Raw genomic sequence first — 57671 nt, forward strand, 5'->3', positions numbered from 1 at the left:
CACGCCAAAGGGTTGATTTACGCCTATGAGCCCGGCCTGTTCGAGCCATTGAAAGAGATCGGAGAGCCTGTCGCAGAGGGCGAGATCGTGGCATCCATCCATCATCCAGAAACACCGGGTCGGCCCCCTGAAAAGGTGGCCTCGCCATTTGACGGCATGGTCCTTGCAAAGCGGGCAATGGCTCCGGTCAGGCGCGGCGACGCAATCTATCAGATCGCAGCACCCGTGTCGGAAGATGATTAGTGGCGCTCTGAACATAAGGCTTGCGTCCCGCGCCACAGATCAGCGTCGCCCGAACAGGCGTTTTTCACGCGCGGGCGCTTTGTTCTTGCTATTCCAGCGACACTGCGGCTCGCTGGGAGACAAGAAAACGAGGAATTCGCATGTCGACAGACTCTCGCCCGCGTTATGCGGCCCGTCTCAACGCGTTCAAGCGCGCCATACCAGCCAATGAGAAGGTCTCAATCCGCGGGATGATCGACGCCGCGGGCCGCTCTGGTGTGCTCGATGCGGCCGACCTGAACTATCCCGACCATTTCGAAGGCCAACTGACCCGCGACCTCTCCAAGATGCTGGAGGATGCGGGTTTGAGCCTCAACGGGTTGGCGATGCGGTACTACACCAATCCCGGATACGCGATTGGCGCGTTCACCAATCCCGACCCCGACGTGCGCCGCGCGGCCATCGACGAGACGAAGCGCGGGATAGATGCCGGGCGCGAGATGGGTGGCCGCCTCATGACGCTCTGGATGGGGCAAGACGGGTTCGATTACGCGTTTCAGGGCGACTACGCACGCATGTGGGATGACACGGTCGCGGCAATTGCCGAGGTCGCCGATCACGACCCCGAGGTCGATATCGCCATCGAGTACAAACCGAACGAACCCCGCGCCTATGCGCTTATGCCTGATGTGGGCACGACGCTGCTTGCGGTCCGGGAGGTTGATCGACCGAACCTTGGCGTGACGCTCGATTTCGCGCATGTCCTTTATGCCGACGAGATGCCTGCGCATACGGCGCATCTGATCGCGCGGCATTCCAGATTGCTGGGCGTCCACCTCAATGACGGATACGGCAAGCGGGACGATGGCCTTATGGCGGGAACCGTCCACGCTGCGGCCACCGTTGAGCTTTTTGTCGAGCTCGAGCGTCTCGGCTATGGCGGAGTGATCTATTTCGACACCTTCCCCGACCATTCCGGTCTCGATCCGTTGAAGGAGGCGCAGACCAACGTGGCGCTGGTCGAGCATCTTCGGGCCGTGGCGGCACGGCTGAAGGACAACGCGGCGCTCACAGATGCCATTGCGCGGCAGGATGCAACAGACAGCCAACGCATTATCGCGGCCGAGCTTTACGGGATCGGCAGGTGATCGACGTATTCGTTGCGGGGTCGCTGCATTGGGACGTCGTCGTCGACGCGCCCCGGCTGCCGCGGCTCGACGAGACGCTTATGGGCCGGTCGGTAGACTATCGGTTTGGCGGCAAGGGTGGAAATCAGGCTGTGGCCGCCGCCCGCATGGGCGCATCGGTCGCGATGGCGGGGCGCATCGGTCGCGATGCCTTCGGGCAACAGCTTCGCTTTGCGCTTGCGGCGGCGGGTGTGGATCACGCGCAGGTTCTGGAGTGCGACGACGCCTCCGGCATGAGCGTCGCGATCGTTGACGCGGCCGGGGATTATGGCGCCGTCGTCGTCTCAGCCGCGAACACTGCGCTGAACCCCGACGACATCCGGCTGCCCGATGGCCTGAAGGTCATGCTTTTGCAGAACGAGGTTCCAGAGGCCGTGAATCTGGCGCTCGCGAAGCGCGCCGGCGACGACACGCGGGTGCTTCTGAACGCCGCTCCTGCCCGCGCGCTGCCGGCGGCGTTGCTCGCGCGGGTTGATGTCCTGATCACCAACCGGATCGAGGCCGCAGCGCTCACGGGTGCGGACCGCGATGCGCTTGAGCCAGAAGCGGCGGCCAAGCAGCTTTGCGCCATGGGGCCGCAATCAGCGATCGTCACACTGGGTGCCGACGGGCTGGTTTGTGCCGATGCGAGTGGTGTCACGACACTGGCCGCCTGTAGGGTTGATACGGCGTCGTCCCACGGCGCAGGCGACATGTTCTGCGGCGCCCTTGCGTCGGAGCTCGCGCGCGGTGCCTCCCTTGCGAAGGCGGCAGAGTTCGGCAACGCCGCAGCGGCCTTGGCTGTGTCCATGGATGTCCACGCGCGGGTGGAGCTTACGCCTGACGCTGTTCGGCGGTTCATGGCGACAGCAGACAAGCCGCACTAGCTGGTCGCCTCAGTCCCCTGAAATTCTGTAAAATTCTGCCGCTGACTCTCCGAACACGCGGGCGCGCGCGGGAGCATCTAGATCTTCGGTCAGCGTTTGTGCCGCAGCAAGCCAGCGCTCGTATTCCCCGCTCAAACGGCAGACCGGCCAGTCTGACCCCCACATCACCCGGTCCGACCCGAACACGTCGAGCACGTGATGGGCATAGGGTTTGAGATCATCGACCGTCCACTCCGCACCAGCTTCAGTCATCAGACCTGACAGTTTGCAATACGCGCCGGTCTCTCGGGCGATCGCGGACATGCCATCCGCCCAAACCTGAAAACTCTCGCTCGTATGATTGGCGATGTCTGGTTTCATGCAATGATCTATCACAACACGCATGTCCGGGTAGCGGGTAAGGATCGTCAGAAAGTTCTTCAGATGGCGCGGGAAGCCCAGCGCGTCGAAGGTCACGCCAAGATCATTCACCGCGCGAAAGCCTGCCTGCACGTCATCGCGCAGCATCCAATCGTCATCGGGGATATCCTGGATCATCGGGCGGACCCCGGAAAAGGTCGGATGTCCCGCCAATCTCGCGAGCGTGTCCGCCACATCCGCCGCCTCGAAGTCGACCCAGCCGACGACCGCGCCGATGGTTTCGGTCGCGTCGGCGAGGCCAAGCATGTACTCGGTTTCCTCCACGGTCGCGGCCGCCTGGACCAGCACGGTGCGCTCTATGCCAGCGCGGTCCAGCGTTGCGGAGAGATCAGCGGGGCCATAGGTTCGCGACAGTGTCGGATCGTCCTTGGGCATCCACTCATAGTCGCCGCGGGCGGGCTGCCAATAGTGCTGGTGCGCGTCGATCTTCACGTCGGGGCGTCCTCGCGCAACAGGCCTTCTGCCCTCAGATCGGACCATAGGGCATCCGGGATATGCGCGTCCGCCGCCGCAACATTCGAGTGCATCTCGCTCAGGCCCTGCCCCCCCGGAATGACCGAGAGCACCGCCGAGTGGCGCAGCGGGAATTGAAACGCGGCATCGACCAGTCGCACGCCGTGCCGCTCGCAAACGCTTTCAATCTTCGCGACCCGATCCATCACGGACTGCGGCGCGGGATCGTAATTGTAGAACGCGCCCTCCTGCGCGCCGGTGGCGAGGATGCCGGAATTGTACGGCCCGCCGATGACCACACCGATGCCCCGCTTTACGCAAAGCGGCAGGAAGCTTTCCAGCGGCTCCTGCTCCAACAGCGTGTAGCGACCGGCCAAGAGGAAAATGTCGAAATCGCCGCGCTCTGTCAGCCATTGACAGGGCTGCCATTCGTTGACGCCCGCGCCGAAGGCGGCAATCGTTCCCTCCTCGCGCAGCCGCAGCAGAGCCTTGTAGCCCCCCTCCATCAGCTCGGCGAGCTTCGTGTCCAGAACAGCCTGGCTTCCATGATTGAAGGTATCGAGATCATGCGCATAAAGAATATCAATCCGATCAATTCCGAGCCGTTCCAGCGAGAATTCGACCGAACGCAACGTCGCGTCGTAGCCGTAGTCGTAGACCTCGTTTCTCGCCGGCACGTCAAACCATTTCCCGTGCCCATCGCGCGTCTCTTCCGTGGCGGCCTTCAGGAGGCGACCGATCTTGGTCGACAGGACATACTCGTCTCGTGGCTTGCCCCGGAGAAACCGGTTCAATCTGGTCTCTGCGAGACCCAGCCCGTAGAGCGGCGCGGTGTCGAAGTATCGAACCCCGGCGTCCCATGCCGCATCGAAGACGGCATCCGCCTCCTCTTCACTGATCGCGCGGTAGAGATTGCCCAGAGGCGCCGTGCCAAGCCCAAGCTCCGCGAAGGTCAATCCGCCGGTTCCGTGCCGATCCCAGACGCGTGTTTGTCGTGCCATGGCTGCCTCCCCTTCGCATCAAGCCTAGGGTAATTTCGCCTTGGGAGACAAGAATTTCCCCGCTACGATCCCTCAAATACAGGCGGTGGGGAGGCCGGGTGATGGCAACTTTTGAAAAGGTATTCGGGACGAAGAAGCCGATCATCGCGATGGTTCATCTCGGCGCGCTGCCGGGTGCCCCGCTTTATGATGCCGACGCCGGGATCGACGGAATCCTTGAAGCTGCCCGCGCCGATCTGGAAGCGCTTCAGGCGGCAGGCGTCGACGCGGTCATGTTCGGCAATGAAAACGACAGACCCTATGAGTTCGACGTCGACAAGGCATCGCTGGCCACGATGGCCGCCGTCATTGGCCGTCTGCGCGACGACATCACCGTTCCGTTCGGCGTCAATGTCCTGTGGGACCCGATGTCGACCATTGCGCTGGCGGCCGCTACGGGTGCCGCGTTCTGTCGCGAGATTTTTACCGGCACCTATGCGTCGGACATGGGGCCATGGACACCGGATGCGGGGGCGGCAATGCGGTACCGCGACCGGTTGCACCGGAGCGATTGCCTGATGCTCTACAACGTCTCGGCTGAATTTGCCGACAGCCTCGACCGTCGCCCGCTGGCCGACCGCGCGCGCAGTGCGGTGTTCTCGTCGATCCCGGATGCCGTGCTGGTCTCCGGCGCGATCACGGGTGAAGCGGCCCGGATGGAGGATCTGGAGGCCGTCAAGGCCGCCCTGCCCCACACTCCGGTTCTCGCCAACACGGGCGTGAAGCACGACACCGTCGCAGATGTTTTGGCGCTTGCGGATGGCTGTGTCGTCGGCTCCTCGCTGAAGGTTGACGGCGACACCTGGAACGCAGTCGACCCCGACCGCGCCAAGGACTTCATGGACCGCGCAAAGGCCGCGCGATGAGGGCGCTTCTGGAGCGACTGCTTGCCGTGCCCGGTCTGTCCGGCCACGAGGATCGAGTGCGCCGCGTGATTGCGGCAGAGTTGGAAGACCTGGGCTGTGCCCATGACACCGACCGCCTCGGCAATCTTTGGACCACCTTCGAGGGCACAGGCCCGTCGGTCATGTTGTTCACCCACATGGACCAGCTTGGCTTTGTCGTGCGCAAGATCGAGGCCGACGGCTTTCTGCGTCTGACCCGGCTGGGCGGTGTGCCTGAACGCGCACTGGCCAGCCAAGAGGTCCTGATCTGCGCGGCAGACAGTGATATTGTCGGCATCATCGCAAACAAGAGCCATCACGCCACGCCGCCCGAGGAGAAATACTCTGTGGTCCGCGTCGGCGATCTTTATGTTGATTGCGGCTTCGAGAGCGCGGAAGAGGCCGAGCGCGCGGGCGTTCGGATCGGATCGCCTGTGGTGTATGCCCCCAGCAGCGTGGCGATGGGCCCCCACCGCATCGCGGCACCCGCGCTTGACGACCGGGCCGGATGTGCGGTGCTTCTGGATGTGGCCCGTGCATTGGCCGCGCGCGAAAACGGCCCGACCGTGCACCTCGCTTTCACCACGCTTGAAGAGTTCAACCTGCGCGGCGCCCTTCCCCTCGCCGAACGGCTTAAACCCGACATGGCGATCCAGATTGATCTGATGCTCGCCACGGATACGCCGGATATGGCGGCCTTGGGCGACATGGTTCTCGGCGGCGGACCCGGCATGTCGCTCTATTCCTTCCACGGGCGCGGAACCCTGAACGGCGTGATCCCGCATCCCGCCATGGTCAGGCTTTTCGAAGACACGGCCGAAGCCGAAAACATCCCGCTTCAGCGTAGCGCACAAACCGGGGTGCTGACCGACCTGTCTTATGTGCAGTTGGTAGGCGGCGGCGTCGCGTCAATCGATATGGGCTTCCCGCTTCGATATTCGCATGCGTCCCGCGAGGTGGTGGATTTCCGCGATCTCGACGCGCTTAGCAGTCTTTTGCAAGCGGCCCTTGCGCGGGTGGGACCGGATTTCGATCTAAGCCGAGATGGAGCCTTGCGATGAGTTACACCCTTGGCGTCGATATCGGGACCTATTCGTCGAAAGGCGTCATCGTTGACCGGACGGGGCAGATCATCGCGGAGGCGCAGCGGCCCCACGAAATGATCGTGCCGCAGCCCGGGTGGGCAGAGCACCGCCCCGAGGAAGATTGGTGGGGCGACTTCGTCCATATCACCCGCAAACTTCTCGACAGCTCGAACATCGCGCCTACGGAGATTGCGGGCGTCGCGGTCAGTGCCATTGGCCCCTGCATGCTTCCGGTCGACGCCAGCGGTGCCCCCCTGATGAATGGCGTGCTCTACGGCGTCGACACACGCGCAAGCGCCGAAATAGCAGAGCTCGACGCCCGGATCGGGGCGGAGACGATCCTTGATCGATGCGGCAACGCGCTCACATCGCAATCGGTGGGGCCGAAGATCCTGTGGCTCAAACGCAATCGGCCCGAGATATTCGAGAAGACCGAAAAGATTCTGACATCGACCTCGTTTCTCGTGCACAGGTTGACGGGCGAATATGTGATCGATCACTACACCGCGGCCAATTTTTCGCCGCTCTACGACGTCGCACACTGCGACTGGACCGACGAATTGGCGGACAACATCATCGCCGTTTCGGCCTTACCGCGGCTGCTCTGGTCGACCGAGATCGCGGGCCATGTCACCGCCGCGGCGGCGGCGGCCACGGGATTGGCCGAAGGCACACCTGTCACCGCCGGAACAATCGACGCGGCGGCGGAAGCGGTCAGTGTCGGCACGCAGGACGCCGGGGACATGATGCTGATGATGGGATCGACGATCTTCATTATCCAGATCACCGCCGAGCGGGTGCGCGACCCGAGGCTCTGGTACGCCCCCTGGCTGACGCCGGGCAGCCATGCGTCGATGGCCGGGGCCGCGACTTCCGGAACGCTGACCCATTGGTTTCGCGATCGCTTCGCGCGGGAGCTGCCAAAGGACGACGCCTTCGCGACGCTGGCCTCTGAGGCAGAAGCAACACCGCCGGGGGCAAATGGCTTGCTGTTCTTGCCTTACTTCTCCGGCGAGCGCACACCGATCCACGACCCGCTCGCCAAGGGCGCGCTATTTGGCTTGAACCTGACCCATGGCCGCGGCGACATCTACCGCGCCGTGCTGGAAGGCGTTGCCATGGGCACAGCCCATGTCATCGACACGTTCCGCGACGCAGGAGCCGCGCCCGCCCGGGTGCTGGCGGTTGGCGGCGGGACGCAAAACGATGTCTGGCTCCAAGCGACGTCGGACATCAGCGGCCTGACGCAGATCGTCAGCGACAAAAGCATCGGGGCCTCCTACGGCGACGCCTTCCTTGCCGCGCAGGCCCTCGGGCTCGCCGCCCCAGACGACATAACAAATTGGAACCCGGCCAGCCGCGAGGTCGCGCCGGTGCGTCGCGAAGCCTACGCGCGGCAGTATCCGCTGTTCCTGAAGCTCTACGAGCAGACGAAGGAGATCGCCCACGCGCTTGGGTAAGATGACTACTTCACCGCCCCTGCGGCCATGCCCTTGATGATGAACCGCTCAAGGAAGACCCCGATCACGATCAGCGGCAGGATCGCCATGAAGGACAGCGCCGCCATCGACCACCAGGAGATGCCCTGCGATCCTGTCTGACTGGCCACCATCACAGGTAAGGTATTTGCGTGGGTCGAGGTCAGAAGGGCCGCGAAGAAATACTCGTTCCAGGTCAGAACGAGGCTCAGGATGAAGGCTGCGACCATTCCCGGCAGCGCGATGGGTACGACGATCGTCAAGAACGCGCCCCAAACCGACAGCCCGTCGACCAGGGCCGCTTCCTCCAGCTCTGCGGGGATCGAGCCGAACTGGTCACGCATGATCCAGATGACGATGGGCAGCACCGTCAGGGTGTAGAGAAGGATAAGTCCGATCCGCGTGTCGAGAAGCGCCACCTCCTTATAAAGCACGAGGAATGGCAGGGCGAGCACCACGGGCGGCAGGATCAATTGGCTCAGGAAGAAGAACAGGATGTCGCCATTCTTCATGAAGCCGAACTTGTAGCTGAACCGGCTGAGACCATAGGCGGCCATGCTGCCCAAAATCAGCGCGAGCAGCGAGGAGCACACCGCGACGATGGTCGAATTCCAGAACCGTTTGAGGAATTCTTCACGGACAGTTGACTCGTTTCCGATGGTTTCGGGCGACAGGCCCAGCGAGCGGAAGCCAAGCCATTTCGGATCGTAGTCGACCCATGGCACCATGTTGCCCCGCATGACATCCGGCGCGGCCTTGAAGCTGGTTGTGATCGTCCAGTAGATCGGGAACAGGCAGATGAACGCCCACAAGATCAAGATGCCGTAGATCAGCAGACGGCTCGACCACCATCCGGCGCGAAAGCCTTTATCGGCCTCGCTGTCGTGAAATATCTGCGTCTTGGAGTCGGTCGTATCGGTCAATATCTTGGCCTCATCCAGCGATCCGCAAGCTTCATCACGATGGTCATCGCGATCACGATGACGACGAGATAGACGATGGCCAGAAGCGTGCCGTAGCCCACGTTGGAGCGATCCCGGTATTCGCGGAAGATAAAGGACGTGACGCTATCGGTGGCACCGCCCGGCCCGCCCGAGGTGACGTTGATGATGATGTCAGCGAGCTTAAGCTTGAATATGATGCGGATCAGGATCGCGGTGATCGAGACGGGCAGCATCAGCGGGAACGTGATCTCCCAGAAGCGCCGCCAGGGCGAGGCCCCATCGACTTCAGCCGCTTCACGAAGCTCGCGCGGAATGGCCTGAAGACCGGCGAGGATCATGATCATCATGAACGGGATGAACGTCCACGCATCCATCGCCATGATCCAGAAGCGCGCCAATTCGGCAGAGCCGAAGAAGCTGGGGCTGTCCCAGCCCAAATTGCGCAAAAGGCGCGAGACCGGACCGAAGCGGATCTCCAGCATCGACTTGCCGATCATCCAACTGACCGCAACAGGGCTCAGCATCAGCGGAAGCAGAAAGGCGACCCGGAAGAACTTGCGACCGCGGATTTGTGAATTGAGCATCAGTGCGAGGCCAAAGGCGATGGCGTATTCGACGATGATGGCTAGGCAGTACCAGACCATGTTGGTCATCGCGTTCCAGTAGAACGGATCGCCCCACATCTGGCGCACATTGTCGAGACCGTTGAACTGTCGCCCGTCCGGGCTGGAGAGGTTCCAATCGGAAAACGCGATGCCCAGCGCAAAGATCAGCGGGAAGATCACCATCGAGACGACGAAGATCGCCGCCGGGACCACAAAAAGCCGCCTTTTGCCCTGCTCCCCGTGGACCAGCACCTGCGCCCAGCAGAACGCGACGATCCAGGTGCAGTAAGCGTAGAGCGTCGGGCGCCAACTCTCAAACCCGAGGTCTATGGCACCACGGTGATCCAAGACTTGCAGAATAGCGACGAGGATCGTCAGAGCCGCCGTTACCCACACGATCAGACGCCCGAACTGCCGGCGCCCGTCCGAGATGTCGTCACGCGTGACAACATGGAGATACTCGCCCTCACTCATGTGTGGAGTGTGTCCCGTTACCCATTGATGCTCAAGAAAAAAGCGTGGCTGCCATTGCGGCGCAATCTAGCTCGCGCCTTTCGGTCAGGTTGGCCGCGCGCTTGCACGCGCGGCCATCCGTTTCATAGCCCCAGCGACGCCTTGTAAAGCGCGATCTGGCTGTCACGACCGATCTGGTCGGTGATCTCTTCCCAGGCGGCCGCGATTGCGTCTGCGGTTTCCTGCGCAGAGCCATATTGACCGGCAAAGCCCTTGGCCAACTCATCCTCGGCGACCGAGTAGTACTGGAAGATGCCCGGAATGCGCGGCTCGATGGCGGCGTTGGGGTGGTTGTAGCTGTCCGCGTTGGAGCCGAGATAGTCCTCGACATAGGCACGGTCGTAGCCTGCGGCCTCCCACTCTTGGAACTGGAAGTGCGAATTGCGATAGGGCTGGAAGCCCGACGGATAGGCCGACGTCCAAAGCGACAGGTCCTTGCCGCCCAGATGCGCTGCCGCGGACCACGCCGCCTTGCGCTTCTTCTCGTCGCCCGAGACGCGGTTGGTGACGTAGACGCCCCAGCCAATGTAGGCCATCTGCGGAGCTTCGTTCATCTCCTCCTCCCAGGCACCGGCGGCCGCGTTGTAGCGCCGCTCCGAGGCCGGGTTGATCCCGAAGCCGACGACGTCGCCCACAACCGAGGTGTCGGACGTCCGTGCGGACGAGCCCACATCGCCCCACCACATCAGCATCGAGCCGGTTCCCGCAAGGAACTGCTGGAACGCCGTCGTGCCCGGGTCCGCGTTGATCTGGTCGGTCGGGTAGGCATCTGCCTCGATCAGGTCGAGTACATCCTGGATGGCCTGCACGAAGCCCGGGTTGTTGACGCGCGGCTTCATGGTGTCCGGGTCGAACAGCCAGGCCGGATCATCCGGGTGCTTGGCGTAGGCCGCGGCACGGTTGAGAATGAAGTACATCCCGAAGCCACCCCAGCCCTTGAGCGGGTCAAGATACCCATGCGCCGGCAGGCCGGTCAGCGGGTCTTCCTTTCCGACAAGATCCTTCGTCACCTGATTGATCTGCTGCCATGTGCGCGGCACCTCGGCGCCACCGATGCCGCCGTCACCGAAATAGTCGGTCCGGTACGCGAAGGTGTGGCAGTCGCCATCGATCGTGATCCGGTAAGTCTTGCCATCCCATGTGCCGACCGGCTCTTTGAGGTAGTCGACAAGATCATCGGCCTCGATCTGCTCCTTAACCCATTCGGGCATCTCGTCGAGCAGGCCCTTGCCCGCGGTGTCACCCTCAAACGGTGCACCCATCTCGATGATGTCGAAATCAACGGTTCCGGTGGCAATCGCCTGCTGCAGACGCGGGTTGTAGTCGGCCTGCGCCAGATCGATCCAGTTGATCTTCGCGCCCGTGTAGGCCTCCCATGGCTTGAGGAAACCGCGAAACAGGAAGTTATGCAGGTTCTGGTTGTTGAGCCCCATGAAGGTCAGCTCGATCCCGTCGAACTCGCCTTCCTGCACACGCTCTTTGGTGGGCCCGAGGGTCAGTTCCCCAACCTTCTGCCAATCGGCATCCGTAGGCGAGCCTTGGCCGACGCCCGGAATGGAAAGAAGCTCCGCACGCAGGTTGGAATGGGCATCCGCCAAAACCGCCATTGGGATCGCACCGCTGGCGGCTGCCATGGCGCCGACACTCGCGGCCCCCTTCAGCAGTTTGCGACGGCTCATCTTATGGCGTGCCATCAACGCATTGTAATGTTCAACTTTCACTTAAATTTCTCCTCCCAAGAAGACGACGCAGTGTCGTCCCAAACCATCGGCGGACCGCAGCAAAAGTGGGATTGGGCTTTGCCTCTGTGCCCCCACGCAGCGCTCCCCGGTCTGCTCAGTGTTTCAGTGGAACCCTCATTGTGTCAACGATCTTGGGCGCGTGGCGCTGCCCGGCGTGGACAGAGCCGCATTGCTCCGCTAGCGTCGGGACCATACCGGGGAGGGTAGAATGGCGAACGTCGCGATCCGATCGCTGAAGAAGTCCTACGGCAATGTCGAAGTGATCCACGGGCTGGATATCGACATTGCGGATGGCGAATTTGTGGTCCTCGTTGGCCCCTCGGGCTGTGGCAAGTCGACCCTTCTGCGCATGATCGCAGGGCTCGAAGGCATCAGCTCCGGCGACATTCGTATCGGCGAGCGCCTGGTCAACAACCTGCCGCCCGCCGAACGCGACATCGCCATGGTCTTCCAGAACTACGCCCTCTATCCCCACAAGACAGTTGCTGCGAACATGGCTTTCGCGCTGCGCATGCGCCGCATGCCGAAGGCCGAAGTGCAAGAGCGCGTGGAGCGCGCCGCTGATGTCCTTGGCCTGACGCCCTATCTCGACCGATACCCCCGTGCGCTGTCCGGCGGCCAGCGACAGCGCGTGGCCATGGGGCGCGCGATCGTGCGCGATCCTCAGGTGTTTCTGTTCGACGAGCCGTTGTCCAACCTCGACGCGAAGCTGCGGGTCCAGATGCGCGCTGAGATTCGGGAGTTGCATCAACGGCTCTCGACAACCACGGTCTATGTCACCCACGACCAGATCGAGGCGATGACCATGGCAGACAAGATCGTGGTCCTGCGCGACGGGCACGTAGCGCAAATCGGCTCTCCACTGGAACTTTACGACAAGCCCGCCAACGCATTCGTGGCCGAATTCATCGGATCGCCGTCGATGAACCTGATCAACGCGACGCTGTCCCATGCCGATGGCGGCGTGTGGGCTAGCGTTGGGTCCGCGCGCTTTCCGGTCGCGGGCAATGACGGAACCGAAGACGGGCGCTCGGTCTGGATCGGGGTGCGCCCTGAAGCCCTGATGGTGGCCGATGATGGTCTTCCCGCGGAGGTCACCGTGGTGGAGCAGACCGGTTCGGAGACGCATGTCATTTTGCGCGCGGACGGAACGGAAATGACCGCCGTGCTTCGCGACCGTCGAGAGCTCAGGCCCGGCCAGAAGATACACCTGAAACCGCAAAGCGATGCCGTACATTTCTTCGACCCCGAAAGTGGTGCGCGGATCGGCTGAAGGGAGACACCAAGGATGCTCAAGGGAATTGACAGCAGGCTGAACGCCGAGGTGCTTTTTGCACTTCGGGCGATGGGGCACGGAGACGCGCTGGTGATCGCGGATACGAATTTCCCGTCCGATCAGGTGTCGCGCTCGACTGTCCTCGGGGAGCTTTTGCGCATGGATAACCTGACGGCGGCCGAGGCCGCGGAAGCCGTGTTGAGCGTGATGCCGCTTGATACTTTCGTTGATGATTTCGCCGGACGGATGGAAATGGTCGACGCCAAGGACGAGGTGCCGCCGGTTCAGGCTGAGGTGCAAGAGGTGATCGACACCGCCGAAGGGCGCTCCCGCCCGATGATCGGCATTGAACGGTTCGAGTTCTATGACCGCGCCCGCGAGGCCTACGCCGTGATCCAGACCGGCGAGCGGCGCTTTTACGGCTGCTTCATGTTCCGCAAGGGCGTGATCCCACCCGAGGAGTAAGGCGCATGACCAGCAAGATTGTCATCCTTGGCGTTTTCGTCGCCGACACCGCCTACCGGACGGACCGCCAACCAAGGATCGGCGAAACGATCCTTGGAAAAAGCTTCGCGCTCGGCCCCGGCGGCAAAGGCTCAAATCAGGCCGTCGCCGCAGCGAAGGCCGGTGGAGACGTGCATTTCATCACGCGCCTTGGCGACGATATCTTCGCACAGATGGCGCATGACACCTGGGACGCCGCCGGGGTGATCCCCGAAGTCACGATCGATCACGAAAGCTACACCGGCGCGGCCTATATTTTCATCGACGACAACACCGGCGACAACGCCATCATCGTCTCCCCTGGCGCTGCCGGGCGGATATCCGTCGCCGATGTCGAGGCCAAGACGCAGCTCATCCAATCTGCCGATGTCTTCGTGACCCAATTCGAGCAGCCGATGGAGGCCGCGCACCGCGCCCTGGAAATCGCCCGCGCCGGCGGCACGAAGACGATCCTGAACCCTGCCCCTGCCGCAGCGGTGTCCGATGATATGCTCGCGCTGTGCGACTACATCACGCCCAATGAGACAGAGGCCGAAGGGATCACTGGAATAGCCGTGAAAACCCCCGACGATGCCGCGCGCGCCGCGGACTGGCTGCTTGATCACGGTGTCGGCGCCGCGATCGTCACGCTGGGCGCCCAGGGCGTTTTTTACAAGGACCGCGAAATTGCCCTCCATGTCCCTGCCATAGAGGCCGGTAAGCTGGTCGAGACCACTGGCGCGGGCGACGCCTTCAACGGTGGTTTCGCCGTGGCGCTGGCAGAAGGAATGTCCGCCGAGCAGGCTCTGCGTTTCGGCTGCGCAACCGCCGGCATCTCGGTCACCCGCCCGGGCACCGCGCCGTCCATGCCCGATCGCAGCGAGATTGACGCCCTTTTGGATTGATCCTGAGCTATCTCCCTAAGTCATTAAGAATTAGATAGATATGATCGGGCCGACAGACCTTCGAATGCGGAGGGAAGAACCGTTTATCGAACAATTCTTCTCGGCGTGACCTGTTAAGCTACGGTCCAACGACCGTTTACGGGTCTTAATATATCTTCTGGCAAACGCTGCATTGCGCAGCCCGGCGCTATGAAAAAAGATCATCTGCGACATTCTGCGCGCGAGATCTAAAAACCTAGATTGTTCCATTCACTTGTCGCAGAGTTCTTCTTCACTCGAAGCTCCGTTCAACAACTCTGGCAAAGACTTCAGCCGTATCTCGCCATTGCGGCAACTGAGCCGCCTTTTCGGCAGAGAGACGGGAGAAGCGCGCGGCTTCGCTCGGATCACCAATGATGCGCTCCAACGCGTCTGAAAGGCGCGCCGGATCGTCGGGTGGCACGAGAAGGGCCGCTTCGCCGACGGTCTGCGGCACCGCGCCGACGTCACAGGTCACGACCGGAAGGCCGTACATCATCGCTTCGCTCAGGACCATGCCGTAGCCTTCGTATCGCGTGGCCAGCGCGAACACGGATGCGGCGTTGAAGCGGTCTGTAAGTGCGTGCTGAGACAGCTCTCCTAGAAACTCGACGCGTTGATCGAGGCCAAGCGCGCGTCTCTGAGCGTGCAAGGCTTTGGCGTAGTCCGGATCATGCGACTTGCCGACAATCTCGGCCTGCCACGGCAGCTCTTTCAGCCGAGCCAGAGCGGCAAGCAGAACGTCATGCCCCTTGCGCGGGGCCAGAAGTCCGACGGACAGGATCAGGGGCGGGTCGGCCGGCTTCCGATCCACGGCGGGACGGTCAAAGCCCGGTTGCGCCACCGTGATACGGTCGCGGTCCGCGCCAAGCTGTTGGCACAAAACCCGCGCGGTTTCTGGACTTGGCACTATGACGTGATCGGCGTAGCGCAAGGCGGCGGCTTCATTCTTCAACAGAAAAGCCGCGCGCGCCGGATCAAGCCCCGTCTCGAGGCCAAGCGGATGGTGGATCATCGCAATCACCGGGGCGCTGACCCGGGACAGTCCTTCGGGATCGATTGCGCCGAAGACCAGACCATCGAGGATGATCTTCTGGTCCGACGGCACGGCACAGAGCGCGCGAAGCGTGGTCGCCATATCGCCCGGTGTTGGGTCCGGGAAGCTGTCGGGCAGTTCGAGATGCTCCGTCACGCAGCCAAGGGCGTTGAGCTCGCGCAGGATGCGCGCCTCGTAGATGAAGCCCCCGGTGCGGCGATCCTTGTCGCCGGGGATCGCGAAAACGGCTTGGGTCATGTTACCTGCTCGCTGGCATAGATGCGCAGGACCGAACGCTCCACCGCCGCGACCGCGCCATAGGCGGTGACGGCCACGACGGCAAGCACGGCGACGCAGGACCAGAGCATGTTGTAGTCCGATGTGCTGGCGGTCATCGCCATCAGCAGGCCGATGCCCTTGCCGGTTGCAAGCCATTCGACAGTCGTCACGGCGAGCAGGGCCGCAGGCACAGCCATGCGGGCGGACGCGAAGAACGCGGGCAGCATCGCAGGAAGCTGTGCCGCGCGCAAAAGGTGCCAACGACCGGCCTCGTAGCTTTTGAACAGATCAACGATCTGCCCCGGCGTCTGCCGCAGCCCCTGCTGGCAGGCCACAAATGTCGGAAAGAAGATCATTACGGCGACCACCACCATCGTGCCCACCAATCCGCGTCCGAAGGCCAGCACCAAAAGCGGCGCGGTCGTTATGATCGGCACCGCCCGCAGGGCGACCGCGACCGGCATCGTGGCCCGGCTCAATCCCGGGGCAAGCATCAGCGCCGCAGCGAGGCCCGCGCCGAGGGCCAGCCCCGCAATATAGCCCGGCGCGGCAAACGCCAACGTCTCGACCAGAGCTGTCTGGATCGTCGCGCGGTTCTGCGGGTCCATGAGAAAGGCCCACACGTCGCCCGGTCGCTTGGCGAAGAAGCGGTTCAATCCCGCTCCGTCCATCGACACCTGCCACAGCACCAGCACGAGGCCCGTGATCAGACCAAGCTCAAGCAGCCTAATCCATATCGAACGGGGCGCCGCCGTCGACGGAGCGGAGAGCAGCAGGACGGGTCGATACCCCACCAGCCGGTCCCCCAGCCAGCCGAGCAGCGCGTAGGCCGACATGGCAATCAGGGCGGCCAGACAGGCGAGCGCCCAGGTCGCATCCGTGTCCAGCCCTCGCAACGCACGCAGGGTGAGGACCCCAAGGCCACGCTCGGCGCCGGTAAACTCGCCGATCATGGCGCCCAGAAACGCCGCTGGTGCGCTGATCTGCAACCCGACGAACAGGTATGGAAGGCTGGCGCGCGCGCGAATGCGCAGAAACGTGGACACTGTCCCGCGACCGTAAATCTGCATCAGATCGGTCCAATTCTGCGAGACCGCCCGCACGCCGACGAGGAAGGCCAACAGGGTGGTGTAGTAAACCGCCAAAGCCCCAAGCGCGATTTGCGGCCCGACCCCGGGGCCGAACAGAACCCTCAGAATGGGTCCGCTGGCGATCAGCGGAATGCAGAAGACCAGCAAGGCTAGAGCTGACAGAGCGCGCGCGCTGCGCGGCACCACTGCGATGACCGAGCCCAAGATCACCGCAGCGAGGTTCCCCCAGAGAAAGCCCCATGCGGCATTGGTAGAGGTCTCCCATGTCGCGCGGGCCAGAAGGGATGCGTTCTCCGCGATGTGGCGGGCGATGCCCAAGGGGCTGCTGATCAGGACGGCCTGCGGGTATAGTCGCATCGCCAACTCCCAGCCCAACAGGCCCGCAACGGCCCAGATGATGGCGCGGATCGGGCTCATGCGTCCTGCTCCAACGCGTCAAATACCGTGCGGGACAGGGTCGAAAAGGCGGGCGTGTCGACGACGGATGTATCTCGCCTGTCCAGCGTCACGGGGATGTCGGCGACGATCCGGGCCGGGCGTGGCGACAGGATCAGAACGCGGTCGGAAAGCAAGACCGCCTCCTGCACCGAGTGCGTGACGAGCACGACCGTCGCACCTTTGGACCGCCACAGGGGCGGCAAATCTTCGTTCAGCCGCCTTCGGGTCATCGCATCAACCGCGCCGAACGGCTCGTCCAGCAGCAGGACTTCCGGCGCGGAAATCAGACTGCGCGCGATTGCGGCGCGCTGGCGCATGCCGCCCGACAGCTCCGCCGGGCGGTGGTCCGCAAAGCCCGCGAGCCCCACCAGATCGATCAAGGCATCGACGTCGCCCGCGGACTTGCGCGCGAGCTGGGCCCCGAGGGCAATGTTCGCGCGCACCGTGCGCCACGGCAAAAGCGACGGGTCCTGGAAGGCCATCGCCAACGCGCCGCGCCGCGCCGCGTGTTTTGGCGGCGCACCGCCCAAAGTCAAAGTGCCGCTGTCGGGCGCCTCCAACCCCGCGATCATCCGCAAGATCGTGGATTTGCCACAGCCCGACGGCCCCACAAGCGCCGTTGTCTGTCCCGCGCCAAAGGACACGGAAAAGGGTGCGACCGCCTCGGTCGCATCAAACCGTTTGGTGATGGCGTCGCACAGTATGTCCAAGCCGGCGGTCACAGCGGCACTCTGGGTGCTGACTAGCCGTGCACCTCTTCAAGAAGCGATCGATCCCACAGGTCCGCAGACACATCGCGCCCCAGAAGGGCGAGCGTTTCGATATTTGCCGCGACCGTCTCGTCCGTGAACCACCCAAAACCGTTCTCGGCCGTCAGATCGGAAAACATCAATGGCACCTGCCGCGCGGCCTGCAGTTTTTGGGTCTCCAGCTCCAGGCCCGCATCCGGGAACATCTCGACGGTCAGGGCGGCGGCGGCATCCGTGTCTGCCTCGTAGTCATTCCAGCCCATGACCTCGCCCTTGAGCAACGCAATCAGGTCCGCGCGGCGGTTGGCGATGGCGTCTTCGGTCGCGATGTATGTCTGGGAGTGCAAAGCGTAGCCGTGATCGGCCATCAGCATCGTTGTGTTGTCCACCCCCTGCACGGTCATCGCCACGGGCAGATCGGTTTCCCAGCACAGCAGGCAATCCACCTGACCGCTGACAAGGGGGGCGGGGTCGTACTGGGTCGGCACGATTTCAATGGCGTCGATATCGACATTGTTCAAGGTGCACAGCGCCTGCAGGACCGGCGTATTGGCAACAGCCATGCCGATGCGTTTGCCGACCAGATCAGCGGGCGCATTGACCGGATTGCCCGCAAGGGAGGCGATGGCGAACGGGTTCTTCTGCATCGCCACGGCGATGATCTTGAACGGCGCGCCTTGGGCCACGGCAGCCGCGGTGTAATCCGCGGCGGAGATGCCAACCAGGGCCGCACCCGAGACCACCGGCGGCTCGACCGGGGCGTTGGGACCGCCCTGGCTCAGCGAGACGTCGAGCCCCTGATCCGCCCAATAATTCTTCTTGGCCGCGATGTAGCTGCCACCGAACTGCACGGAATGAAGCCATGAGAGCTGAAAATTGACCGATGTCGCGGCCAGGGCGGGCAGGCCCATTGCGGCGGTTGCAACACCGGCGCCGGTGGTCTGAAGGAAGAAACGGCGGGTCAGATGAACGGGTTGGGTCATGAGAGATCAGGCTTTCGTTTTGGTGTGAAGGGTTCAATGTTTTGCGACGCCGCCAGCAGGAACGCCGCCGGGAGCGCCGCGATGAAGACGACGACCCCGTAAAGGATGCCTGTGGCGATGCCCGCACTGGCAGGCGCGCCGACAAGCGGGAAAAGCGCGGCCGCAGCCCCCTCGCGCCAGCCCCAGCCGCCGACAGATAACGGCACAAGCATGGCGCTCAGGACAAGGGGGATAACGGTCGCAAAGGCTTTCGAAGACAGCTCTGTGCCGATCGCCTGCGCGCAGGCGTAGAAGGCAAAGATCAGGCAGAAAGACGTGACGGCACTGTGCAGCAAGATCTGAGGTGATTTGAGCTGAGCCATAGTTGTCCGAAGAAACGCGGCAGTGGCGCCGTCGCGCCGGGCCAATGCCAAAATCACCGCCGCTCCGACCGCAATCGACGAAAGGACAATCCAGCCAAGACGCGCCCATCCCGAACCGTCAGGCCAGAATAAAACGAAAGCAAACCCGACGAACATAAGCGCGAAAATTGTCACCTGGCCAAGCATCCGCTCTGCCATGACCGAAAGCGCGGCGCTGCTCATATCAGCGGCACGTCTGGCGCGTACAGCCCGGGTGACGTCTCCTGCGACACCGCCGGGCAGGGACGTGTTGATCAGCTGCGCGAGGTAGTATTCCCGCAGCGCAAACGGGTAGCTGAAATGCAGCCCGAACGCCTTGGCCACGATCTGCCAGCGGGCTGCCATGGAAAACGTCGCGGCCGTAAGCGCCAGAAAAGCAGCCCCAATCCACACGGGTTCCGCTCCGCTCAGCTGCGCGAAGACCGCGGTCGGGTCGGCCCACCGCAACAAAACGAGCAGGCAGCCAATGGATACGGCGAATTTCAGAACGCGGGCCTTCATCGCTCCACCACCTGCGTCTTTGAGAACGCGTCGAGGAAATCATTGCGGAAACTGTCCATCCGCCGCACCGGGCTATCCGCATCCGGGACAAGCCCGTCGGTCCAGCCCCAGTGGCTTATCCGTTCCAGCATGTCCGAGGGGCCGATCATGTGCACCGGAACATCCTTGTTCTCGCTGCCAGCCACGAAACTCGCCGCCTGATGGTCGCCCGCGACGATCACAAGCGGCGCATCTGCGCCAAGGTGGGACACATGGGACAGGGTCGCGCGCAGGGAATAGTCGACGGCGCGACGATACGCGTCGCGCACGGCGTCGCGGTCACGCCAAAGCACCTTGGGGGAGGGTCCGCGCTGTGCCATCTCGTTGAATTCCGTCCCGTCGCCGATGTCTTCCCAAGGGATCATATCCGGGATCGGCGTCCAAGGCGCGTGGGACGAGATCAGGGCGATCTGCACAAAATTCGGGCGGCCATCTTTGGGCATAAGATCCCGGTAGCGCGCAAGCGTGAACTGATCGGGCATCGTCACCCAGCGGAAACGCGCACCTTTATAGGGGATGTCAGCGGCGGGGATGACCGTGTCGAAGCCCATGGCGAGGCTTTCGGGCCATCCGACCGTGATCGCGGGCATGATCGCGGTCGTGTGGTAGCCCGCGTTTTGCGCAAAGTGGAAAAGCCACTTGTGGCCACTCGCCAGCATCGCGTTGTAGCGACCGTTGTCCGAGGTCCAAAGCCCGCTGGACAGGGCGCCATGGGCAAGCCAGCTTTGCCCGCCTGCGGTGGGCGAGGTTAGCCAGCCGCTGCGCATCGCCATCCCGGTGCGCGCGATGTCGGCCTCGGCGGCGCGCAATGTTGTAAGATGCGTAGGCGCATAAAGCGGATTGTCGAAACTGGCCCGCCCGTAGCTTTCGATCCAGATCACGATCACGTCCCGTCCGTCCAACGCGCCCAAGAGGCCCGTCGCATCGCCGTAAGGGTCGTCGGCGGCCCGCTCTGCAAAGCGCGCGAGCTCGGTTGCGGTTTGCTGCAGCTCGATCCCGCGCTTGAGCGTCAAGCGCGTGGTCCACGCGGTGCCCGGCGGGCTGTCCTTGAATTTCCAGTATCCCAGGTGGTGCCCGATATCCGCCGCAGCCCACCCCGCCCAAAGCAGAGCAAGGCTCGCGGCCACGACCCGGGCGGTGGGGGCCTTGGTCAGGCCGGCCCACGCGCGCAGACTGCGCTCGAGCGCGATGAACATAAGCACCAGCAGCCCAAAAGATGCGAGGACCGCCAGCACCGTCAATGCGCCACCGATGCTGTCACGCAGCAGGCCCAGACCCGCGCCTATGAGAAAAGTGTCGAGGATCGGATTGAACGTGCGATTGAAGGCGCTGAACATCGCGTAATCGGCAAGCTTGATCACGACAGCCGCGAGCAAAAGAAGCGCCACCCCATAGGTCACGCCCCAGAGCCGTCCGATGGCGATCATGCCAAGCACAAGCACCGGCAGCTCCAACGGCCATCTGTTCAAGGCCCCCCAGGTCATCGTGCCAGGATGGTTCGGCAAGACGAGCACGCCGAACAGCATGGCCGTGGCCAGCACAAGACCCAAGACGCGCGTCATGCAGCGCGCCTCAAGAGCCACACGGTGTCAATTAGGAAGGACCAGGTCAGAAGCAGGGCCGCCGCAACACTGACGGGGACCACCAAGGTGCCGGGCGTCAGGGGGAACACCAAAATCAGCAAGGCCGCGATCTGCACAACACAAATCGCCTTGCGCCGGAACGCCTGTGGCAGCGGCGCGCGTAAGGCGGGAACGAAAAACGCAGCCGCAAGGAAGGCGTAGCGCATGAAGCCGAGGACCAGCACCTCGGCCCCGGCCGTCCCGCTGACAAGAACCCATGTCGCGATCACCGCGCCCAGAGCGGCGTCCGTTTCCATGTCCAACCGGGCCCCGAAATCGGAGACCAACCCTGATCGACGCGCCAGCCAGCCATCCAGACCGTCCAGCGCGAAGGCGAGGCTGGCCACCCCGAAGAAGACCCACTCCGATGCGTCCGGCGCGACCAGCGCGCCGGAGAGAAACGCGACCATGGCCAGCCGTACAAGCGTGACGACATTGCACGCGCCCAGAACCCGGTGCGGATAGCCTTGGGCAAGACCGAAAACCGCCAAGGTCATCGCGATTGCGAACGCTGCAAACGGCACCAGTGCCTGCCCGAAAACTAGCTGTGACGCCACCACCAAGGCCAAAGCCAGCAGGGCCGAAACGCCGAGAAACCCACCCAGAACAGAGCGGCCGTGGCGAGGTTGGTCGAAAAGATGCGGCGTGCTGCGAAGCATGAAATCTTCCATTCCGATACGAGGTTGATCTAGGTCAGAAATGCCCGATGGACACCTAAGTCTACGCGCCAGACCTCGGATTATTCACTTACATCAGCGAATTGTGACCCGCGCGACCAGCGGAAGGTGGTCCGAGGCCTCGACCACCTCGCGTGTTCTGACGGCCCGCATGTCCAGAACCTGACCCGCACCATCGGTCATGATCCGGTCGAGCGGCAACAGCGGCCGAGAGCTGGGAAAGCTGCGGCAGGCCGGGCCTTGCAAATCCATTCCGGTCAAAGCGCGATTGAACATCATGCCACCCCAGGGCCGCCATTCATTCAAATCCCCCAGCAAGATCGTCTGCATAGCAGGTCTGCGGCGCACATACTGCCCAATAATCCGCATCTGCACGACCCGCAGGGGCTGAGACAGCGACAAATGGGTGCTGATGATCCGAAGCGGGCGGTCTTCGTGCATGACCTCAACCGACACGGCCCCGCGATGGCAATGGCCCGGCAAATCCAGCACGTCCATCCACGTCCGGCGCATCCCGGGCGACAGGAACAGGATGGTGCCCAGAAATCCGTCGCTGTCATCGCCCCAACGCGAGTCCGGGCCATGGATGTATTCAAGGCCCGTGCGCTTTTCGATATCAGCCATGTCGAAGATGCTGGCATGGGGTCTGCATTCGCCATCGGCCTCCTGCAAGGCCAGAACTTGGGGGCGCTCTGGCGCCACGGCTTGCTCTAGTGCTGCGACGACCCGACCGGGGTCGACCCGCCCGTCATGCCCCTTCGCGCGATGCACATTCCATGTCGCACATCTCAGTTGCGTGCCCTGCATCCGATCACACCTGCCTTCTGTACGCGCTGCCCTATATCAAGCTGCAGTATATCTAGACCGCGCCCATGCGGTGACGATCTTCACTGGCCCCGAAACCCGCTCCGATCAAAGGGATAAATGACATGATGCGCAGCTTTCTCGCCACCACGACCTTCCTCGCAGCCTCCGCTATCGCAGCTCATGCCGACATGGCGCGCTACGAGCTTGACCCGACCCACACGGCGGTCTCGTTCACGGTGGATCATATCGGGTTCGCCAAGACCCTCGGCGTTTTCACCGATCTGCAGGGCAGCTTCATGTATGACGTGGATACCCAAGAGCTTGCAGATGTGGCGGTGGCCATCGATGCGGGGTCGGTCAACACATTCAACGAGGCGCGCGACGGTCATGTGCGCAACACGGACTTTCTCAACGTCTCCGATCACCCTGAAATTACCTTTGTCGCCTCCGGTGGCACGCCCACGGGCGATACATCCGGCACCGTCACGGGTGATCTGACAATCCTTGGGCAGACGCGGCCGGTGACGCTGGATGTGACCCTGAACAAGGTGGCCGAGTATCCGTTCGGACATCGGCGCGAGGTGCTGGGCCTGTCAATGACCACCACGATCCTGCGCAGTGATTTCGGTATGACATACGGCGTCGCAAACGGTCTTGTCGGAGACGAAATCGGCATCCGCATCGAGACCGAAGCCATGAAGATGGAATGACCGCCGCCGCTGGTTGTCGCGCAATTGATCGCGGGACCAATGGAAAACGCGTCGTCCGCTCTATGTCACCGGGGTGTAAGGCTGGAGAGTGACCATGTTGAGATCCCTGCTTGGAGCGGCGGCATTCGCCGCAAGCGTATTGAGCGGTCTGCCCGCTTACGCGCAAGGCCGCGCGTCGGCGGTGGGCGTCCAGACCGTCGAGACGCGCACCCTTTCGGAAACCGTGCCGGTCTTTGCCGAGATCGTCACAGCTAGGAACGGTGCGGTCGCCAGCCGTGTCGCGGGAAGCGTCGAGACGATCCACGTTTTGGCAGGAACACAGGTCGCAGAAGGCGACGTTCTTGTGGAACTGAACCAGGAGCTTCTGACGATCCAAGTCCGCCAAGCCCGCGCGCGGATATCAGAGGCACAGGCCAGCGTCGCCACAAGCGAGGCGTTGCTGAACAGCCGCCAGGTTTCCTTTGAACGGGTGAGTGCGCTGCGCGACTCGGCGTCCTTTTCGCAAGGCCGGTTCGACGATTCCCAATCCGAGGTCCAGATCGCTCGCGCGCAGCTTGCAGAAGCGCAGGCCCGGCTCGACAGCAGCCGCGCCGAGCTGGCCGAGGCCGAATATCAGCTCAACCGCAGCATCATCCGCGCCCCGTTCTCGGGCATCGTTCTGGAGGTGCAGACGATCCCCGGCGCCTTCATTCAGGCCGGCACACCCGTCGTGACGATCCTTGATACTGGCTCGTTCGAGATCGAAGCGGGCATCCCGGCGCGCTTCGTGGCGGACCTGCAACCGGGGCAGCAGATGAACGGGTTGCTTGAGACCGGAGCCACAGTTGAGCTGGAACTCCGCGCGATCCTTCCCGTGGAAGACGCCTCGACCCGGACGCGCGCCGTCCGGTTTTCCGCCTCAGGCCTCGGCGACATGCGCAATCTGGCAGTAGGCCAATCCCTGACGGTCGATGTCCCGGTCGGCGAGGCGCGGGATGTCCTGTCGGTTCCGAAGGACGCATTGGTGCAGGCGCAGGGCGGATGGACCGTCTTTGTGGCGGTCGACGGCAAGGCGCAACCGCGTCAGGTCGAGATCGGCGCTCCGGCGGGCGACCGGTACGAGGTCGTCAACGGCCTTGTCTCAGGCGATCAGGTGGTCGTGCGCGGCAATGAGCGACTTCGCCCGGGCCAAGATATTAACCCGACACCGATCGAGACCAACTGATGAACCCGATCCGTTTCGCAATCGAGAGGCCCGTTGCGGTCATGGCCGCCGTCTTGATCGTCATCCTGTTTGGCACGATTGCGCTCAGCCGGATCCCGATCCAGCTGGCGCCCGATGTTCGCAAGCCGATCGTGGTGGTCGAAACCGCATGGCCCGGGGCCGCGCCGTCCGAAATCGAGCGCGAGATCGTGAACTTGCAGGAGGAAGCCCTGCGCGGGCTCGAAGGGCTGGAAATCATGACGTCGCGGTCCCGGACCGGGCGCGCGGAAGTCACGCTCGAATTCGCAATAGGCACCGATATGGGCGACAGCCTGTTGCTTGTGTCGAACCGGCTCGATCGGGTCAGTGGCTACCCGGCAGAAGCCGACGAGCCGACGCTGAACACCTCCGGCGCCGATGACAGCCCGATTGCTTGGGTCATCCTGACCGCGGCCGAGGGCAACACACGCGACATCGGGACCTTCCGCGATTTCATCGAAGATACGGTCAAGGACCGCGTGGAACGCATCGAGGGAGTGTCCGCCGTCAACCTGTTTGGCGGCGTCACGCGAGAGCTGCAGATCGTCGTCGATCCCTTGCGGCTGTCGCGCTACAACCTGACCGTGCCAGAGGTCGTCCGGGTCCTTCGGGCAGAGAATATCTCTATCTCCGCAGGCGATCTGGACGAGGGCAAGCGCCGCTACGTGGTCCGGACCGAGGGCAATCTGAACACCGAAGATGCCATCCGCAACGTGGTGCTGCGCTCTGGCGCGGCCACAGGCGGGGTGGGCCTCGTCCGTGTGGCTGATGTGGCGGAGGTAGCCTTCTCCTACACGGATGCGACGACGCGGCTGCGCTTCCGCGGCGAGCCGGGGCTGGCGTTCAACATCGTCCGCGAGTCCGGCGCCAACGTGATCGCGGTGATGGAAGAGATCCGCATCGTCCTTGCTCAGCTTGCTGAAGGCCCGGTGGCGGGCGCAGGGCTGGTGATGGAGCAAGTCTATGACGAGACGATCTACATCAACGGCGCCATCGGCCTTGTGACACAGAATATCTGGGTTGGCGGCGCGCTGGCGGCGCTGATCCTGATGCTGTTCCTGCGCTCACCCCGCGCCACTTTGGTCGTCTCGTTGGCAATCCCGGTGTCGATCGTGGCGACCTTTGTGGTCATGGCGCTGACGGGACGCACGCTCAACGTGATCTCGCTGGCGGGCATCGCCTTCGCCGTGGGCATGATCGTGGACGCGGCCATCGTTGTGCTCGAGAACATCTTCCGACTGCGAGAACAGGGCAAATCGCGCAGTGAAGCAGCCTTCGAAGGCGCGCGGCAGGTGTGGGGAGCCATCCTCGTGTCGGCGCTCACGACCGTGCTGGTGTTCGTGCCGATCCTGATCATGCAGCTTGAGGCGGGTCAGCTGTTTCGCGACATTGCCGTCGCCATTTCGGTGTCGGTCTTGCTGTCGCTCGTGGTCGCCGTCACCGTGATCCCGGCGCTGGCCTCCCGGTTGCTCAGCGCCAAGGACCAGACGCCAACCCGGCTTTGGGGCATCGACCACATCGCGGGCGGCTTTCGCGCGTTGGTAATGGTGTACGTGCGCTGGACCGTCCGCTCGCGCACGCTCGGGCTCTTGATGGTGGGGGCGATTGCCGGGGGCGCGGTTTTGGCGAGCATCACCTTTCTGCCGCGCCTTGAATACCTGCCGGAGGGCAATCGCAATCTGGTCTTCGGTCTGATCATTCCGCCGCCCGGCTACAACCTCGACACCACCCAAACCATCGCCGAGCGGATCGAAACCGTCGCGCGCCCCTTGTGGGAAGCCGCCCCAAACGAGCAAACCGAAGACGGCACGCCGACCATCGACAATTTCTTCTTCGTCGCCACGCCCGGAAATTCATTCGTGGGCTCCAGCGCCGTTGACGGCGCGCGGGCGGGTGAGCTGATCCCGGTGCTGTCGCGCCCCATCTTTGCGGAGCCGGGCACATTCGGGTTCATGACGCAGCCCTCTCTCTTTGGCCGCGGCGTCGGCGGTGGGCGCACGATTGAATTGAACGTCTCGGGGCAGGACCTGAATGAAATTCTTGCCGTCGCCGGGCAAGCGGCCGGTATGGTGTCGGGTCTCTTGCCACGCTCCGAAGGCCACCAATTCCGACCTATCCCGGGGCTGGAGCTGGGCGCGCCGGAGGTGCGACTGATCCCGGACCGCCAGCGTCTGGCGGATGCAGGTCTCGACAGCTCCGGGCTGGCCGCGACGGTGGACGCCTTCAATGATGGCTTGCGGGTGGCCGAGGTCACCGTCGGTGCCGAGCGCATCGATCTTGTGCTGCGCGGTGACCGCTCCGTGCAGCAGGCCTTGCGGACGCAGGATGTCGGGCGCTACCCCGTCGTGACGCCCAACGGGCAGATCGTGCCGGTGTCGGCCTTGTCCGACGTGATCCTGACGGCAGGCCCCACAGAGATCCGCCACCGCGACCGTCTGCGCACCGTCACGCTGGAAGTCCGCCCCTCCGACGCCTTGCCGCTGGAGGCCGCGGTGGAGCTTCTGGAAACCGAGGTCGTGCAAGCCTTGGAGGCGCAGGGCCTGCCTTCTGACATCCGGCTGTCGGTATCGGGCACCGCGGACCAACTGAACCAGACCTGGAACGCGATCCAGATCAACCTGATCGTCGCTCTGATCATCGTCTTTCTGGTGATGGCGATCCTGTTTGAAAGCTTCGTGCTGCCGCTGGTGATCCTGATTGCAGTGCCTGTGGCCGCCGCCGGCGGCGTAGGCGGGCTTGCCCTGCTGAACCTCTATCAGACGCAACCGATGGATATGCTGACGCTCTTGGGCTTCGTGATCTTGGTGGGCATCGTGGTCAACAACGCCATCCTGATCGTGCATCAGGCGCTCTATCATCTGCGCGAGGAGTCCATGTCGCCCGTCGATGCGATTGAGGAGGCAACGCGAAACCGCATCCGCCCGATCTTCATGTCGACGCTGACCTCGGTAATGGGAATGCTGCCGCTGATCCTGTTCCCCGGCGAGGGCTCGGAGCTGTACCGCGGCTTGGGGGCCGTCGTGGTCGGGGGGCTGTCCATGTCCGCCTTTCTGACCCTTCTGACCGTGCCGCCCTTGCTGCGGCTGTGCCTGCGCTCAAGCCAAACGGCAAGCGAGGCAGGGGATCTGAAAGCAGCGTAAGAAACTTCCGTTTCGCGCCCGCACGTGCGGCAGTGGCTTTGTGTTCCTGCCGCGGGTCCTTTATCAGTTGAGGCGTAGCAAAGAGTGGATGTGCCCGTGACCAATTTCTCGGACCGGAAAGAATTCGCAATCGCAACCGCGAAGGACGCAGGCGCGCTGGCGCTTAGATATTTCGCCGACCGGGACGCTTTGGTCGTGGATCAAAAGGGCGCGCAGGACTGGGTCAGCGAAGCCGACCGCAACGTCGAGACCTTCATCCGCAAGAAGATCGCCGAGGCCTTTCCCGACGATGGGATCTTCGGCGAAGAGCACGAGCCGACCAAAGGCTCCAGCGGCTTCGACTGGGTGATCGATCCGATTGATGGGACGACGAACTTCGTCAACGGCATTCCGGCCTGGACCATCGTGCTGGCCGGTGTGTCGGACGGACAGACCCAGCTCGGGGTGATTGTCGAGCCCAACGTGGACGAGACCTATGTCGCCGAACGCGGGGCCGGAGCGACGCTGAACGGCAAGCCCATGCGCGTGGCCTCTGGGGTTGCCTTGGACAGCGGTACGGTCTCTGTCGGCTACTCGAACCGCGTGGAAGCCGCGCATGTCATCCCGGTGATCGCCGCCCTGGTCGAACGCGGGGCGCTCTACCACCGCAACGCGAGCGGTGCGCTTTCACTGGCCTACGTCGCCGCGGGAAGGCTTTTGGGGTATGTCGAAGAGCACATGAACGCTTGGGATTGTCTGGCCGGTCAATTGATGATCGCCGAGGCGGGCGGAGTGATCGAGGACCAAGATGTCAGCGAAATGATCAAAGATGGCGATCGCGTGATCGCCGGCACACCGGATGTCTTTGATGCGTTGAAGGCTATCTGCGAAGGCCCTTGGGACTGACGGGAGACGTTATTTCAACGCGCGCCATCCGCACTCCGGTTTGAGCGTTTCGAGATCAGCGATCCAGTAATGACCTTGCCCGGGTTGGTCGAACTTTCGGTCGATGGGCGCGCCGGCATAATGACACCACAGCAGCGTGCCCACCGCACCATGCGTCACGATCACCAGATCTCCGTGGTCATGGGCGCCCACGATACTGCCGACCGACCGGCGGATACGCGCCTGCGCCGCGACGGCCGTTTCCCAACCCTGATAGCTGATCTTTGGGTTCGCAAAGAACGCGTCTGCCGCCAACTCAAATTGATCACGCGGCAAAAAGCCGGTGGCGCTGCGATCGTTTTCGCCCAAAGCAGCCTCAGTGGTGAAGGAGAGGTCAAGCGCCGCCGCAAGAATGTCCGCAGTCTCCACCGCCTTCGCTTCGGTGCTGGACCAGATCGCGCGTGTCGCCGCTACAACATCACTTTGGGCAAATGCCGTCGCGCGCCTGCGTCCGATCTCGCTCAGGCCCCAATCGGTGATCTCTGTCCCGGGGTCGATCACGACTTCGGGGTGGGAGACGATGATCAGCTTGCCCACATCAGCCTTCCGGCAAAAGCACGGGGCCGCGATCCGCGAAGGTCATCTTGACCTCTGCGCCGGTCTCAAGCGGATCGTCCACATTGTCCTGCACGGCAAAAACCTGACCGAACGCGCCGGTCAGCGTGTATTCCATCCGCACGCCAACATAGGTCGCCTTTGTCACCGTCGCGCTGATGCCTGCGTCACTGCCAATGACGATGCGCGACGGGCGCACGGCGAGTGTTGCCGGCCCCGGGGGAAGATCACGGGACGGAAGGGTGTGGCGATAGCCTTCGATCTCGATCGTCGCCTGATCGCCGTCGACGCGTACGATGGTGCAGTCGATCAGGTTCGCCTCGCCGATGAAATCGGCCACGAAGCGGTCAATCGGCGCGTCATAGAGCTGGCGCGGCGTGCCGATCTGCGCAATGGACGCGTTGCGCATCACGACGATCTCGTCGGAGACGGCAAGGGCCTCTTCTTGATCGTGGGTGACGTAGACGACCGTCAGGCCAAGATCCTGCTGGATGGCGCGGATATCCTCGCGGACCTGTCGACGAAGCTTCGCATCAAGGTTTGAAAGCGGCTCATCGAACAGCAGAACCTGCGGCTCCAGAACGAGTGCCCGGGCGACAGCGACGCGCTGTTGTTGTCCGCCCGACAGCTCGCTGGGCAGGCGCCCGTCGAAGCCCTTGAGCCCCACCAGCTCCAACCCGGCCAGGGCGCGGGACCGGGCTTCGCCCTTGTCAAAGCCCGAGAAGGTCAGCCCGTACATCACGTTCTCCAGCACGCTCATATGCGGAAACAGCGCGTAGGACTGGAACACCATCGATACGTCCCGGTCGGTTGCGGGCAGCCGCGTCACATCGCGCTCGCCGATCAGGATGCGGCCGGAGGTGGCCATCTCAAGCCCCGCGATCATGCGCAATGTCGTGGTCTTGCCGCAGCCCGACGGGCCCAGCAGGGTGACCAGTTTGCCCGCATCGATCTGCAGGTCGATGCTGTCGACCGCCACCACGTCCTTACCGAACGTCTTGCCGACGCCTTCGAACCTGACCGGGGCGGCCTTGGAGCTGATTTTCATGGTGTCACCTCAAACATTGGTCCGCGATTGCGACATGCGCCGCCCGATCTGCGTGCGCCCGATGATCAGCTGCATGATCAGAACCACGCTCAACATGACGAAGATCAGGCTGGTCGAATACGCAATCGCAAGCCCGTAATCGTTGTTCTCGACCCGCCCGATAATGTAGCTGGTCGCCATGTCATACTCCGCCGAGACAAGGAAGATCACCGCCGAGATCGCGGTCATGGCTCGCACGAAGCTATAGACCAGCGCGGCCAGGATCGCGGGCCTGAGAAGCGGCAGGATCACGCGCCGGAAGGTCTGCCAGGAATTGGCGCCAAGGGTCAGAGAGGACTCGTCGAGCGATTTGTCCAGCTGCGACATCGACGCGATGCCTGCGCGCACGCCCACGGGCATGTTGCGGAAGATAAAGCTGACGACAAGGATCACGCCGGTGCCGGTGATCTCGATCGGCGGCACGTTGAAGGCGAGGATGTAGCTCACGCCGATGACGGTGCCGGGGATCGCGAAGGACAGCATCGTGCCGAACTCGAACGCGTTCTTGCCCGCAAAGCTTTGCCGCGTCAGCAGGTACGCGGTGACGAGCCCCACGGCAGCGGTCAAGGGTGCCGCAATGGCCGCGATGGTGATGGTCGTCCAGAAGCTGTCCCACGCGGCGCCGGTCCAGCGGATGCCTTCGTCCTCAAAACGGACTGAGAACGCGGTAACGTAGTGCTTGAAGGTCAGCGAGTTATCGACACCCCATAGCTGCACCACGCTGCCATAGACGATCATGCCGTAGACCACCGCCGTGAACAACGCCCAGCCAATGGCGATGGTCAGAACGGGGATCGCCAGACCGCCCGGCATCAAAGGGTGCACGCCTGCGTCGCCCTTGCCGGATACGGTGGTGTAGCTTTTCTTTCCCAGCCACGCGCGCTGCGCGTAGAACGCCGACAGGGTGAAGAACAAGAGCACCATCGCCAACACAGCCGCGCGGCCTTGGTCGTATTGCGCACCGACGATGGCGAAGAAAATCTCGGTCGACAGCACGTCGAAATTGCCGCCAAGCACCAGCGGATTGCCGAAATCGGCCATGGACTCGATGAACCCAAGCAGGAAGGCATTTGCCAGCCCGGGCCGCATCAGGGGCAACGAGACCGTGCGGAACGTCTGCCAGCGGTTCGCGCGCAACGTCTGCGCAGCTTCCTCCATCGACGGGGACACACCCTCGACCACGCCAATCAGAACGAGGAACGCAATGGGCGTGAACGCCAGCGTTTGCGCGATCAGCACGCCGGGCATGCCGTAGAGCCAGCGGGTGGGCTGTATCCCGAAAAGATCGGCGAAGAACACGGTCACGGATCCGGACAGGCCGAACAACAGGATCAGCGCCAATCCGATGACGAAGGGCGGCGTGATGATCGGCAGCACCGTCAGCGCGCGCATACCCCGTTTGAACCGGAAGCCGGACCGCGTGACGACCAAAGCGAAGCACAAGCCCAGCGCCGTCGTGATGAAACCCACAAGCAGGGCAAGGAAGAGCGAGTTCCAGGCCGCCCCGCATTTCGCGCCCCACAGGCAGCCCAACCCCCAAAGCCGGTCATCGAAGAACTTTGCGGCAAAGACTGAAAGCGAATAGGCCCCATCTTCGGTCACGAAGGCGGCGAACAGCATCTTCGCAATCGGGAAAAAGACGAAGGCGGTGACGATGGTGATCACACCGCCAATGGCGCTGACCACGAATACATCCCCGTTGATGGCGCCGCGCGCGGCGATGCCTTGGGTCAGAATGAACAGAAAGGCCGACGCGCAGATCATCGCGCCGTAGCCCATGCCGAATTGGCGTGTCTTCAGATCTCCGAACAGGGCCTCTTGCCAGTCGAAGTTGAAGCCACGGATGCCGATTGAAAACCCTTGTGCGATCAGCCATCCGAAACCAAGCACACCGGCAAGGATCAGAATGCGGGCATAAAGAGGGTCCGACTTCGGCCTACCCAGCACCAGAAGCGGCAGGCCAAGCGGGATCAGCAAGGGCGCGAGCCAAAGCTTCTCTGCCTGCGCGATCAGAAAGGCGGCGGGCGCATAGTCCTCGTCAAACGGATAGCCGTCTACAAGCCATTCAAACGACCACAGGCCGTCCTCGACCATGTACCATGGCAGCAGGCAATATCCGACCCACCCGGCAATGACCCAGAAGATCAGAACCGGATGGGCCGTCTTTGTAACGGAAGCGGTCACTTACTGAGGCAGGACTGACACCTCTTCATCCCACTTCTGCAACAGACGCTTGCGTTCGTCCGACGAGCCGTACTTCTTGAAGTCGTAGTCAATGAGCTTGATCTGGCTCATATCAGGCGCGCTCTCGGACGTCTTGGCCCCGGTGTTCGACGGCACCTGGAAGGCGTTGACTTCCAGCGCGAGGTTTTGCGCCTCCGGGCTCAGCGCCCAGTCGTAGAACTTCTTGGCCTCTTCCTCGTTGCGCGCGCCATCGATGATCGACATCGAGCCGATCTCGTAGCCAGTGCCCTCGCAAGGTGCGACGACCTTGACCGGGAAGCCCGAGACCGCCTGTTTCACCGCGTCATGCATGAACACGATACCGATGGTGTTCTCGCCACGGCCCGCCGCCTTGATCGGGGCCGATCCGGACTTGGTGTACTGGTTGATATTGGCGTGCAGGCCCTTCATGAAGTCGAAGCCTTCCTCCTCGCCGAAGATTTGCACCATGGACGCGAGCGTCGTGTAGGCGGTGCCTGAAGAGTTCGGGTTCGCCATCTGCACATGGCCTTTATATTCGGGCTTCAGCAGATCTTTCCAGCAGGCGGGCTCCGGCAGGCTGTTGGCCGCCAAAAGGTCGGTGTTGTAGCCATAGCCCAACGCACCGGAATAGATGCCGATGGTCTTGTTGCCGGCGCTTTCGGCCTGGCTGATGGCCCAGTCATGCAGCTGGTCGCGCATGGGCGACATGTATTCCATGGTCAGGCCTTCTTCGGCGGCCTGCAGATGCGGGTCACCCGTGCCGCCCCACCAGACATCGCCCTTGGGGTTCGCGCTTTCCGCGCGGATTTGCGCAAAGGTCTCACCCGATGACTTGCGGGTCATGTTCACGTCGATACCGGTGGCATCCTCAAAGCTGCGCGCCATGAGCTGGCACCAGTCTTCCTGCGCCGAGCAGTAGAGCGTCAGCTTGTCCGCCTGCGCCGCACCCAATGAGGCCGCAAACGCGATCAGCGATCCGGCAAAAGTCGTCGTTAGTTTTTTCAAGATTATTCCTCCCTTAAGCGTCGGGCCGCACCATCAAGCGCGAGACCCGCCATACCGCCACTGGAGGTGGACGCTGCACAGCGATCCTTGTTATTTTGTCAGCCGGTCAAGACACCGGCCATCCCCCCAATGACACCCTCATTCTCACCACCGTCCCGCCTATACTGCAAGATATTTCGCTTTTCGGGTGAAGCGGCCGGTGTTTGTCACGTGGCCCGTGCCGAGCGTTAGGCACCGGTCGACGCAGGAGAGATATGGTCCAGCTCTGGAAATCGGACGCTCTCAAAATGCGTTCGGCGGCCAGTTTTTGACGATGGTGCATGAGCGATATGGACCGGACCAAGCACGATCACCACAGGTTCCCGCTTTCAGAAAGCGGCATCTCTCTACATCTCAAAACACAACACACTGATTGCGCGGCGGTATCCTTGGGCTGCGGGGAGGACCTCGTGCGGGATACAGCCACCAAGCAGCAGCACCGATTGGCCAGCCTTCATGTTCACATCGCGATGTGGACCCCTGCGGTCGACGCGCTCCAGAGGGGCGCGGAAGAACTTTGAGTAAAGCCTTAAAGCGCCCGACGGCTTAGTGCCTTCTGTCCGCTCCAGACACGTGATCAATGTCACGTCGCAGGTTTTGATGTCGCGGTGCAGGCCCAGAAAATGGCCGGGACGATCGTAATACGAAAAGCTGCCCCGCGTGCCGGTCGGTTGCAGCCTGCCCCCGGCCAGCCCGGACAATTTCGAGATCAATCCGCGGTCGGCGTAGATTTGATCGAGGATCGGACCCGCTTCGGCGCTGGCCAGATATCGCGCCGGATCGCCCGTGCGCCAATCGCCGGGATCGGAATGGTCTTTCTTCTGTTCCGTCGCATTTGCCCGATTGGCCAACCCTTCACGGCGCAAGGCTTTGAACCAGCCCCCAGAAAGGAGATCGGGGATCACCAACGCGCCGCCTGCCTGGATCAACGGCGACGGCGGCGGGCGTCTGCCGACCAAGACATCCGTTGTGTCATGTCGCTCGGCCAGACGTCGCATCAGAAATTTCCGGGGCCAAAATCTGGCGGTGCCTCGAATTCCGCCTCAGAGACCATGTCGCGCAAGGATGTCGGCAGGGACTCCATCGGCAAGGAACGGGTCATCTCGCCGTCCAGATTGCGCTGTGCCCCGGCCTCATCGACGGTCAGGTCGGTCCCGAAGCCCTTCTCGAAGACCGGCACCTCTCCTGTCAAAAGCAACACGCCATCGCTTATGGTCGCGACCTCAAAGCCAAGTTGGCCGAAGCCGTCGGCGGCCGTCTGTGTGTCGGTCGGGTTTTTAAGAATAACCGCAGCGGAAATCGTGGGCATTGCAGCCTCCTGTCCTGAAGAAGTGGTGGCTTGGTCGAAACTGACGGGCCCGAAGTCCCGTGATGCTTCGAACTCGATCGCCATGACGCGGCGACGCAGTTCAGGCGCGAGCGCATCGACCGGAAGGCTTCGGGCGAGCAACGGTGACGCGTCCTTGTTGAGGCTGCGCAGGCCATCCTCCGACATGAAGATGTCCGTATCAAACCGACTTTCAAACAGCACCTCCGAGCCCGAGATCAGCAAGGTGCGCTCGGCGACAATATCGGGCTCAAAGCCAAGATCTTTGAACGCCGCAGCAGCGTCGTCGGTTACGGCATCCGCCGCCAACAGAACAACTGCACTGATGAGTATTCCCAAATCTGCCATCGACGCCCTATTCTGCGGCGATCTCTTCGTGACTGACCGCTTCGTCCCATCCTACCGGAAACTTGTCATATATCCCAAGCGCCAGGTAGGATCCGTCTTTTTCGATCATCAATCCGCTGTCGACGAGGGTTCTCAGATACGCCTCGACATCTGCCCTCTTGAAGGCCCCGACACCGTGACGTGCCAAGGTTTCGCACACAAGCGACGCGCTGGCGACCCGGTCGCACGCCAAATAGATCAGGCGCTCTTTGCCAGACAGAGTCAGCTTGCGGGGCGATCGTCCTGCGCGGGTGTCGTAGATCTTCAAACTCTGCCCGGTGTCATGAACGCTCAGCGAGCCTCTCTTGGTCTCGCGCCACTGCGTAATGCCCGTCATCAATTCGTGCACGAGTTCGGGCGAGGCTTGCGACGCCTCGTAATCCACCTCGAAGTAGCAAGAAATCCGCTGCTGCATCTCATCTTCAAAGGGATACAGGTGCGCAAACACGCGCATGGCTCGAAGGTTCTTCAGCCCGAACGCGTCCGGTGTCTGATAATACGGGCTGAAGCGATCAATGCGCACGGGTCCACCGCCGGAGGGCGGTTGCAAATGGACAAGGTCGGGCAACCATGCAAGCGTTTGTGCATAGTCGTCGTCCGTCTCGCCGGGAAAGCCGTACAGGATGTTCCACTCCGCCGAGACACCCAACTCGCGGCACCACTTCAGAAGCTGAATGTTGCGCAGCGCGGTTGTGCCCTTCCGCATGAGCTTGAGCACCCGATCCGACAGGTTTTCGATCCCGGGCTGGATGGTCTGCACGTTGGCAAGCGCAAGCCCCTTCACCTGAGATCGCGACAGGTTCGACTTGGTCTCATAGAACAGGGCGGGCGGTGACGGCTCGCGCGCCAGCTCCGACAGGAAGCTTCCGAAATATTGCATGTCGATGATGTTATCGACCATCGACACAAGGGGCACATCATAGCTCTCGGTCAGATGGCGCAGCTCGGCCAAGGCGCGATCAGGGGATTTGGCCCGAAACCCCATGCCCTGCCCGTTCAGGCCGCAAAACGTGCAATGATGTTTCGCGCCCCACCAGCACCCGCGAGATGTCTCCATCATCAAGACCGGCGTCTGGTCCGGAGCCGTGTTTTGATGCATCTCGAAATAGTCAGAAAAGTCGGGATAGGGAAGATTGTCCAACTCCGTGACCGGTACCGCTGGCAGCCCATGCGCGCCGCGCGACAGGACCCCGGCAATGGCGGGCGCGGTCTTGCCGTCTGAGAGGGCCGCAATCAGGTCCGGAAAGCTTTTGTCCGCTTCGCCCCGGCAGACGTGGTCGACGAACGGGAAACACTCGAACAACGCCGCGCCCATGTCGTCTTCCCAGTTGGCACCGCCGAAGACGATCTTCAGGTGTGGGTGAGCCGCCTTGAGCCGCTGCGCCAGCGCGAGCGACGACAGGTTTTGCACAAAGGTCGAGGTCAGCCCTACCACATCGTAGCTCGCCCAATCATAGGCGGCGAGGCAGTCCTCCAGAAAGGCGGGCGTCGCCTCGCGCACGGCCACGATCCGGCGAATGTCCTGCGCGCTCATATGCCACTCACCGCGCAGGATCTCGTCGACATAGGCCCAATCCGCATCGGGACGACGGCCATAGAGCGGAAGCGTGAAGCACCAGTCGCCCGCAAAGCAGGTGTAGGGCACTTCGTCGGTCAGCCACTTGTAATCCTCGACCCCGATCCGCGCGATCAGGTGTTCAAACGGGTAGGAGATATCGCAGTCAAACCCCCGCGCCTCGAGTTGCGCTTTCAGAAGACTGATCCCCAATGCCGGGCGATCCACGGCTCCGAACGGCATCGAAAGCAACAGCGTGCGCAGCTTTCGGGCGGGCGACAATCCGGCAGGACCGTCGCCCGAGGCCTGATCAAATCTCATCGGGATCGACTTGGCCCTTGCGCACCATGTCCTCAAGCGTTTCCAACTCTTCCTCGGTCAGATCGGCTCCGGCTTGCTGTTCGGCGGCAAGTTGCGCTTCGTGGTACTCAGCGGCCTCCATCTCGGCCTCATCGGCGCGCACCACGGGGCCCACGGGTCGGATCGGGTTGACCGGGGTAATCGGACGCACTGGCGAGATCGGCTGAACCGGGCGCACGGGGCCAACCGGCTGCACCGGTTGGATCGGACCGCGCGGGCTAATCGGAGTGATCGGGCCACGCGGTGTGATCGGAGCGCGCGGCGTAACCGGCCCGCGCGTGATCGGCGTGACCGGGCCGCGTGAGATCGGGGTGATCGGGCCGCGTGAGATCGGCGTAATCGTGCGGCAGCGCAACCGCGCCCGCAGCGTCGCCCGGTGGGCATCGATCAAACCATGACCTGTCGCAAGATCCGGACCTGTTGTCGCCTGATGGTTGAAGTTGGGGTGGTTTCGACCGGTCGTCACATCACGCGCCGTATCCATCATGATATCGCGGATTTCGGCCGGCGTCAGACGCTCGCACGCCTGCTTGATCAGCGCCGCGGCACCCGCAAGTTGCGGTGCTGCCGCCGACGTCCCGGAGAAGGTCGCCCACCCGTCGTTCGACGCCGTCTCATCACCGCTCGGGTGTGACCCACCGGCGCTGCCGACATCGATACTGTCGCCCGGCTCGACCGGAAGCATGATGTTCTTCGCGGCGGGACGCATGCCGACGATGCCGGACAGATCAGGTGTGTTGCGGCCGGAATAGATGTTGGACGCGAAGCCGGAAGCATAATCTGACGCACGCAGATTGCCGTTCTCATCCTGGAACACGCCCCCAGCGGAGATCACATCCGGGTGCTGGCCGGGGAAGCCCCAATGACCGTTACCGGCACTGAACACCACGACAATTCCCGACGCGACGGCAGCAGCGATGGCATTGGCCAGCGCCACATTCGCAGCCGAAAGCGGGCCATTCCGGATCGACGAGCCCCAAGAGCAGGTGATGATGTCAGGGCCAAGACCCACGGCTGCGTTAAACGCACCGATGGAATTGACGAAGTTCATCTTGACCGGCTTCAGTCTCACATCCGGCGCGAGCGCAAAGATATTGGCGCTTTCGCCGGTGCCGTGGCCGCTCTCGTCTGCGGCCGGGTTGGAGGCGCCCGGACCAAGAATGGCATTGTCTGACCGGTATCCGCGCGCGGTGAAGAACGGATGGCGGAACCAGCCGCTGTCGCACATCGCCACGACAACTCCGCGGCCCGTTATGTTGGCCCTGTGCGCGCGGTCCGCGTTACAGGCCAGCGAAATCCCGGCGGGGACCTGGTGATGCCAGTAATCGACAATCGGCGGGAACGGATTGGCCGCCATGTAGTAGCGCGGCTCCTCAAGCGCGACGCCCTCGATCAGGCCTTCGAACTCGGTGCCCTGCATCGAGATCAGCCCGGGCATGTCACTGTTCGGGCAATCGAGAAATTCCGCCTTATCCTCAATGCCGAACTCTTTTATCACCTCGTGCTGGTGCACCTCGATGGGCGCGCCGAACGCCTTTTCGTAGGTCTTGGGTGATCCGGCGATGTTGATGGTGGATTCGGTGATCTGAAGCACCTCGAAGCCGACCTGACGCAGCCGTTCGGCAGCAGCCATCAGCAAGGATTCCTCGGACGTAAACGCAGCAGCCGTCGAGGCTAAAACATTGTACCCGGCATCAAACATCGACACCCCGCCAATGGAATGGGGCGAAACATTTGCATAAATTTTTTCAGGTGGAGCGAGCTTTCCGTTACTCTCTTTTCCTTTAACAACTCCGGGTTTTGCAAAGGAAAATTTTTCTCCCTTTTTGGATGATTTCTTGGTCGAACGCGCCATGTCGCACCTCCAGAAATGATGTAAAGGAATATTTCAAAATGATAACATAAAAGTGAGATCAAAACAACGCCCCCAATTTTTGGATTGCAGACCAATGCGTATCTTCACGTCGTTTCGAGCAGGTTTTGCGTGAGCACGTTAGCGCTAAAAAAGACGCGTTTCCGCACCTTTGCTCGCTGTTCTTTCTGTAGAAAACGAGCTGAGGAATAGGCCATATTTTATTGGGGAATATGCGCGCCAATCGGGTCAAGTTTACGCAAGAATTTATTTCACGATCCAGAAATCATCCCAGCCGATTCTCTCGCCCTGATGACCGAGTAGACTTCAGAAATCCGCAGAAATGACTGCGATCGGGGTCACCAAAAAAACGATGAATAGCATCCTCGGATGCAGACAAACTTTTAACTTGCCTCAACCAAAAATATCTATCTCCGAGGTAACTTCGGAGAAATTTGAAAGAAAAGTAAACCGCAAAATTTTCACTTGGTGAGAAATAATTGAATTACGCCGCCTCTGCATCTTCATCCTGCAACTTCAATTCCCACGGCAAGTCAATCGAAGGCAGATCTTCTTTGAGTATCGTGACGCTTTCGACCTTTACGGTGACCGAAGGTTTCGCGCGGCCCGCAGTAATTGCGACAATGCGGCGGTCTGTGACGGTGATAATCAGCCCTTCGACCTTCAGGGAAAACGTCACCGGCACAGGCAGCTTGTGAACCTCGACGAGCTTGCCGAGCTCGATCACGATATGAGGCTTGAAGCTGGCCTTGAGCGTATGAGAGGCAATCGCGACATGCCGGGGCTTGCCGTCTTCGGGGCCTGTGGCTCCGGTCAACTCCATGACCTGCCCGAACCCTTTCCATGCCTTGACCAACTCTTTGAATGGCGAGATTGCCAACGCGTCGTGAACTGCCTTTTCGATCGCGGTTTTCAGGGTCGCGCCGTCCGGATCGATCGCCTTCAGGCCCACGCCCGCCTCGCCTTTCATCATCGCTTGACCGACGGCCTCGACGACCTCTTGCAGGCGCGCCTCGGGCAAAGCGTTCGACAGGACCTTGGGATCTTCTGATGCGGCACTGCTCATAGCGAGGTTCCTTCTTCGACTTCCAAATCTTCGGCCATTTCGATCCTGATTTCAGGCGCATCTCCCTCTTCCACGTGCAGCATAAGTGTGGGCGGGGACACGGGGTCGAGCTCACGGATCGGGTTGCGATCGTGCTCGGCGAATATCTTCGGCAGCGGGGGCGGTACGGTAACATCGGGGGCGGAGTTTTTGCGGCCACGGCCACCAAGTCTGGCGCCCAGATAGCCGATGCCGAGCGCCACGAGGATCAGCGCGCCGATCCAGGCCAGATTTGGGACCGCGAGACGTGGCGCCGCTGGCCGCGTCAGTATGATCCGGGACTGCGCAAGGGTCTCCCCGCTCACGTTTTGTGCTTCAATGACCAAGGGCAGCCGCGCGCCGGCCTCTGGCATCGGCACCTGCCCCAGCCAGTCACCACCAGAGTAACGGATCCGCTCCAGCACCTGACCACTTTCAGGCTCGGATACGACAATCACCGCCGTGTCGGCGGGGTTTACGACCTGTACCGCCAGGCGCGTGTTTTGCGCGTCGATGGCAAAGCCGTCGGGCGAGGTTACAACCAAAGTGACAGGCAATGCAGGCGCACGCGCGGGTCGGACCAGACTGATCTGCTCGACCGCATAAGGCCGTCCGTCTCGGCCTATTGCCAGGATCTCGACTGTTTGCGTGTCCCCGGGCTGCGGCATGTCGAGCCGTATGCGGCCCTGTCCTTGCACCAATGCGCTTTCGCCAAGAACCAGGTCTTGCCCCGCGACCCGCGCGACGATCGTGCCGATCCAGTCTGCGCCAGAAGTTACCCGAGACTGAACCGTCAAGCCGTCCGTGTCTGCTTCGAACACGCCCGATGGCTGAACTTCCATGAGAACCCCTGCCCGCTCAATCCGCACCGCGTCCTCGGCCAGGGGCTTGCCCGAGCGATCGAGCGCCTGAACCTGAAACGCAATTGTCTCACCGGGTGGCGGCAAATCGTGGGTCGTGTCCCAAAGCCTATCGCCCACCGGCGCGCGCGCGAGTTCCGCCATGCCTTGCCCGCCGCGGATGACCAATTCACTTGCCGCACCCGGGCTCTCCAAAACCACCCGCAAGCGCACCGTTTCACCGTCCACGATATTGCCGGACAGGCTTTCCAACGTCAGCTGCGTTGGCACAACCGGTTCGGGCCCGTTGAAGGTGACGGACTGCCGGGCCAAGGCGTTTCCGCTGCGATCCAGCGCCACGAATGAAACCTGTTGCGACGCACCGGGGGCCGGAGATTGCAGCGACAGGATAAGCGAGCCCCCAGCATAGACCTGGCCAACAGGACTCGCGCCGGGCTGCCGCGCCTCGATCCTTGCCACAGCCGATGCCCCGCGCGTCATCGAAACCGCGAAATCGGTGCGCGCGCCTGTCGCCGTGACCGACCCCGATGGCTGGACGGAGATCAAAGCCGGTGGCCGGATCAGGCGCAGGGTTGCTGTATCCAGCGCATTTCCCTCGGCCCCCAGCGCTTGCACCCGGTAGGCGGCATCCTGACCGGGCGACGGCATCGGCATATCGAAGATCACAGGCTGCCCGCGCCACGGCCGCGTTTGTGTGCCGACCGCGGGTCCGGCGATGCGAATGGACTGGGTGAGCCCCGGTTGACGCAGGCCGACCGCAACAGTCGTTTGCGCGCGGTCGATCTCGATCCGGTCCGGGACCTCCAGTTGCACGGGCTGCGCCGCAAGGCAGGCACGGCGCAAATCCTGCTGCAGGGTGTCCCATCGGATGCGCCCCGCATCGAAGCTGTCCATCCTATCCTTCAGAAAGCCGCCGATCGCCTCGCAGGTTCTGGGGCCAAGCGCGCCGTCCGCCCCACCGGGTGATATCCCGACACATGCAAGGTTTTCCTGCACGTCCTGCACCAACGCGCGCGAGACAACTGTCCGGGGGCCGCACCACGGCACAAGCCGCAGAGTGACCCGTGATCGAGCGGAATTATTCGCGGCGTCCGTGGCCACGATTGCAACCACCCGGTCGTTGAAATCACGCGGCAGCTCGACGGCTGCGGAATAGTCGGACGAGCCCTGAGACGCCGACATGCGCACCCGCCCGCCGCCTGCGATGACGACAAAGGCCTCGCGAATTCGGCTTTGAGTATCTGTGATCCGGGCATTCACCCTGATGCTGCGGCCTTTCCCTTCGAAAACCTGCTGAACCGGGGTGATCTGTGGGGGCGTGCGGTCAACCACGACATCGTCGTCATCGGGCGCATCGTCCGGTTGCCGTGGCGGGACGTCGTCCGACGGGCCATTGTCCGAATTTAGACGTCTGTCGAGCTGAGCGAGACGAAAATTGGTACCGACAAAGACATCGCAGGAGCCGCTGCGCAGCGCCGGAACGACCTCTGAGAAGGAAATGATTGCCGTACGAATGCCCTCTTGCCTCAGCCGGAACGCAAGCGGACGATCGGATGCGCACGTCTTGAGACGCGTGAGAAATTCGCGCACGTCTCTTGGACGCGTCAGCATGTTCAATAAAAAGGCACCCGCCATGAACCTCGTGGCATCGGCGACATACAGGCCGGTATATCCGGGGATTTGTTCAACGCCCGGCGGAGCCGGTCGAATTGTTTGCGCCTGAGCCGATCCAGCCCGCAAAAATACGAGGCAAAATGCCAGGATCACTATTATCAATGCACGCATCTTAAATCGCCTTGGCGGGTCGTGCGGATAAACCAATGTTTATACGGTATCACAAAAACCGGGATCGTTCCACCAGGATGGAATTGTTCGGTCAATCTCCCGACCGTGCAGCGTCGCCCTATCTATTTTTTGGTGCACTATGAATTTCAAACACAAAGAGCACCCCAACCGAGGCCGCTGTGAGACCGGAAACGGCTTTCCAACCTCTTTTCGGATCATGCGACACATGCCGCCACACATCGAAGTTTCCGTGCGAGTTTGTTTAAGTATCGGTCTTTGGAGGCAGCGAGGTGGAACGCTTAATCGGCAAAAAATGATTCCCTCCACGCTTTTCACAAGTCAGTTTTGAGCCCAAAAAACACCCTCAACACCGGTTTTCATTTCGAAAAAACGTGGCCTCCTCCGACGATCAGAACGACACACGTTGACGTCTAAGTTATTGCAAAACAATAATGAATCAGCGGCCGAACCACAGGCAACTTAGCCACGGCGCGCATCCCGAGGCAGGTCTCGTTTTTCAAACTGAAAACTCAGCCGTTTTCCGTTGACTCATGGGGGCTTGGCCGAATTTTCTTTTCCCGCATCCACTTAACCAGTTCATTTTGCGGGGAAGAGTTCATGAACGGATCACTCTCAAAGATTTTGTCCATCACGGTGTCGGCCAGTGCGATGGCATGTGTTATCGCGTCTTCGGCTCAAGCCGTGGTGATTTTGCCGGAGGAGATCCCGGACGGCTACAGCGTGTTCGAGTTCAACGTCGATCTGGGTAGCGGCAATCGCCTTGTCGGCGCGTTCGTCGGGGACGACGTGAACGGCGATAGGCAGATCAGTTCAAACCAGTTCGTGGATCTGGGGCCATTCTTCGAGTCCAATAGCGAAGTCGCCCTCATCCGTGTCGAATATCAGGGCCCGAGTTTTGATCTAAATGGTCAGTACGACTTTTTCCCCACCGTTGACGAAGGGTTTGGACCAGACTTCTTCAACGCCGAAAATGGCGCGGAGGTCGTCCTTAATACGTTTGTCGGTGAATCCCAGCTGACCTATAATCTCGATGGGTCCGGGATCATCGGCAACGACACCTTCAACTTCTTTGATGCCATGACCTTGCGTTTGGGTCAGGACTATATTGCGGCCGCCGGTTTGCAGGGCATTGAGTTGGAGGACCCTTTCGGGCCATCTGGGATTTTCCAGACCTGCCCAATCGAGCCCTGTTCGGGCCTGTGGCGGCTCGAACCGACAATCGTGCACCTTGACCCTGACGGCAATTTTTCGGATCCGGATACCAATCCCGACGGTGAGATTTTCATCGATACCTTTACGCAAGAAACAGTTGCCAGCAATGCAGGCGTTCAGATCACATCGGGCCCGGTTGGCGACGCCATTGGCGTTGACGAAGACTTTGCCTTGTTGCCGGAAGGAGCGCCGGGCGCCGATGGGGGCTTCGAATTCGATGTGCCGTCCATAATCCCCCCCAATGCGATCTTCTTCATCGATCCTGACGTAGCGGTTGGCTACACCTATGAAGTCGAAGGGACGGTCTTCACTGCGGTACAGGCTCCGACTCTCGATGCCGTGAACGATCCGGATGGGTATCAACTGGTCTTCAATGACATGGTGATCGCGCTCGCGCCGGGGCAGCGCTACACATTCGATACGCCGGTGTCGTCTTTTCAGATCCTTGGCATCGACACCGATCTGCTTCTGGACCCAACGGACAGCGCTGCCTTTGTCACGGGCATCGCGCTGGAGGACCCGGGCGCGGCCACCCGTCTGGCCCAAATTCCCCAAACGGTCTTTGTAGGTGACGATCCCGAACCTGCGCCGGTCCCGCTGCCAGCGACAGGGCTCTTGATGATTGGCGCTTTGGGCGGGTTCAGCCTGCTGCGCCGGAAAAGGGCGCGAGCTTGACCAGCAAGACCTGGTGCGCGCTCCGGTCGGCAGCGCGCGCCGCACCTTTCGCATTCTTGGCGTTGTCCACGACCGCTGCTGCGGACGGCCTGAACCCGCGCGCCGCGGTGGAAGGTCTGGGAAACCAGAGATGTGGCGCGATCATAAATGCGCTGAAAGAAGACACGCGCCTTGTGGCCGGATATGCCGAATGGCTGTCCGGCTTCCTGACCGCCGCGAACATGTACGAGCCCGACACCTTCGATCTGACCGGTTGGCAGACCAAACACTATTTCACCTCCCAGGTGCTGCAAACCTGCCAAAACAGGCCAGAGGCCGCCCTGTCCGATGTTGCCGTGGCCTATGTCGGCTTCCTGCGCGAGCAACGGTTGAAAACGCCCAGCGACATGATTGTCCTGCGCCAGCAGGGATCAGATATTGCACAATATGAAGCCATTCTGGACCGCATGAAAATGCGCCTGAAAGAACTTGGATATGACATCCAGACAGACGGCGCATTCGGGGCTGACGTGCAAGTGGCGTTGAAATCCTTCCAGGCCGACAAGGGTATCGCGCAATCCGGGCTGCCGGACCTCACGACGCTCACCCTGTTGTTTGAGTAGTGCCAAATACGTCAGCGCCATAGTCGAGGGTCGCGCGGATGGACGATGAGTCTTTCATTGACGTCCTACGGATCAGCGCCCGACGAAAACTAGCTATGCAATAGGCGATACATTCCGCGCCGAAGTCGGCCTGTGCCGCTTCACTCCGCATACCTGACGCTAGGTGATCTTCTATCGAGCGGGCCGACCGCTCGGGCCGCAACCGCAGAAATCGTCTGGAGAACAACAAGAAGGGAAATGGCGCGCTGGGGAGGATTCGAACCCCCGACCCCTTGATTCGTAGTCAAGTACTCTATCCAACTGAGCTACCAGCGCGCGGAGTGAGGGCGATGTAACCCCCGACCCGACCCTTTGCAAGGGGTTTAAGGCGCGCCCAGCAGAGAATTGTTCGATTTGCGGGTCTCGCCCACCGTCGGAAGCGCAGGGCCATTCACGCGCACGCCCGGGCGGGTGCGATGGGTCTGGGTCGGCGCGTCATTGGGGCGGAAAATCTGCTTCATCCGGAACACATCGAGGATGCCGTAGACCGTCCCGCCCCCAATCGGCGCGCCCGGACCTTGGCCCTCGACCGGCAACGGCGCGCTGCGTTCGCGCAAGTGCTGCAGGCTCGTAAGCTCTGGCGGCTGATCAGGGCTTAGCCCGAGCTTTTCTGCCGCAAAGGCGCGCAGCTCGCCAAGGCCCGGATAAACCTGCGGCTTGTCATAGGCCATGATGGTGAAAGCGATACCAAGGCCAAGCACCGTGACCCCGAAGGACATAAAAGCTTTGCGGATCGCGCCCATGGCCTGCCCTAATTCGCCTCAAGCACCGACAGCCCGCCGGGGATGCCCTTGGTGGCACGGCGGCTTTGCAGCTTCTGCAGCTCGGTCTTGTGCCCCTCATGCTGGCCCACGCTCACCATCTGCCCGCCACCCATCCAGCGATCGGTGGTGTTGCGGATCTTGGCGAAGATCGAGGGCTCGATGACGATCGGCTCAGGCTCGGGTGCGGTGGATTTGAACCCTGCGGTGCGCGCGCCCGGCGCCGCGATCTTGGTCGGGCCGGAAAAACGCGTGTGGGTTTCCTTCTCCGGCAGGAAGGTGCCACCGCTATGACCAAACCCCATGGTCAGAAGCAGCATGAAAATGCTGATGGCAAACAGGATACCTTTCCAGACAAATCGCGCAGACATGATCCGCTCCCCCGCCCCTCAGGACCCGTTGTAGAGCACACCCTTGGTGCGCGTATTGTACGTCTTGTGGCCCTTGGCGCGCAGCTTCAGCTTGCGCAGCTCGGCGCTGCGATGCTTGGCGGCCCGCTCGGCGTTGATGTCGACGCCGAACCAGGATTTGACGCTTTCGACGAGGCTCATGTCATCGGGATAGGCGCCTTGCGCGGTCAACTGCACGCTCTTGACGGTGCCACTGCCCATCTTCAGCCCTTGGGTCGGGGCCGTGCTCGGACTACTCAGCCCAAAGCCAAGCATGATGATCGCCATGAACATGATGCCCGTGCCGATAATCACGTTGCGGTAGAATTTTGCCATGGTGGTCACCCCAACCTTGTCTCAAGTCGAGGGACAGTTTGGCGTCGGAAAGGGGCGAAATCTGGGCTGTTTCTTGAAAGAGCCGTGCCTATTGCGCGGCTTGATCGAACAGCTCGGCTTCCTTGGGCAGGTGCAACTGGAAGGCCGTACCGTCGTTGTCCGACCGCAGCAGAGATAGCGCGCCGCCATGACCCCGCGCCAATTCGGCGGCAATCGCAAGGCCAAGCCCGGTGCCGCCCTTGCGCACGCCACCCTCGAACGCCGTGAACAGGTTCTCGCGCGCCTTGGGCGGCAGGCCCGGGCCATCATCCTCGACCGTCAGGGTCCAGCCATCGGCGGTCTCGGCGGCGGCGATCTGGATCCGCCCGGGCTTGCCCGCGGCCTCCAGAGCCTGACGCGCATTGCGCACCAGATTGCCCAGAATGCGGTAAATCTGCTCGGGATCGCAGCGCACCATCAGATGCGGCGGCACATCGCAGCCAAATTCGATCTCGGCGCTGGCGGCAAGCTGCTCGCTTTGCAGCACATCATCAACAATGCCCTGAATCGGGGACATGACCAGCTTCGGCGGGGCCTCGTCCACACGGCCAAAGGCGAGCGTGCCCTCGCACAGGTTCACCGCGCGGCTCAGTGAGTTCACCAGCTTCGGTGCGGAGCGTTTCACCGCCGGGTCCTCGGACCGCTCCATCCGGTCTGCCAGCAGCGTCGCCGTCGTCAGGATGTTGCGCAGATCATGGCTGATCTTGGCCACGGCACCCCCAAGCTGCGCCAGCCGCTCTTTCTGCTTCAAGGAGCCGGTTAGGCGCGTCTGCAGCTCTGCCAGCGTGTCCTCGGCGGCCCGCAGCTCCTTGATCGAGCTGTCGGGCGTGATCACGCGGCGTGCGTCCTCGGGCGCCTCTGCATAGGCCTGCATAGAGCCCACGACCCGCTTGATCGGCTTGACCATAAAGCGACGCACCGCAAGAAACAGCAAAGCCGCCGAGATGATCGAAATCACCGCCGACAGCGCCAGAACCCGCAAGCCGTAGTCGATCATCGCCGCCCGCAGGGGCGCTTGTGGCATGGTCACATCAATCAGTGTGCCCGCGGCCTGCGTGGGCGAGCCCAGCACCCGGATCACACCATCGGGCGGGTCGAATAGCTGCATCATCGCACCCGCAATCAGATACCAAGGTGACGGGTCGCGCAGGTCCACCATCGTGGTCACCGGCCCCGGCACAGGCGATGACAGCACCAGCTGGCTTGACGCATCCCGGCGCAGCACGACGTTGTAGACGCCTGCATTGTCCAGAAGTTCTTGGGCCAAGGTCGCCGAGATGCTCTGGTTCTGGCTCGCCAGCACGGACAGGGACGCAATCTGCGACTTCTCCAGCCGGGCCAGCAGGTAATCCTGCCGGAACCGCGCGACGGAGGGGACAAAGATCAGCACCTCAGCGATCATCACGAAGATGATCGTCAGCATCAGGAATCGTCCTGAAAGAGAGCTAAACAACGGGCCCCTCCCTTACAGAAAAGCGGGCAGTTAAGGCAGGTATTTCTGAATGAACCCAACCACTTTCTTGACCTTATCGCTTTCAAACAGCCTTGGCGAGAAATAGGCACCCGCCGCGCGTTTGTTAACCTCCCCAAGGGTCGGATAGGGCGCAACCATGCCCGCGATCTGGCTCATCTTCATGTTGTTGGCGATCGCCAGGGCCCAGATGCCGATCAGATCGCCTGCGCCCGCACCCACAATCGTGGCGCCCACGGGCCGCCCCTTGGCGACCATCACCTTGATCAAACCCGTGGTCTTGCCCTCGGCAATCGCGCGATCGTTCTCTTCGAACTCGAAGCGGTAGACTTCGGAATAGATGCCGTGTTCTTTCTTCGACTGCGCTTCAGTCAGGCCGACCTGCGCCAGCTCGGGGTCCGTATACGTCGCCCAGGGGATATGCCCCTGCTTGGCCTTCGATGGCAGCCCGAACAGGATCGAGCGGATCACGACCCCCGCATGGTAGCCCGCCACGTGGGTGAACTGCAGCTGCCCGGCGACGTCGCCAATGGCATAGACCTTCTTGTTGGAGGTCCGCAGCGAGGCGTCCACCTCGATGCCCCGGTTGGAGTATTTCACCCCGGCCTTTTCCAGATCGAGATCTTTCACATTCGCCGCCCGGCCCACGGCCATCAGCAGATGCGAGCCTTTGAAGACGCGCCCATCCTTGGCCTTGACGGTGATATCGCCCGCTTTGCCGGTGATTTCCTCGGCCAGCGCGCCTTCTTCGATGACGACGCCCTCTTCGCGCATCCGGTCGAGCACGATGGCGGCCATCTCAGGGTCATCCTTGCCCATGGCTTTCTCACCCTCGATCACCGTGACCTTGGAGCCTAGGCGCAGATGCGCCTGCGCCATCTCGATGCCGATGGGCCCGCCGCCGACGATCAGCAGATGCTCCGGCAGGTCGCGCAGGTCCCACAGGCTCTCATTGGTCAGATACGGCACATTCTCCAGCCCCGGGATCGGCGGCACGAAGGGCGACGAGCCCGTCGCCACCACAATGCGCCGCGCGGTGATTTCGTGATCGCCCGCCTGTACGGTGTTTTCGTCCACGAAGCGGCCGCGCTCGCGGATCACGTGCACGCCGAGACCTTCGAACCGCTCCTGGCTGTCCACCGGGGCAATGGTGTCGATCACAGCCTGCACATGGTCCTTGGCGCCTGCGTAGTCGATCTTGGGATCGACCCCGGTGACCCCGAACTGGGTCTTGCGCATCGCGTGGGCCTTCTTGCCCGCGGCGATCAGCGCTTTTGAGGGCACACAGCCATAGTTCAGGCAATCGCCGCCCATCTTGTGGTCTTCCAGCAGGACCACCTTGGCCCCCATCTGCACCGCGCCTGCGGCCACCGACAGGCCGCCAGAGCCCGCACCGATGACCAGCAGGTCCGTCTTGATCTTTTGCATGTAATTACAGCCCTTCTTTGCCGCGCACGGCCTTCAACACGATGGGCAGCGCGGCCAGCGCGCAGAGCCCCAGGATCGGCAGCAGAATCTGCGGCTCGAAGATGATGCCAAGGTTCGGGGTCTCTCCGCGGGCAAAGACCTCGCCCAGACCCGCGCCCACCGAGGTGTAGACCACCGCGCCCGGAATGATGCCAATGAAGGTCGAGATCACGAAGCGGCGCAGCGGCACATCCACCAGCGCCGGCACCAGATTGGCCACGAAAAACGGAACCGCCGGGACAAGCCGGATCAGGAAAAGCACGGACCACTGGTTCTCGTCGATGCCGTCCTTGATCTTTTTGACCAGCCCTTCGCTCGACTCCATCTTGGCGGCAAGCCTCTCGCCAAAGCCCATCCGCGCGGCCGAGAAAATGATCGTCGCACCGATGGTTGCGCCAAGGATGTTGTAGAGCGCGCCGGGGAAGGTCGCGAACAGGAACCCGCCCGTCAGCGTGGCGATGGTGGCACCGGGCAGCGAGAAGGCCACGATCACCACGTAGATCGCGATGAAGCCCAGCACCGCAATCAGGTAGTTGGCATCGCGAAAGGCCAGCAGCGCCTCGCGGTTGTCGCGCAACGCATCGAAAGACAGGTAATCCTTCAGGGTGAAGGCGCCGATCAGGGCCACCGCCGCGATGATGATCACCGGCAGCTTGCGCTGCAGGGCGGATTTTTGTGGTTGCATGGATGTCTCGGACATTGGAAGGGCTCCGAAATGATAAGTTGCCCCCTTAGAAGCGCAATCCCCACCGCAAAGATAGCTCCGCTCACGCGCGCTTGATCGCAGGTGAGAGAATAGCCGCGCTGACGCGGCGTCCGTAACACTGCGGGCGGCACGCTGCGGTGAAATGTTGCAGAAAAGGCCGTGTTTGCACGTTGACGCACGGCCCGGCCCTGTCTATGACGCAGGCTCTGAATACGAATGGGCACGAATCCGATCCGGATGATCGCCCCCCGCAAGGAGCCGAGCTGATGAGCAAACGTACGTTCCAACCGTCGAACCTGGTTCGCAAGCACCGCCACGGCTTCCGTGCGCGCATGGCAACCAAGGCTGGCCGCAAGATCCTGAACGCGCGCCGCGCCAAAGGCCGGGCGAAGCTGAGCGCGTAAGCGCCGACGCCCCATCCTTTAGAGACATGATGCCGCCGGAGGCCCACGCGCACCAGGACACCGTCCCGGGCGCGGACACGCCCCCGGCGGTTTTCGTTCGTTTGGAGGTTCTCTCCAAACGCGCCGACTTCCTGCGCGCCGCCCGCGCCAAGCGCTCGGGCCAGCCGGGACTGCTTCTACAGGCCCGCGACCGGGGCGATGACGCCCCGGCCCGCGTGGGCTTCACCTGTTCCAAGAAAATCGGCAATGCCGTGGCCCGCAACCGTGCCAAGCGCCGCCTGCGCGAAGCCGCAGGTCTCGAGCTTGGCCCGCGGGCGCAGCCCGGCTGGGATTACGTGCTGGTGGGCCGCCCCGGCGAGACCATCGCGCGCGAGTTTGCCCAGCTGCGCACCGATCTCGCCCGCGCGATCGACAAGGTGCATGGATGAGCCCGCTGGCAAAGCTCTGCGCCCTGCCCGTGCGCGCCTATCGCGCGACCTTCTCGCCTTGGGTGGGGTTCAACTGTCGCTACGACCCAACCTGTTCGGCTTACGCGCTGGAGGCCTTGGAGAAGCATGGCGGCATCAAAGGCTCCTGGCTCTCCGCCCGCCGCATCGCCCGCTGTCACCCGTGGGGCGGCATGGGCGTCGACGACGTGCCGGATTAGGGGCGGCAAACTTTTCAGAAAAGTTTGCGCGCAAAGTCTTCATAAGACTTTGGCCCCGTTCAACGCTTCTCGAACGTGATGATGACATCGCCCACGTCCAACCCGAAGCGCTTCATATAGGCGCGGTTCAGCAGCCGCCCGTCCTCTTGCAGCCACATCCAGTCATCAAACGTCACCCGGGTCGTCTCGCCCTCACCCACCGGCAGATCAATCGTGTAGCGCCAATTGAATCGGTCGCCCTCCTCGCGCCCCGTGGCCACGCCGATGACGCCCGGCGCTGTGCCTTCCCACGTCTGATCGGCGGTCATGGGCCCAGTCTTGCGCAGGGTCCAGATGCGCTGCTCGGTCGAGCCATCCTCGTAGACGAAATCCTCGACCAGCCTCAATATCTCGCCATCCCACGTGCCGTCGATATCGACCACGAATTGCCGCCGCACCGTCCCCAGCACGTCCTGAAACTGGCCGTAGGCCCGCAGATCGCCCGCAAAATACGTCTCGAGGTTCAGCTGCCGCTCGCTCAGGCTCGCGTCCTGGAAGGACGGCTTGCCCGTGCAGGCGGACAGGGCAAGGACAGCGGCCAGGCAGAGATACTTCATCACGGGCTCCTTTCTCTTGATACGGCCGCGCGCGCCCATCAGATGCATCTTCCTTTGCGCGCCCACCCGCCCTATACACCCGGGCATGCTTGACGAGGCCGATGACATCCACCCGCTCTTCCACGGCGCCCCCAAGGGCACCGAGTTCAAGAAGCTGCGCAAACGCATCATCCGCGACACCCGCGCGGCGATTGACGATTTCGGCATGATCGAGCGCGGCGCGCGCTGGCTGGTGTGCCTGTCGGGGGGCAAGGACAGCTACACGCTGCTCGCCGCCCTGACAGAGCTGCAATGGCGCGGCCTGCTGCCGGTGGAAATTCTCGCCTGCAATCTTGATCAGGGCCAGCCGAACTTCCCGGCCACCGTGCTGCCGGAATTTCTCGAAAAGATGGGCGTGCCGAACCGGATCGAATACCAGGACACCTATTCCATAGTGAAGGACAAGGTCCCCGCGGGCCGCACCTATTGCGCGCTCTGCTCGCGGCTGCGGCGCGGCAATCTTTACCGCATCGCCCGGGAAGAGGGATGCTCGGCCGTCGTTCTGGGCCACCATCGCGACGACATTCTCGAGACGTTTTTCCTGAACATGTTCCACGGCGCGCGCCTGTCGGCCATGCCGCCGAAGCTCCTGAACGAAGAGGGCGACCTGTTCGTCTACCGCCCGCTGGCCTATGTCGCCGAAGACGATTGCGACCGCTTCGCCCGCGCCATGAACTACCCGATTATCCCCTGTGATCTGTGCGGATCACAAGACGGCTTGCAGCGCCAGAACATCAAGCGAATGCTTGATACATGGGAAGAAAGGTCGCCCGGGCGCCGCCAGAAGATGTTTCGCGCCTTGACCAACGCAAACCCTTCTCACCTGCTCGATCCAGAGCTTTTTGACTTCAAGGGTCTCGCGCGTAAGTCGGAAAAAATTGAACCAAATATGCCGAAACTAAAGCCTGACGATTAACGGGCTGAAAAGCATGTGGGCCTAATTTCGTCGTGATCCGAGGGCGAAAGGGTGAAACATGGAACGGCTATCGGCGCGCGTTGCGCAAATTCTTGGGTCCGCGACCCTGACACGATATGGCCTTGCCAGCTTGCCGCTGCTTGCGGGCATTTCCTACGCCACCAATTCCACCCCGCCCCTGCTCATCGCCGCCTTCGCACTGCCCGTGGCCCTTCTTGGCGTGCGCGCGCCTCAGGCGCGGCCTTACCGTCAGCAATTCCGCCAAGGCGGGCAGGACGATATCGTGGCCCTGGTCGACCACGCCATCGCCACCCAGCCGAACACGCAAAGAAGCGCCGTTCTGTCGCTGGAGCTCGATAATTCCGAAACGCTGATCGATACCTGGGGCAGTGATGGCGTCGAACACATCATGTCAGTGCTCACCGACCGGCTGTGCGGCGTGCTGCGCACGACCGATATTGTGGCCAAGACCGGTCAGACCAAATTTACCATCGGGCTGCCGGGGATCCGAGTGCCAGAACTCGGTGCAGTCGTGGCGCTGGTCGAGCGGCTACAAGACGCGGCACATACGGGCATCCTCATTGATCACGCAAGCGCCCATGTCACCCTGAGCGCGGGCTTTTGCCTGCAGGAACGTGCGAAGTCGCGCAGCGGGATCAGCATGGTCGAAGGCGCCGACATGGCCTTGCGCGACGCGCAGGCGCAAGGCACCGGCGCGATCCGCGGCTTCTCGAAAAACACCCCTGAAGTCGAACGGGATGGAAGCCCGTCCGGACAAGACGTGCTCAACGCATTGGAACGCGGCGAGATCATCGCCTGGTTCCAGCCCCAAATCTCCACCGATACCGGGCTGGTCACCGGCTTCGAGGCGCTCGCGCGATGGGACCACCCGGAGCGCGGCATGCTGGCACCCGGCGTATTCCTGCCGGCGCTCGAGGCCGTGCGCGGTATGGAATTGCTCAGCGAGACGATGCTGCAACACGCCTTGCGCGCGATCCGTGGCTGGGACGCGGCAGGTCTGAAAGTGCCGACCGTCGCGGTGAATTTCGCAACGCAGGATCTGCGCAATCCGGGGCTGGTGGAGCGCATCAAGTGGGACGTCGACCGGTTCGAGATCGAGCCGGAGCGCCTTGCGATCGAAATACTCGAGACCGTCGTCGCGGAGACCGAGGATGATGTTATCACCCGCAATATCCGCGCACTCGGCGATCAGGGTTTCCGCATTGACCTGGACGATTTTGGCACCGGTCATGCGTCGCTCTCCAACATTCGCCGCTTCGCAGTGAATCGCATCAAGATCGACCGCTCCTTTATCACCCACGCCGATGAGGATCCGGGACAACAACGAATGGTCAACGCGATTATCGGCATGGCCGAGCAACTTGAGATCGAGACCGTCGCCGAAGGCGTCGAGACGCTCGAAGAAAAAGGCATCCTTTCTCAGCTCGGCTGCACCCATATGCAAGGCTACGCCATCGGCAAGCCGATGCCTTTCGAGGAGACCGCCGCCTGGATGGCCAAGCACAACCAGCAGCAAAACGCAGCCTCTATCTTCCCGCGCAAGACCGGATGACGACCGCGTCGCGCGACGCGTGCGTCGGGCCTTCACAACCGCGGCAAGGCCGCGCGACGCGTCGTAAAACAAGCCAATTGCGCTTGACCTTTTCCGCTCCACCCTGTTGAACCAGCCTGACTTTTAAAGGCACAGGTGGACGCCCGAAATGGACGATCAGAACAAGAACCTTATCCTCGCGACCGCACTCAGCTTTCTGGTGATCCTGGTCTGGTTCTTCCTGTTCCCACCCGAGCAGCCCATCGTCGATCCAAACGCGCCGGTCCCCGCCACGACCCAAGCCGACGGCACGGCCGCGGCGCCGCCGATTGCCGGCACCCCGCCGGCCGCCGTCGCGCCCAGCTCCGCAGAGGTGCGCGAGACCGCACTGGCCGACGATGTGCGCATTCAGATCGAAACGCCGGAGCTCAAAGGCACCATCTCGCTGACCGGCGGCCGCCTCGACGACCTCAAGCTGTCGCAATATCGCGAGACGCTGGAAGAGGACGCCGACATCGTCACGCTTCTGTCCCCCGTCGGCACTGCGAACGCCTATTATGCGCTTTACGGCTGGGCCCCGGCTGGTGATCTGACCTATGAGCAGGTGCCAGGTGCCAACACCGAATGGCAGCTGGTGTCTGGCGACACGCTGACCCCGGACAGCCCCATCACACTTGCCTGGAGCAACGAGGCGGGACTGACCTTCAATCGCACCATCTCGGTCGATGAAGAGTTCATGTTCACCGTCGAGCAGACGGTCACCAACACTTCCGGGCAGCCGCGCCGCCTGCAGCCCTACGGCATTGTGGCTCGCCACGGCGAGCCGGACACGATCGGCTTCTTCATCCTGCACGAAGGCATGGTCGCCATGAATGACGGCGAGCTGGCCGAGGTCGATTACGACGACATGACCGATTTCGACGTCGTCGCACGCGAAGCCGCCAATGCGCAGGTGACCGAGGTCGCCGGGAACGGCTGGATCGGCTTCACCGACAAATATTGGATGACGACGCTGATCCCGACGCCGGGCTCTTCTTTCACCTCGGTCGCAAAATTCGTCCCCGGCGCGCAGATCTTCCAGACCGAGACCCGCTTGCCCATCGTCGACGTCGCCCCCGGTGCGACCGCCACCGTGTCCTCGCAGCTGTTCGCAGGCGCGAAGGAGTGGGAGGCGATCCGCAGCTATGAGCAGGAAGGCGTCGAGGGCTTCCTCGACAGCATCGACTGGGGCTGGTTCTTCTTCCTGACCAAGCCGATCTTCGCCGTGCTGCATTGGCTCAACATCTTCATCGGCAACATGGGCTGGTCGATCGTCGTGCTGACCCTGCTGATCAAGGCCATCCTGCTGCCACTGGCCTACAAATCCTACGTCTCCATGGCGAAGATGAAAGAGCTGCAGCCGCAGATGGAGAAGATCAAGGAGAAGGCCGGTGATGACCGCCAGAAGCTCCAGACCGAGATGATGGCGCTCTACAAGAAGGAAAAGGTGAACCCGGCCGCGGGCTGCCTGCCCATCCTGTTGCAGATCCCGATCTTCTTCTCGCTCTACAAGGTGATCTTCGTCACCATCGAGCTGCGCCATGCGCCCTGGTTCGGCCCCTTCCAGGACTTGTCCGCCCCCGATCCGACCTCGATCATCAACCTGTTCGGCCTGCTGCCCAATGAGGCGCCACACCCGGAATCCCTGATGGCGCTAATCTTCATCGGCATCCTGCCGCTGATCCTCGGCATCTCGATGTGGCTGCAGCAGAAGCTGAACCCGGCCCCCACCGACCCGACCCAGCAGATGATCTTCGCCTGGATGCCCTGGGTCTTCATGTTCATGCTTGGCGGCTTTGCCAGCGGCCTGGTCGTCTACTGGATCGCCAACAACATCATTACTTTCACCCAGCAATACGCGATCATGCGCAGCCAGGGATACAAGCCGGACCTGTTCGGTAACATCAAGGCCAGCTTCAAGAAGGGTGACAAGCCCGTGGAAGACAAGCCAAAGGCCAAGAAGTGACCCCCAGCCTCGCCCATATCTGGCGCCACCCGATCAAGTCCCACGGACGCGAGGCGCTGGACCGGGTGACGCTCGAACAGGGCCGCACAATGCCTTTTGACCGCACTTGGGCCGTCGCCCATGAGGGCGCGCGCATCGACGGCACCGAATGGGCTCCTTGCGCCAATTTCTCCCGCGGGGCCAAGGCCCCCCTGCTCATGGCGATCCACTGCAGCCTCGACGAGACGACCGAGATGCTGACATTGTCTCACCCGGACCGCGACCCGGTCACCCTTCATCCCGAGCGCGACGAAGCGCAGCTGATCGACTGGGTCCGCCCGCTGATACCCAAAGACCGGGCACAGTCCGCCCGTGTCGTCCGGGTAGACGGCCGCGGCATGACCGACAGCCCGTTCCCCTCGATCTCCATCGCCAACCTCGCGAGCCACAAGGCGGTCGAGGAACAGCTCGGCCAATCGCTTCAGTTCGAGCGCTGGCGCGCCAACCTCTGGCTCGACGGGCTCGAGCCGTGGGAGGAGGCGCGCTGGCTCGGCAAGACCGTCCGGATCGGCGGCGCGGCGTTCAAAATCGAAGAGCAGATCACCCGCTGCCTCGCCACGACCGCCAACACGACCACCGGCCTGCGTGACGCCGACACGCTGGGCGCGCTCAAGGCATTCGGTCATCAGGAATTCGGCCTCTACGGCGTGGTCACGCAGGCGGGCGACCTGGCAATCGGCGACGCGGTAGAAATCACATGACCGCGTTCACCTTCACCATAGCGGACACGCCCACCCCGCAAGTGGCCGAGCCGGGCCGCAAGCTCTTCGCGGGCGAGACCGACTTCCTCAAGGGCGTCGTCGCCATGGACGGCATGCCGCCCGCCGACCGAATTGAAGTCTGCTTCGCCGGTCGCTCCAATGTCGGAAAATCCAGCCTGATCAACGCGGTGAC

Annotated in this window: 53 protein-coding genes and 1 tRNA gene (2 of these 54 cut by a window edge); 23 read left to right on the top strand and 31 right to left on the bottom strand. The window is 62.3% G+C overall.

What is annotated here, in order from left to right:
- From C8N43_RS16355 to C8N43_RS16365, 3 genes are all read left to right on the top strand, one after another.
- Positions 1–243, top strand: partial view of a succinylglutamate desuccinylase/aspartoacylase family protein gene (locus C8N43_RS16355; RefSeq protein WP_107846821.1) — the 3' end only. 768 nt of this gene lie to the left of the window's left edge; only the last 243 of its 1011 coding nucleotides appear in the window; the start codon falls outside the window, past its left edge; its stop codon occupies positions 241–243.
- 140 nt (positions 244–383) lie between these two features.
- Complete coding sequence (locus C8N43_RS16360; protein ID WP_107846822.1) at positions 384–1370, top strand: TIM barrel protein; 987 nt, start codon at positions 384–386, stop codon at positions 1368–1370.
- Positions 1367–2275 carry a PfkB family carbohydrate kinase gene (locus C8N43_RS16365; RefSeq protein ID WP_107846823.1) on the top strand — a complete coding sequence of 303 codons (909 nt, stop codon included), beginning with the start codon at positions 1367–1369 and terminating at the stop codon, positions 2273–2275. The genes C8N43_RS16360 and C8N43_RS16365 overlap by 4 nt, the downstream gene beginning before the upstream one ends.
- 9 nt (positions 2276–2284) lie before the next feature.
- On the opposite strand, the gene C8N43_RS16370 is transcribed toward C8N43_RS16365, so the two are convergent.
- Together C8N43_RS16370 and C8N43_RS16375 are read right to left on the bottom strand one after the other, a co-directional pair.
- On the bottom strand, positions 2285–3127 hold the full coding sequence (locus C8N43_RS16370) for an amidohydrolase family protein (RefSeq protein ID WP_245913061.1): 843 nt from the start codon (positions 3125–3127) through the stop codon (positions 2285–2287).
- A complete protein-coding gene (locus tag C8N43_RS16375) occupies positions 3124–4149 on the bottom strand; it encodes an aldo/keto reductase (protein WP_107846825.1) in 1026 nt (341 codons plus the stop codon). The genes C8N43_RS16370 and C8N43_RS16375 overlap by 4 nt, the downstream gene beginning before the upstream one ends.
- Positions 4150–4250: 101 nt before the next feature.
- Between C8N43_RS16375 and C8N43_RS16380 the strand changes: the two genes are divergently transcribed.
- Genes C8N43_RS16380 through C8N43_RS16390 form a run of 3 tightly spaced genes read left to right on the top strand, consistent with a single transcriptional unit; the run spans position 4251 to position 7617 of the window.
- On the top strand, positions 4251–5054 hold the full coding sequence (locus tag C8N43_RS16380; RefSeq protein WP_107846826.1) for a BtpA/SgcQ family protein: 804 nt from the start codon (positions 4251–4253) through the stop codon (positions 5052–5054).
- Positions 5051–6133: a M42 family metallopeptidase gene (locus tag C8N43_RS16385; RefSeq protein ID WP_107846827.1), complete on the top strand. Its 1083-nt coding sequence runs from the start codon at positions 5051–5053 to the stop codon at positions 6131–6133. The genes C8N43_RS16380 and C8N43_RS16385 overlap by 4 nt, the downstream gene beginning before the upstream one ends.
- Entirely contained in the window at positions 6130–7617 is a 1488-nt protein-coding gene (locus C8N43_RS16390) for an FGGY-family carbohydrate kinase (RefSeq protein ID WP_107846828.1), read from the top strand. The genes C8N43_RS16385 and C8N43_RS16390 overlap by 4 nt, the downstream gene beginning before the upstream one ends.
- Positions 7618–7622: 5 nt before the next feature.
- Here C8N43_RS16390 and C8N43_RS16395 read toward each other — a convergent pair whose 3' ends face one another.
- From C8N43_RS16395 to C8N43_RS16405, 3 genes are all read right to left on the bottom strand, one after another.
- The gene (locus C8N43_RS16395; protein ID WP_245913062.1) at positions 7623–8558 is read right to left on the bottom strand and encodes a carbohydrate ABC transporter permease; all 936 of its coding nucleotides are present in this window, start codon (positions 8556–8558) and stop codon (positions 7623–7625) included.
- Positions 8555–9658: a carbohydrate ABC transporter permease gene (locus C8N43_RS16400; RefSeq protein ID WP_107846829.1), complete on the bottom strand. Its 1104-nt coding sequence runs from the start codon at positions 9656–9658 to the stop codon at positions 8555–8557. Before C8N43_RS16400 ends, C8N43_RS16395 begins: the two co-directional genes overlap by 4 nt.
- A 122-nt stretch (positions 9659–9780) precedes the next feature.
- A complete protein-coding gene (locus C8N43_RS16405) occupies positions 9781–11376 on the bottom strand; it encodes an extracellular solute-binding protein (RefSeq protein WP_245913063.1) in 1596 nt (531 codons plus the stop codon).
- Positions 11377–11647: 271 nt separating this feature from the next.
- Here C8N43_RS16405 and C8N43_RS16410 point away from each other — a divergent pair, with 271 nt between their 5' ends.
- From C8N43_RS16410 to rbsK, 3 genes are read left to right on the top strand one after another with little or no spacing between them, the layout of a single operon-like run.
- Positions 11648–12712 (top strand): ABC transporter ATP-binding protein, encoded by a 1065-nt coding sequence (locus C8N43_RS16410; RefSeq protein ID WP_107846831.1) that lies wholly within the window; start codon positions 11648–11650, stop codon positions 12710–12712.
- 15 nt (positions 12713–12727) lie between these two features.
- Positions 12728–13180, top strand: a complete 453-nt coding sequence (locus C8N43_RS16415) for an RbsD/FucU family protein (RefSeq protein WP_107846832.1) — start codon at positions 12728–12730, stop codon at positions 13178–13180.
- Positions 13181–13185: 5 nt separating this feature from the next.
- Positions 13186–14103, top strand: a complete 918-nt coding sequence (gene rbsK / locus C8N43_RS16420) for a ribokinase (protein WP_107846833.1) — start codon at positions 13186–13188, stop codon at positions 14101–14103.
- Positions 14104–14374: 271 nt separating this feature from the next.
- On the opposite strand, the gene C8N43_RS16425 is transcribed toward rbsK, so the two are convergent.
- The 8 genes from C8N43_RS16425 to C8N43_RS16460 all read right to left on the bottom strand — a co-directional run bounded on the left by C8N43_RS16425 (position 14375) and on the right by C8N43_RS16460 (position 22744).
- On the bottom strand, positions 14375–15415 hold the full coding sequence (locus tag C8N43_RS16425) for a glycosyltransferase family 4 protein (RefSeq protein ID WP_107846834.1): 1041 nt from the start codon (positions 15413–15415) through the stop codon (positions 14375–14377).
- Positions 15412–16944 (bottom strand): ABC transporter permease, encoded by a 1533-nt coding sequence (locus tag C8N43_RS16430; RefSeq protein ID WP_107846835.1) that lies wholly within the window; start codon positions 16942–16944, stop codon positions 15412–15414. The genes C8N43_RS16425 and C8N43_RS16430 overlap by 4 nt, the downstream gene beginning before the upstream one ends.
- Complete coding sequence (locus C8N43_RS16435) at positions 16941–17687, bottom strand: ABC transporter ATP-binding protein (RefSeq protein WP_107846836.1); 747 nt, start codon at positions 17685–17687, stop codon at positions 16941–16943. The genes C8N43_RS16430 and C8N43_RS16435 overlap by 4 nt, the downstream gene beginning before the upstream one ends.
- Positions 17688–17707: 20 nt before the next feature.
- The gene (locus C8N43_RS16440; protein WP_107846837.1) at positions 17708–18697 is read right to left on the bottom strand and encodes an ABC transporter substrate-binding protein; all 990 of its coding nucleotides are present in this window, start codon (positions 18695–18697) and stop codon (positions 17708–17710) included.
- Positions 18694–19599, bottom strand: a complete 906-nt coding sequence (locus tag C8N43_RS16445; RefSeq protein WP_107846838.1) for a lysylphosphatidylglycerol synthase transmembrane domain-containing protein — start codon at positions 19597–19599, stop codon at positions 18694–18696. Before C8N43_RS16445 ends, C8N43_RS16440 begins: the two co-directional genes overlap by 4 nt.
- Positions 19596–21200: a sulfatase-like hydrolase/transferase gene (locus C8N43_RS16450; RefSeq protein ID WP_107846839.1), complete on the bottom strand. Its 1605-nt coding sequence runs from the start codon at positions 21198–21200 to the stop codon at positions 19596–19598. Before C8N43_RS16450 ends, C8N43_RS16445 begins: the two co-directional genes overlap by 4 nt.
- The gene (locus tag C8N43_RS16455) at positions 21197–21919 is read right to left on the bottom strand and encodes a CDP-alcohol phosphatidyltransferase family protein (RefSeq protein WP_245913064.1); all 723 of its coding nucleotides are present in this window, start codon (positions 21917–21919) and stop codon (positions 21197–21199) included. The genes C8N43_RS16450 and C8N43_RS16455 overlap by 4 nt, the downstream gene beginning before the upstream one ends.
- A 93-nt stretch (positions 21920–22012) precedes the next feature.
- Positions 22013–22744: an endonuclease/exonuclease/phosphatase family protein gene (locus C8N43_RS16460; protein WP_107846840.1), complete on the bottom strand. Its 732-nt coding sequence runs from the start codon at positions 22742–22744 to the stop codon at positions 22013–22015.
- 122 nt (positions 22745–22866) lie between these two features.
- On the opposite strand from C8N43_RS16460, the gene C8N43_RS16465 reads away from it, so the two are divergent.
- The 4 genes from C8N43_RS16465 to C8N43_RS16480 all read left to right on the top strand — a co-directional run bounded on the left by C8N43_RS16465 (position 22867) and on the right by C8N43_RS16480 (position 28701).
- Positions 22867–23454 (top strand): YceI family protein, encoded by a 588-nt coding sequence (locus C8N43_RS16465; RefSeq protein ID WP_245913065.1) that lies wholly within the window; start codon positions 22867–22869, stop codon positions 23452–23454.
- A gap of 94 nt (positions 23455–23548) precedes the next feature.
- Entirely contained in the window at positions 23549–24658 is a 1110-nt protein-coding gene (locus C8N43_RS16470; RefSeq protein WP_107846841.1) for an efflux RND transporter periplasmic adaptor subunit, read from the top strand.
- Positions 24658–27816 (top strand): efflux RND transporter permease subunit, encoded by a 3159-nt coding sequence (locus C8N43_RS16475; RefSeq protein ID WP_107846842.1) that lies wholly within the window; start codon positions 24658–24660, stop codon positions 27814–27816. Before C8N43_RS16470 ends, C8N43_RS16475 begins: the two co-directional genes overlap by 1 nt.
- 96 nt (positions 27817–27912) lie before the next feature.
- Positions 27913–28701 carry an inositol monophosphatase family protein gene (locus C8N43_RS16480; RefSeq protein ID WP_107847323.1) on the top strand — a complete coding sequence of 263 codons (789 nt, stop codon included), beginning with the start codon at positions 27913–27915 and terminating at the stop codon, positions 28699–28701.
- A 9-nt stretch (positions 28702–28710) separates the two neighbouring features.
- Here the strand turns inward: C8N43_RS16480 and C8N43_RS16485 are convergent, their stop codons facing one another.
- From C8N43_RS16485 to C8N43_RS16530, 10 genes are all read right to left on the bottom strand, one after another.
- Positions 28711–29277: a histidine phosphatase family protein gene (locus C8N43_RS16485; protein WP_107846843.1), complete on the bottom strand. Its 567-nt coding sequence runs from the start codon at positions 29275–29277 to the stop codon at positions 28711–28713.
- A 1-nt stretch (position 29278) separates the two neighbouring features.
- Complete coding sequence (locus C8N43_RS16490) at positions 29279–30343, bottom strand: ABC transporter ATP-binding protein (RefSeq protein WP_107846844.1); 1065 nt, start codon at positions 30341–30343, stop codon at positions 29279–29281.
- A gap of 9 nt (positions 30344–30352) precedes the next feature.
- Positions 30353–32566 (bottom strand): ABC transporter permease, encoded by a 2214-nt coding sequence (locus tag C8N43_RS16495; protein ID WP_107846845.1) that lies wholly within the window; start codon positions 32564–32566, stop codon positions 30353–30355.
- The gene (locus tag C8N43_RS16500) at positions 32567–33592 is read right to left on the bottom strand and encodes an ABC transporter substrate-binding protein (RefSeq protein ID WP_107846846.1); all 1026 of its coding nucleotides are present in this window, start codon (positions 33590–33592) and stop codon (positions 32567–32569) included. It abuts the gene before it with no gap.
- A 386-nt stretch (positions 33593–33978) separates the two neighbouring features.
- The gene (locus C8N43_RS16505; protein WP_107846847.1) at positions 33979–34629 is read right to left on the bottom strand and encodes a 2OG-Fe(II) oxygenase; all 651 of its coding nucleotides are present in this window, start codon (positions 34627–34629) and stop codon (positions 33979–33981) included.
- Positions 34629–35306 (bottom strand): hypothetical protein, encoded by a 678-nt coding sequence (locus C8N43_RS16510; protein ID WP_107846848.1) that lies wholly within the window; start codon positions 35304–35306, stop codon positions 34629–34631. The genes C8N43_RS16505 and C8N43_RS16510 overlap by 1 nt, the downstream gene beginning before the upstream one ends.
- Positions 35307–35313: 7 nt before the next feature.
- Complete coding sequence (locus C8N43_RS16515; protein ID WP_107846849.1) at positions 35314–37221, bottom strand: RiPP maturation radical SAM C-methyltransferase; 1908 nt, start codon at positions 37219–37221, stop codon at positions 35314–35316.
- Positions 37211–38893, bottom strand: a complete 1683-nt coding sequence (locus tag C8N43_RS19910) for a S8 family serine peptidase (protein WP_211308615.1) — start codon at positions 38891–38893, stop codon at positions 37211–37213. Before C8N43_RS19910 ends, C8N43_RS16515 begins: the two co-directional genes overlap by 11 nt.
- A gap of 724 nt (positions 38894–39617) precedes the next feature.
- The gene (locus C8N43_RS16525; protein WP_107846850.1) at positions 39618–40199 is read right to left on the bottom strand and encodes a hypothetical protein; all 582 of its coding nucleotides are present in this window, start codon (positions 40197–40199) and stop codon (positions 39618–39620) included.
- A complete protein-coding gene (locus tag C8N43_RS16530) occupies positions 40196–42688 on the bottom strand; it encodes a hypothetical protein (protein ID WP_158269997.1) in 2493 nt (830 codons plus the stop codon). The genes C8N43_RS16525 and C8N43_RS16530 overlap by 4 nt, the downstream gene beginning before the upstream one ends.
- 792 nt (positions 42689–43480) lie before the next feature.
- Here C8N43_RS16530 and C8N43_RS16535 point away from each other — a divergent pair.
- A complete protein-coding gene (locus C8N43_RS16535) occupies positions 43481–44770 on the top strand; it encodes a VPLPA-CTERM sorting domain-containing protein (protein WP_107846852.1) in 1290 nt (429 codons plus the stop codon).
- Between the two features lie 62 nt (positions 44771–44832).
- The gene (locus C8N43_RS16540) at positions 44833–45372 is read left to right on the top strand and encodes a peptidoglycan-binding domain-containing protein (protein WP_158269998.1); all 540 of its coding nucleotides are present in this window, start codon (positions 44833–44835) and stop codon (positions 45370–45372) included.
- 238 nt (positions 45373–45610) lie between these two features.
- On the opposite strand, the gene C8N43_RS16545 is transcribed toward C8N43_RS16540, so the two are convergent.
- The 7 genes from C8N43_RS16545 to C8N43_RS16575 all read right to left on the bottom strand — a co-directional run bounded on the left by C8N43_RS16545 (position 45611) and on the right by C8N43_RS16575 (position 50574).
- Positions 45611–45687 (bottom strand) — tRNA-Arg (locus C8N43_RS16545).
- Positions 45688–45734: 47 nt separating this feature from the next.
- Positions 45735–46154, bottom strand: a complete 420-nt coding sequence (locus C8N43_RS16550) for a hypothetical protein (RefSeq protein ID WP_107846854.1) — start codon at positions 46152–46154, stop codon at positions 45735–45737.
- An 8-nt stretch (positions 46155–46162) separates the two neighbouring features.
- Positions 46163–46543 (bottom strand): hypothetical protein, encoded by a 381-nt coding sequence (locus C8N43_RS16555; protein ID WP_107846855.1) that lies wholly within the window; start codon positions 46541–46543, stop codon positions 46163–46165.
- A gap of 18 nt (positions 46544–46561) precedes the next feature.
- On the bottom strand, positions 46562–46897 hold the full coding sequence (locus tag C8N43_RS16560; protein WP_107846856.1) for a hypothetical protein: 336 nt from the start codon (positions 46895–46897) through the stop codon (positions 46562–46564).
- An 88-nt stretch (positions 46898–46985) separates the two neighbouring features.
- Positions 46986–48359: a sensor histidine kinase gene (locus C8N43_RS16565; RefSeq protein ID WP_107846857.1), complete on the bottom strand. Its 1374-nt coding sequence runs from the start codon at positions 48357–48359 to the stop codon at positions 46986–46988.
- Positions 48360–48419: 60 nt separating this feature from the next.
- The gene (locus tag C8N43_RS16570; protein ID WP_107846858.1) at positions 48420–49835 is read right to left on the bottom strand and encodes a dihydrolipoyl dehydrogenase family protein; all 1416 of its coding nucleotides are present in this window, start codon (positions 49833–49835) and stop codon (positions 48420–48422) included.
- Between the two features lie 4 nt (positions 49836–49839).
- Positions 49840–50574, bottom strand: a complete 735-nt coding sequence (locus C8N43_RS16575) for a TVP38/TMEM64 family protein (RefSeq protein ID WP_107846859.1) — start codon at positions 50572–50574, stop codon at positions 49840–49842.
- A gap of 272 nt (positions 50575–50846) precedes the next feature.
- On the opposite strand from C8N43_RS16575, the gene rpmH reads away from it, so the two are divergent.
- Genes rpmH through yidD form a run of 3 tightly spaced genes read left to right on the top strand, consistent with a single transcriptional unit; the run spans position 50847 to position 51630 of the window.
- Positions 50847–50984 carry a 50S ribosomal protein L34 gene (rpmH, locus tag C8N43_RS16580; RefSeq protein WP_021101915.1) on the top strand — a complete coding sequence of 46 codons (138 nt, stop codon included), beginning with the start codon at positions 50847–50849 and terminating at the stop codon, positions 50982–50984.
- Positions 50985–51010: 26 nt separating this feature from the next.
- Positions 51011–51412 carry a ribonuclease P protein component gene (rnpA, locus tag C8N43_RS16585; protein WP_107846860.1) on the top strand — a complete coding sequence of 134 codons (402 nt, stop codon included), beginning with the start codon at positions 51011–51013 and terminating at the stop codon, positions 51410–51412.
- Positions 51409–51630 carry a membrane protein insertion efficiency factor YidD gene (yidD, locus tag C8N43_RS16590; protein WP_107846861.1) on the top strand — a complete coding sequence of 74 codons (222 nt, stop codon included), beginning with the start codon at positions 51409–51411 and terminating at the stop codon, positions 51628–51630. Before rnpA ends, yidD begins: the two co-directional genes overlap by 4 nt.
- 59 nt (positions 51631–51689) lie before the next feature.
- Here yidD and C8N43_RS16595 read toward each other — a convergent pair whose 3' ends face one another.
- Positions 51690–52226, bottom strand: coding sequence for a DUF3833 domain-containing protein (locus tag C8N43_RS16595; RefSeq protein WP_107847325.1), 537 nt, complete (start codon positions 52224–52226; stop codon positions 51690–51692).
- A gap of 85 nt (positions 52227–52311) precedes the next feature.
- On the opposite strand from C8N43_RS16595, the gene ttcA reads away from it, so the two are divergent.
- From ttcA to yihA, 5 genes are all read left to right on the top strand, one after another.
- A complete protein-coding gene (gene ttcA / locus C8N43_RS16600; protein ID WP_107846862.1) occupies positions 52312–53181 on the top strand; it encodes a tRNA 2-thiocytidine(32) synthetase TtcA in 870 nt (289 codons plus the stop codon).
- A 58-nt stretch (positions 53182–53239) separates the two neighbouring features.
- Positions 53240–54754: a putative bifunctional diguanylate cyclase/phosphodiesterase gene (locus C8N43_RS16605; RefSeq protein ID WP_107846863.1), complete on the top strand. Its 1515-nt coding sequence runs from the start codon at positions 53240–53242 to the stop codon at positions 54752–54754.
- Positions 54755–54902: 148 nt separating this feature from the next.
- Entirely contained in the window at positions 54903–56738 is a 1836-nt protein-coding gene (yidC, locus tag C8N43_RS16610) for a membrane protein insertase YidC (RefSeq protein WP_107846864.1), read from the top strand.
- Positions 56735–57478, top strand: a complete 744-nt coding sequence (locus tag C8N43_RS16615) for an MOSC domain-containing protein (protein WP_107846865.1) — start codon at positions 56735–56737, stop codon at positions 57476–57478. Before yidC ends, C8N43_RS16615 begins: the two co-directional genes overlap by 4 nt.
- Positions 57475–57671, top strand: the 5' portion of a protein-coding gene (yihA, locus tag C8N43_RS16620) for a ribosome biogenesis GTP-binding protein YihA/YsxC (RefSeq protein WP_107846866.1). 457 nt of this gene lie beyond the right edge of the window; 197 of the gene's 654 nt are visible here — the first part of the coding sequence; its start codon is at positions 57475–57477; the stop codon falls past the right edge of the window. Before C8N43_RS16615 ends, yihA begins: the two co-directional genes overlap by 4 nt.

This window comes from Litoreibacter ponti, from assembly GCF_003054285.1.
GTDB lineage: Bacteria > Pseudomonadota > Alphaproteobacteria > Rhodobacterales > Rhodobacteraceae > Litoreibacter > Litoreibacter ponti.

Bases quoted from the DNA above. Each gene is read 5' to 3' on its own strand.
- C8N43_RS16360 (WP_107846822.1), top strand. From the start codon at position 384: ATGTCGACAGACTCTCGCCCGCGTTATGCGGCCCGTCTCAACGCGTTC.
- C8N43_RS16375 (WP_107846825.1), bottom strand. From the start codon at position 4,149: ATGGCACGACAAACACGCGTCTGGGATCGGCACGGAACCGGCGGATTG.
- C8N43_RS16380 (WP_107846826.1), top strand. From the start codon at position 4,251: ATGGCAACTTTTGAAAAGGTATTCGGGACGAAGAAGCCGATCATCGCG.
- C8N43_RS16385 (WP_107846827.1), top strand. From the start codon at position 5,051: ATGAGGGCGCTTCTGGAGCGACTGCTTGCCGTGCCCGGTCTGTCCGGC.
- C8N43_RS16390 (WP_107846828.1), top strand. From the start codon at position 6,130: ATGAGTTACACCCTTGGCGTCGATATCGGGACCTATTCGTCGAAAGGC.
- C8N43_RS16400 (WP_107846829.1), bottom strand. From the start codon at position 9,658: ATGAGTGAGGGCGAGTATCTCCATGTTGTCACGCGTGACGACATCTCG.
- C8N43_RS16405 (WP_245913063.1), bottom strand. From the start codon at position 11,376: ATGAGCCGTCGCAAACTGCTGAAGGGGGCCGCGAGTGTCGGCGCCATG.
- C8N43_RS16410 (WP_107846831.1), top strand. From the start codon at position 11,648: ATGGCGAACGTCGCGATCCGATCGCTGAAGAAGTCCTACGGCAATGTC.
- C8N43_RS16415 (WP_107846832.1), top strand. From the start codon at position 12,728: ATGCTCAAGGGAATTGACAGCAGGCTGAACGCCGAGGTGCTTTTTGCA.
- rbsK (WP_107846833.1), top strand. From the start codon at position 13,186: ATGACCAGCAAGATTGTCATCCTTGGCGTTTTCGTCGCCGACACCGCC.
- C8N43_RS16425 (WP_107846834.1), bottom strand. From the start codon at position 15,415: ATGACCCAAGCCGTTTTCGCGATCCCCGGCGACAAGGATCGCCGCACC.
- C8N43_RS16430 (WP_107846835.1), bottom strand. From the start codon at position 16,944: ATGAGCCCGATCCGCGCCATCATCTGGGCCGTTGCGGGCCTGTTGGGC.
- C8N43_RS16440 (WP_107846837.1), bottom strand. From the start codon at position 18,697: ATGACCCAACCCGTTCATCTGACCCGCCGTTTCTTCCTTCAGACCACC.
- C8N43_RS16445 (WP_107846838.1), bottom strand. From the start codon at position 19,599: ATGAAGGCCCGCGTTCTGAAATTCGCCGTATCCATTGGCTGCCTGCTC.
- C8N43_RS16450 (WP_107846839.1), bottom strand. From the start codon at position 21,200: ATGACGCGCGTCTTGGGTCTTGTGCTGGCCACGGCCATGCTGTTCGGC.
- C8N43_RS16455 (WP_245913064.1), bottom strand. From the start codon at position 21,919: ATGCTTCGCAGCACGCCGCATCTTTTCGACCAACCTCGCCACGGCCGC.
- C8N43_RS16460 (WP_107846840.1), bottom strand. From the start codon at position 22,744: ATGCAGGGCACGCAACTGAGATGTGCGACATGGAATGTGCATCGCGCG.
- C8N43_RS16465 (WP_245913065.1), top strand. From the start codon at position 22,867: ATGATGCGCAGCTTTCTCGCCACCACGACCTTCCTCGCAGCCTCCGCT.
- C8N43_RS16470 (WP_107846841.1), top strand. From the start codon at position 23,549: ATGTTGAGATCCCTGCTTGGAGCGGCGGCATTCGCCGCAAGCGTATTG.
- C8N43_RS16475 (WP_107846842.1), top strand. From the start codon at position 24,658: ATGAACCCGATCCGTTTCGCAATCGAGAGGCCCGTTGCGGTCATGGCC.
- C8N43_RS16490 (WP_107846844.1), bottom strand. From the start codon at position 30,343: ATGAAAATCAGCTCCAAGGCCGCCCCGGTCAGGTTCGAAGGCGTCGGC.
- C8N43_RS16505 (WP_107846847.1), bottom strand. From the start codon at position 34,629: ATGCGACGTCTGGCCGAGCGACATGACACAACGGATGTCTTGGTCGGC.
- C8N43_RS16510 (WP_107846848.1), bottom strand. From the start codon at position 35,306: ATGGCAGATTTGGGAATACTCATCAGTGCAGTTGTTCTGTTGGCGGCG.
- C8N43_RS16515 (WP_107846849.1), bottom strand. From the start codon at position 37,221: ATGAGATTTGATCAGGCCTCGGGCGACGGTCCTGCCGGATTGTCGCCC.
- C8N43_RS19910 (WP_211308615.1), bottom strand. From the start codon at position 38,893: ATGGCTGCTGCCGAACGGCTGCGTCAGGTCGGCTTCGAGGTGCTTCAG.
- C8N43_RS16525 (WP_107846850.1), bottom strand. From the start codon at position 40,199: ATGAGCAGTGCCGCATCAGAAGATCCCAAGGTCCTGTCGAACGCTTTG.
- C8N43_RS16530 (WP_158269997.1), bottom strand. From the start codon at position 42,688: ATGCTGACGCGTCCAAGAGACGTGCGCGAATTTCTCACGCGTCTCAAG.
- C8N43_RS16535 (WP_107846852.1), top strand. From the start codon at position 43,481: ATGAACGGATCACTCTCAAAGATTTTGTCCATCACGGTGTCGGCCAGT.
- C8N43_RS16550 (WP_107846854.1), bottom strand. From the start codon at position 46,154: ATGGGCGCGATCCGCAAAGCTTTTATGTCCTTCGGGGTCACGGTGCTT.
- C8N43_RS16555 (WP_107846855.1), bottom strand. From the start codon at position 46,543: ATGTCTGCGCGATTTGTCTGGAAAGGTATCCTGTTTGCCATCAGCATT.
- C8N43_RS16560 (WP_107846856.1), bottom strand. From the start codon at position 46,897: ATGGCAAAATTCTACCGCAACGTGATTATCGGCACGGGCATCATGTTC.
- C8N43_RS16565 (WP_107846857.1), bottom strand. From the start codon at position 48,359: ATGCTGACGATCATCTTCGTGATGATCGCTGAGGTGCTGATCTTTGTC.
- C8N43_RS16570 (WP_107846858.1), bottom strand. From the start codon at position 49,835: ATGCAAAAGATCAAGACGGACCTGCTGGTCATCGGTGCGGGCTCTGGC.
- C8N43_RS16575 (WP_107846859.1), bottom strand. From the start codon at position 50,574: ATGTCCGAGACATCCATGCAACCACAAAAATCCGCCCTGCAGCGCAAG.
- rpmH (WP_021101915.1), top strand. From the start codon at position 50,847: ATGAGCAAACGTACGTTCCAACCGTCGAACCTGGTTCGCAAGCACCGC.
- rnpA (WP_107846860.1), top strand. From the start codon at position 51,011: ATGATGCCGCCGGAGGCCCACGCGCACCAGGACACCGTCCCGGGCGCG.
- yidD (WP_107846861.1), top strand. From the start codon at position 51,409: ATGAGCCCGCTGGCAAAGCTCTGCGCCCTGCCCGTGCGCGCCTATCGC.
- C8N43_RS16595 (WP_107847325.1), bottom strand. From the start codon at position 52,226: ATGAAGTATCTCTGCCTGGCCGCTGTCCTTGCCCTGTCCGCCTGCACG.
- ttcA (WP_107846862.1), top strand. From the start codon at position 52,312: ATGCTTGACGAGGCCGATGACATCCACCCGCTCTTCCACGGCGCCCCC.
- C8N43_RS16605 (WP_107846863.1), top strand. From the start codon at position 53,240: ATGGAACGGCTATCGGCGCGCGTTGCGCAAATTCTTGGGTCCGCGACC.
- yidC (WP_107846864.1), top strand. From the start codon at position 54,903: ATGGACGATCAGAACAAGAACCTTATCCTCGCGACCGCACTCAGCTTT.